Consider the following 57671-nt stretch of genomic DNA (forward strand, 5'->3'; position numbering starts at 1 on the left):
AAGCCCATTTGCCGGTTTAGCTCCGTCCACAGCCTTTCTCTTAGGAGACTGCTCACCTCGGGCGCTCCGATCAGCTCAATCGCTTCCTTCATTTTTCCTTTTGCGAGCAGCTCCTGAAAAGTCTCTTCCCATATTTCTTCCGTACTCCGCAAAAAAGTTAACAACGAAGTATGCCCTCTTCCCCTGCCAGCCTTCCACGAGATCAGCTCCTTCTCCTCCAGCCGCCGTAGAATAAACTTGACGTTGCGGGGAGTGCAGGACAGCAGTTCGGACAATTGCTCAATCGTCACGCGAACCGGCTCCTCCGGTCTTCCGGGAGATTGCAGAGCAGTTGCCAACCGCATAAAATGGGCGTCACTCAGTTCCACCTACCTCACTCCTTTAAAGGTGAAATCATTCCATGTAAGATTTCACTTTTCCTTCCCCTTTTTTGTATTACAATTATACCCATGTCCCCAGTCGGATGACAAGATACAACTTTGAAGGAGAAGCATCATGAAGCAAACATTACGCCATGTCCATCCCCTCGCATGGACCATCATTATCGGGACGATGTTCGGAAGGCTGGTCACCTCGATGAGCATCCCCTTTCTTTCCATTTATTTGACCAAAGTACTGGGCGCATCGCCGACGCAGACTGGGTTGACCATAGCGGTCAGCTCGCTGGCCGGAGTCTCGATATCTTTCTATGGCGGCTACATCTCGGATATTATCGGGCGCAAAAAGGTGATGCTGGTGTCGATTTTCAGCTGGGCCTTAGTGTTCGTCGGCTTTGCTGTGGCTGGACATCTGTGGGTGTTTCTGATTGTCAATACGCTTAACGGATTATGCCGCGCCGTCTTCGAGCCAACCTCAAGGGTGCTGCTGTCGGATATTACCCCCGCAGAGCATAAGCTGCTGGTCTTTAATCTGCGCTATGCTGCGGTCAATCTGGGTGTCGTCTTCGGTCCGATCATCGGCCTGCAGCTTGGTTCGGCAAAATCGACTTTTCCGTTCCTGATCGCCGCCATCATCTATATCGCCTACGGACTCGTGCTTGTTCTGCAGTTTGCCCTTCATGGCAAGAATTTGCCGGCTCGTTCCGTATCCAAGGCCCCTCGGCTGCGCGAAGCGCTCGCCGTAACAAGCCGTGACCGCGTGTTTCTGCCGATCCTACTAGGTACAATCTTTTGTGTACTGGGGTACGGCCACTTCGACTCGACACTGGCGCAGTATTTGGCGCTCAACACCCATTTCGCAGATGGGGGAAAAGCCTTCTCCTACATGCTGTCGCTAAATGCGATTACGGTACTCGTCGTCCAATATCCCGTTGTGCGGACAGCCCGCCATTTTCCGCCGGTCGTCCCGCTGATCCTCGGCAATATATGCGTCGTGGCCGCTTTGATTCTGTTCGGTCTGGCCGGCGGCCTGCCTCTGCTTATGTTCAGCGTCGTGTTGTTCACGATTGGCGAAGTGCTGCTATTCACGATGATGGACATGCTGATTGACCGGGTCGCGAAGCCGGAATGGAAAGGGACTTACTTCGGAACCATCGGTTTCAACGGTATAGGCAGCGTTATGGCGCCGATACTTGGCGGCCTGCTGCTTGACCATTTGGGCCCGGAACATGGACTCGCTATATTCATCCCACTGGCTCTCATGACTGCGCTTGGTCTGCCCTTTCTCTTGACTGCGCACCGTCGCCTGACAGCACGGGAGAGATCCATCAACCTCCAGTATGTTTTAGACCGGAAGTGTTGAAGGCTCGCAGATTTTCGAATAGTAATATCTGAAACGGGAGGGGAGACTATCATCAAGAATAAAATAGGCTGCCTTTTAAGGGCAGCCGTTTTCTAGTTATATCTTTATTTGCGAACGGAGAGAATGAACTTCTCCAGTGATCCTGTATCGGTAATACTCTGATTACATACTTGATTATCCATGCATACGTATTGACCAATGGCAGCATAATTATCCGGCGAAGGGATCGCAGGCTTGGTCTTGACCAAGAAGAATGCAAGCTCATGATGCCGATTACAGAACAGGCAATACCCTTTCTTGTTTGTCGGCGTAATTTTCCCCTCGATACCGATGAACTGTCCTTCGAACGGATATACAATGAATAATCTGTTCGCGGCAATATCCACCCAACTGAGGTACGTCACAAATCGAAAGTCGATTGAACCCAGATCAGGTACTTTCAGTTTCTTATTCTTAGAGAACAGCTTCTGAATCTGTTGTAGCGTAATCGGTGGATATGACTCCAGGTATGGTTCTAATTCGGTAAGATATCTTTGGAAATCGTATGCCGTCTCGAAGGTCGATATTTGTTCCAGCATCTTCTGCTGATTCTCTGTTAGGTAAGGAAATGCTTCAATAATGTTCGTCACGGAGCGATACCTTACGGTTTCCAGGACACTCCGATCCGCTACATTTCGCAATGTATTCTGAATGAATTCCGCTTGTTTCTTAATGACATTATATTGATGGTTTCTAATAAATGGTTTACTCATAGCTCTTCAGCCCCTTATTTTTCATAAAAGATCATAAGGTGCAAAGCCCGCTATAAGAAACGATAAAATTCAGTTTGGGCGATAAAATCTAGCATTCATCCTACCGCACCCCACGCAAAGTATCGCCCTAAATCAGGCTTTGCATGAGGACTTCCTAGTTAATGAGCAATTCAGCATTGCCACAGTAAAACCCCCAATCACAAATTATGAGAAAAGTATAACAAAAATCCCCAATATGAACAATCTATCTCTTTGGGTGAATCGGCATCTCTCTATTTGAAAATGCTATAACTCTGCTTTTCAAAATTCATAATTGTCCGTTTATTTTCTCGAAGCATCAAGCAATAGAATCGGTTATGAGGGGTGCTTCGGCAGCCTTTTTCCTTTCTGAATTGTATTGCGGGAGAGGTAAATGGTTTGATTGGGGCTGTGCTGCAAGGGAGAGAACGGATTCATGTTTTCCTAGTATGAATTTTTCACATATTGAAATATAGGAATTAGAGTGATGACCGGAGCGAACATTGGTTCACCATGTTTTCAGTATTAGTTTACATAATATTTATTATGTAAACTATATAGCAATTCCTGCTTGTCTCCCTCAGGCTTAACTCATAGAGATTTGTTGTGAATTTTTCATATAATTAAATGTTGGAAAAAGAGAAAGCCGCCCTTATGGACGGCAGCTACACGGCTCTGAACGCAGCGCCTCCCTCTCCTGCTAACAACTTTACATTAAGCTGAAGAATGGTCAGGATTGGGTTACGCCTGCTTTTTTATAGGATGATGGCTTGCGAAACAGACACGGATCAGCCGATCGGCTGGTGGTCCTTCACCATACTGTTCTTGTTCAAAATATTATCTTCCAGCACAGCGAATTTGTCGCCGTATTCTTTGATGATATGTCTCTCCCCCCATGCACAGAGCGAATCCAGAATCGATTTCAGGCTCCAACCGTACTCGCTCAGCTCATATTCCACCTTGGGCGGAACCTGATTGTAGCAGATTCGGTTGACGACGCCGTTCTCTTCCAATTCTCTAAGCTGTTGGGTCAGCATTTTTTGCGTGATTGCCGGCATAAGACGCTTCAGGTCACTCGTCCGTTTCTTGCCGTGCGTAAGATGGCACAGAATGACACATTTCCACTTCCCGCCGATGATTTCAAGAGTCGCTTCTACCGGAATATTATATTTCTTTTGAGTCATTGTTCACTGCCTCCATAAAGAAATTGTCTTGAATAGGAACTAAAAAGTACCTATAGTACTTAAAAGTACGTACTGTTCAATAATAATCGTTGGATACATAATAACACTATCGGCCGGTAATTACCACACTGAAATGGACAGAATGTAAAAGAAATCCAACAAAAAAGGCAGGAAAACTCCGCGCCTGGTGCTGGAAATAAATGGGCATCGCCTCTCGAAACAGAAACTGTTCTTCAAAAAAACATATAATCACTGGAGGATTTCAAGAATGATAGAAAACCTGCAAAGCAAGGCAACACTTCAAGGCGGGGTTCAAATGCCCTGGTTCGGGCTTGGCGTATTTCAAGTGGAGGAAGGCTCAGAGCTGGTTGAAGCGGTAAAATCGGCAATAAAGCACGGGTATCGCAGCATTGATACAGCCGCCATTTACGGCAATGAGAGCGGCGTCGGCCAAGGCATTCGCGAGGCTCTTTCCGAGAACAATCTTTCCAGAGAAGATCTGTTCATAACTTCCAAGGTCTGGAATTCCGATCTGGGATATGCCGAAACGCTGGCCGCTTATGAGACGAGCCTGAGCAAGCTGGGTCTTGATTATCTCGATCTTTATCTCATTCACTGGCCGGTAGCGGGCAAATATAAAGAAGCTTGGAGAGCGCTGGAGACTTTGTACAAAGAAGGCCGCGTTAAAGCGATCGGAGTGAGCAATTTCCAAATCCATCATCTGGAGGACCTGTTTGCGGACGCCGAAATTAAGCCTATGGTGAACCAGGTGGAGTTCCATCCTTATCTTTCACAAAAAGAGCTGCTTCAATTCTCCCGCGAAAATGGTATTCAGCTGGAAGCGTGGGCGCCGTTAATGCAGGGCGGGCTGCTCTCTCAACCGCTTCTGCAAGCAATAGCCGCAAAATACGGTAAATCGGTCCCTCAAATCATTTTACGCTGGGATTTGCAGCACGGAGTCATTACCATCCCAAAGTCAACCAAAGAACATCGCATTATTGAAAATGCTTCGGTCTTCGACTTTGAACTGACTCAGGATGAGATGAACCAAATCGATGCCCTGAACCAAAACCGCCGCGTCGGCCCTGACCCGGATAACTTTGATTTCTGATTCCTTAGCTGCACCCCCGCTTTTAGCATTTGAAAAGGCGGGGGTTTTTTAATATTCCGCATGAATTCTATTCCGAATTTTTCATATGATGAATTTTGAAACATATCAAGCGAAGCATCCTAGACTTACATTTTCTGTAGCAGAACTTTTATTGAATCTTAGATCGTTCCATTTAGTTTACATAATATTTATTATGTAATCTGTCAGATTACTTCGCCTGCCGCTGCCCTTCCACCTTTGCCCGAGAGCCAACCCGGAAGAACAGTTTCAACAAGGGAGGAACGGCGAAGAAGATAAAAAAAGTCCGGAATAGCTGGTATCCGGCCACCATCGGCAGATCCGCATTCACTTCGTGGGCGATGAGACTCATTTGATCCATGCCGCCGGGGGCCATGCTCAACAGCGCTGTCGCCGGGGAGGCGTCATTATTCACTCTTAGAAGCATGCTTAAGAACCAGGCTCCTGTAATCAGCAGCACACTGCTTCCTATAGCCAGCAGAAGAGTTCGCAGCATATTCTTCAGATTCGCCGGCTTCAGGAGTAGTCCGACATAAACGCCGATCATCAGCTGCGCGGCAGCCAAGAGAACGGCCGGAAGCGATGGTCCGGATAGTCCGCAAATCTGTAGGACTGCTGTACCAATGGCGGGCCCAAGCAGATATGGAGTCGGAAATTTAACCCTGCTGCCTGCTAGTGCGCAAACGACGCACACAAGAGCAAAAGGAATGATATCGGGGAACAAGCTGCTCCAGGTCGCATGAGCTGAGGCTAGAGCCGGGATGACATCCGATTCACCGCGGTTCAAACCGCTTAACGGGCCGAATACGAGCAAAGGTACGGATACAATAATCATCATTAGACGAATGACCTGGATAACTGTCACGACCGTGATATCGATTCCTCTGGTCTCTTCCGCCAAAATAATCATCTGAGTTAGGCCGCCGGGAATGCTTCCGAGCAGCACCGTTTTGTAGTCGATACCGGACAGCTTAGCTACGGCGGCGGCAATCCCGGCGCACAATATGATTAACGCCGAGGTCATCATGAGCATGCTGGGCAGTTCAATGGAGATCTCTTTGAGTGCCGTCGCGGTCATCGCGAGTCCTATGGTATAGCCGACGATAATCATCCCTGTATTTCTCGCCGCAGGGGGCCAGACAAAATAACCTTTTGTCAAATTGGAACCGATCAGCGCCGCCAGCATAGGTCCGAGCAGCCAAGGAATAGGCAGATGCAGCAGCTTGAATAAGACTCCTCCGATAGCCCCGGTCAGCAGAGTAACAGCGAATCTGACATTCGAATTATTTCGCAATCGTTTTTGCATTTCTAATTCTCTACTCCTATCGCAATCTCATTCATCGCAGCAGCTTGGAAACGAAATGATCGATCCGGTTCGTATATAATCTGCCTCTATCGCCGCTTTTGCCTGTCACCGCCCGGTAGACCAGCCTTTCCGCAAGCGACAGCTTGCTAAATTTCACTTCGCTGCCCAGCACTTCCGCAGCCTTGGCTTTCAAATACAGACTCTCCGGAAAAGAACGCAGCAGCTCCAGCCCGGCTTTATCCTCCGATTCGCCCGCACAAATAAACAAGCCGATTCGCTTGTCTGCCAGAGCCGTTATCTCCCGGTCTACGAACTCGGACATTTGTTTCTGGATTTTCCCGTAATAGATGGACCCGCCCATAATCACGGTATCAAATCCGGCTAAGGAAGGTGGAGGAGTATGCATTAAATTGACGGCTTCCGTCCCTTCTCCCATCCGCGATTGCAAAGCTAGAGCCGCTTGTTCGGCACAGCCATGCCGTGAAGTATAGAGAATAATGGCTTTCATGGGCTATCTTCCTCTCTGCGAACATTTTTCAACAAGACGGTCATGCAGCAGATCATACCGATATTAAAAGCCGGAAACAGAATCATCTCCACCGGAGATACATATACCCCCGCCCAAACCATTGCCGCCAGCATAGCCGAAATGGAAGTCAGCAATGTCAAAGCCTTCACGATGACGACCGACGCGAGCAAATAGCCGAAGGATTTCCTACGAATGAGCATCACTCCGGCCAGAACGGAGCTTGGAACGAGAATACCCAGATCCATAGCCTGAATGACCAAGGTGCTGTAATGCTCCAAGCCCTGCGGCGGCGAACCCGAAGTAAGCGAACCCGCTATTTTGCCCAGCCAGAGCATCGCCACAGCAAAAGCTATCAACAGCAGGTAAGCTCCGATTACTCTAACGGGAAGACCTGGCCCAAAATGCCCGGAAATCCGGTTGTAGTCGAAAGACGCCATCGTTAATATGAATGCATAAAGACTTAGCGACATTAAAGCCACATAGATGAGAAATAAGGCATTGTAAGACAGAAAGGAGTAGGACATATACGTGTATAAAAAGTAGCCAAGCGTCCCGATCAACAGCAGTCTTCCCCTAAAGCTTCCCCTCACCGACAGCGTCACAGAAACCGCTAGCAGTGGTATGCCCACAAACAGGGTGACGGCGTCCTGACCTCTTGCCTGAGCGGCCATGGATACCGAGTCGTTTTGATACACACCACGGCCATCGAGCACCACCTGTTCTCCCCTTACGGAAGTAAACATATGCCTGCCCGTTCCTCCGCCGGAAAATAGACCATATCCCACCGCAACCGCTGCCAGCACGATAATCAGTACGGACAAAAATGATACGATCTTTCCATTTTTCATCAGCTTCCCTAACGCCTCCGCCCGTTTCTTATAAATGGCCGACCATAATCAGCGTCGTCTCCAGATAATGCTGGATTAACCGCTCTTTCTGTTCCACAGGAAGATCCTTCTCCATCGTCAGACGCAGAATTAGCCCGAACGCCCCGCTCCAGATCACCTGAGCCGTACGCTCCAGATCATCTTCATCCTTCTCTTTCAGATGCTCGAAGCTGCGGAGCAGCCGGAAGAGCAAGTTTAGCGCCTCTCGCTGCGACGAAGCCCCGCGAAACAGCACTGCCGTATGGGACAGAACGGAAGGAGATTCGTTAAGCATAATGTCCCGGTAACGGACGCCGTCCGCAAGTGAAGTCTCTATATAACGCCGCATCGTCTGCGCGAATACAAGCTCCGGTCGTGTCTCCTTAGCACTAACAGTATTCAGGTCCGACACCATCTTCAGATAGCCGTGCTCCAGGAGCTGTTCAATAATGGCTTCCTTGCCTGCAAAATAGTGATAAATAATGCCCGGCGAATATTCGATGTGCTTCGCAATCTTCCGGATGGACAAGCCTTCCAGCCCTTCCTCCGCCGCGATGAGGCCTGCCGCATCCAAAATCGCCTGCCGCATCTCATCCCGTTCACGCTCCTGCCGCTCCTGGCGTTTCGTCATGGTTCGAGCCTCCTTTCAATTGTCGTTAAATAGTGTTTAGTACGTTGAACACCGTTCAGTATAGTGTTTGCCCGGATTGCTGTCAATGAGCTTTTTCCCCATCGCATTTGCATGTGTAAGCTTGTTGAATAAAAAAAAGGCAACCCGGTTGAATACCAGATTGCCGTACCTGCTCCTGTCTGTTTATTTATTGACCCTGCCGACGTTCAGGGTGCTGAAATATTGGCTCGGGTTGCCCTGACGCGAATTGAATTTTTCCAGGAAAGCTCCGTTCGTATAATCGCCGATCACCCTGTGCCAGAAGGTGCGGGCAGGCGAGTTGGCGCGAATCTGGGATACCTTCCAATCTCCCGGGAACATATCGAACAGCAGATGCGCCGCCCATGTTCCGACGCCGGAACGGCGGTATTTGGGCATCACAAAAAACTCCGTCATATAAAACTGTCCTTCGCTGCTTCGCAGCAGCCGGTCAACGAGCGCAAAGCCTGCCGGACGATTATCGCATGTAATAAGATAAGCATATTTGTTATGGCCGCTGCTCCAGTAAGCTTCCAGGCCCGGATATGCAGGGTATTCCCCATCGGGGTTCACATCCAGGTCCAGGTATCGTGTGAAGTCGTACAGATAGAACTGCATCAGTCTGCTGATAATCTGCTTCCGTTCGGCAGGAACGAGTTCGAGTCCAAGTTCCAAGGGATTCACCTCTGTATGTCCTTTTTTGCTATTATTTCACATGATATAACTTTGCACCCTCCGGAGCAAGGCGGGAAGCTAAAAGAAAATCCAATCGGAACATGATAAAATAATAGGCAGAACGAAGAATCTGTGAGAAAAGGTGACCTCATGAGCATTCAAAAACAGAGCGACCGCAAACATCTGGAGCTAAAGCTGCCATCGATGCCTTGGTTCGTACAGCAATTTATCGATTACAAGCTGCCGGACCTCTCTCCTTCTACCCTGCTGGAATACGTGCGGGATTATGAATCCTTTTTCGGTTGGCTGCGCACGGAAGGATTGTCGGAGGCCGCAAGCAATGCGGAAATTACACTGCTGGACCTGGAGACGCTCCATATGGACAGCATTGTCGGCTACCGGCTGCACCTGACCACCCGAACGGAAGGGACGAATTCAAAAATTACCGTTTCAAGAAAGCTGTCCTCCCTCCGCTCCCTGTTTCATTACCTCAGCCAGATCGCCGAAGACGAGAACTTCTATCCCTTGCTCAAGCGCAACATCATGGCCAAGGTTGAGATCAAGCGCATTCACAAGCCGAAGGATACCGCGGCCAGGCTGAAAGGAAAAATACTGGAGGAGGATGAGCTGCTCGAATTTGTCGGCTACATCCTTGAAGGCTATGGACATGATGTGGAAGACAATAAGCAGGCGTATTACGCTTTCCAATTGAACCGCGAGCGGGATGCCTGCATTGCAGGCCTTATCCTCAACTCGGGGCTGCGCGTATCGGAAATCGTCAATATGAATACGGACGACCTGGATCTGGGCAACAAGCTGCTGTATGTGTTCCGCAAAGGCCATAATGACGAGACCTTTAAGACGCCTGTGTACTTCCGCGAGCAGGCCAAGGATGATCTGCAGCTGTATTTGAGCCTCCGGCAGTCCCGCTACAACACGCCCAAGAAGGAAAAAGCGCTGTTCGTGACGAAGCCCAACGGCAGCCAGGAAGGCAAGCGGATGACCAAACGCGCCATTCAAGCCATGATCATCAAGTACGCCAAGCGGTTCGGCAAGCCCTACTTAACCGTTCACAAGCTGCGGCACTCTTTCGCTACCGACTATTATTTGCAAAATGATATTTATAAAACAAAGGAGCAGCTCGGGCATGCTTCCACCGAGACGACCGAGGTATATGCCCACTTGACCGACAAGACGATGTCCGAAGCCATTGAGCGGCGGATCGAGTCCTAATCCAATCGGCGGCTTCGCCGTATCCATCCGGGGATGCGCGAAAAGCCGCCTTTTTCCGCTTGATGAACGGTTGCAGGCGGCCTGAGCAGGTGCAGCTTTTGGCGATATGTAGGATTATGCGGATATGACGGATTATGCGATTCCTATTGTTGTGAATTTTTCATATATTGAAATTTTGAAAAAAGATTCGTTCCCGCCATAAATATTCGGCGATTGCGGACGTATCGTTGATTCCAAACCACCGCTGCCCGGGCGGAAGATCTTCCGCGATGGACCCAGGAAGTTCTCCCCAGATTGCCGACGCCGCTACTCCATGCAGCCGTGAAGCCAGTTCCAAATCCGCTTCATTCCGTAACAGCACGATCTTGGGATAGGGTTCCTCCTTGAAGCCTTCCACAAGCACATAATCGTAATGCATAAAAGCCTGTATCAATTCCGCCAGCTCTCTGCTCCTGGATTCATAAATAAAGGACTGGTCTTTCCCCGTGATGGCAACCGCCCCGGCGCCCGCTTCACGCTGCTTCCACGTATCCGTTCCCGGACGGTCGGTCTCAAAGCCGTGGACATCATGTTTAATAACGGCAACGCTGCACCCCTTCGCTTTAAGCAGCGGGATCAATTCGCAAATAAGCGTTGTTTTACCGCTGTTTTTGTAGCCGACAACCTGGCAGACCGCTGGCCGGAAGGATGATGTCCCGCTCTTCCCACTCCTGTCCGCATGACCGCTTCGGGCGTCCGCATGAGCGCCGGAAGCCGGCAAAGGTACGGATGCGGGCACTCTCCTCATCCGCCCCGCCCGCCGCCCCCCCTGCCAGAGACCATTCCTCTGCTACCCAGAAGCCTCCTCATGGCAGCTTAATCACCTGGACCTTCGTCCCGGCGGCCAATCCGCGTTCTTCGGGAGGCACGATGATCAGACAATCGCTGTCCTTGATCGTGACCATGACAGACGATGCATCAAGTGCGGCCGGATAAGCATAGACGCTCCCGTCCCGAACCTCCAGACGCCCTCTCACAAAGCGGGTATAATTGTTGACCTTGGAATACTCGGCGCCAAGGATCACAGTCCATTCCGGAAGGAACGGTTCCGCTGCCCCCTGCATGGAAGCAATGGCCGGACGGGCGAACAGCTGGAAGGCGATATAGCTGGCGCCGGGATTGCCGGAGAGTGCAAGCAGCACCTTGCCGCCCCGTACTGCGGCTGTAGTGACGCTGCCGGGCCGCATGGCGATTTTGTTGAACAGCATGTCCCCCGTTTCTTCGCGCACCAGGTCGCCCATTATATCATAATCGCCGACTGACACTCCTCCGGTCGTAATCACAAGGTCGTACGTTTCCAGGGCCATTTGCACCTTGCTCCGGGCAAGATCGAGATCGTCGGCAATGGCGCCAAGCATTACCGGCTCGCCCCCCGCTTCTCTTACCAGCGCCTCCAACATCGGGGAATTGCTGTTGCGGATTTTGCCAGGCTGAAGCGGCTCCTTCACATCCAGCAGTTCACTGCCTGTAGCGAATACGCCGACCTTGGGCCTGCGGATAACCGGCACACCGGATATGCCGAACGTCGCCAGCACGGCGATGTCTCCTGCCGCAATCTTACGGCCAGCCGATAGTACGGTCTCGCCCTCGCTTATCTCCAGACCCCGAGGTGTCACATTGCGGCCGCTTACAATCGGCTTGCGGATACCGACATGAGATATGCCGTCAAGCTCGCGTGTTTCCGTCGCCTCCAGCATGACGACGGCGTCGGCGCCCTCCGGCACCTGCGCCCCGGTCATAATCCGCGCCGCCGTTCCAGGGATAATCGCTCCGGACGGCACCGAGCCGCAGGGGATATTGTCGACTACTTTCAACCATACTGTCTCGCCTTCGCGGCAGTTCTCCGTATCCGCAGCGACTACAGCATAGCCGTCCATTCCCGAACGATTGAACGCGGGGAAAGGATGCGGAGCCGCTATATTTTCCGCCAAATATCGCCCCTGGGCCTCTTCAAGCGGAACGGTCTCGCTCGCAAGCCGTGCGGCGTAAGCCAGTATTCTCTTCTGAGCATCCTGCACCTGGAGCGCCTTTCTCCCAAACTTATTGTCCACTGATTCCCGGTTTACCATTAGTGGTTCCTCCCGATTCTGTTCTTTATCATGTAACCGCTAAATATTGCCAAACACAGAATTCTCGCTCTATTGTATCACACTGAATGTGATGTTCCGAGCCCAGTAAATGGCGCATAGGCAGTTCATGACATAGAAAAAGCAGGAATACGCAAAGGCATCCTGCTTATCGTTGTGTCCAACTTTCAATTTTTGATTCCGGCGCTTACGCGCCCCGGATTACTCTCACGTCGCCGGGAATGATTTTTTCTCCTTCGTACAGCATAAAGCGCCCGTTCTGCCATTCGATCCGGAGCAATTGCCCCTCGTCAGACTGGTACTGCCATACATGCTGGTCGCCCGCGTTCATAAAAGAGGTCTGTCCCGAAACGGACACATGTCCCTCATACTCTTCCTCCAGATAATATACAATATCATCCAAGTTCATCGTTGCGGGAACCTCCGTTAGACTATCCAGACGGCCGTCAATAGCCTTATACAGCGCATATCGCAGCTCTTCCCTCTGCTCAATATGCAAATAGGCGATTGCCGTGCCATCTCGCAGCGTCAACAGTGCGGCATTCCGGCTGAAATTGCTTACACGCCCCGTCACCTCGTAGGTGACGAGCGAGACTTCGCAAATATCACCGGGCGCCAGCTGCAGCATGCTCTTTTCCCGCAGCGGCGGTTCATCCTTCGCGAATAAATTGCCAATACGCTTCCATATACTCATCAAGGTATCCTCCCTCTCATGAACACGTCATTGCACACAAAAGGAGAAACGGCGCCGCCGTCTCTCCTCCGCCTGCATACCCGGACCGCTAACCTTCGCGGGAGTTCCCGTTATTGTTTCTCGTATTGCTTCATCAAGGCGGCGAGTTCGTCTTCCACTCCCTGATCCTTGTTCAGCTTCTCGAACTCTTCATCCAGCGATTTGTCCCGAGCGCTCATCTCGTTGCTCGCTTCCGCCTGCGCTTCGGCCTGAAGCATCTTCTCTTCCATCCGCTTCAGTCCGGCAGTGGCGGAATCGGAGCTGAACCCGCTCATCGCTTTATTGATTTCGGTCTGTGCCTTTGCAGCGTTATAGCGGGCGACCAGCGTCTCGCGCTTGCTCTTCATTTGATTAAGCTGCTTGCGCATTTCTTCCAGCTTCGCCCGCAAATTGTCCGCGGAAGCCTTGTTCTGGTCGTAGCTGGTCTTGTATTCCGTCAGCTTGCCTTCGGCGATCTTCTTCTCTTCCAGAGCCCGGCGGGCGAGGTCGACGTTGCCTGCCTGCGCAGCGGTATGCGCCTGCTGGGTGCGCTTATTCACCAGCGCTTCCTGCTCTTCGTAAAGCTGCTTGAATTTCTTCTCGATAGCGATTTGGGCGGCTACCGCTTTCTCCGCATCCTCCAGATCCTCTGTCATATCACGGATATATTGGTCGGTCATCTTGATCGGATCTTCAGCTTTGTCAATAATTGCATTGATATTGGATAAGGTCAAATCGCGCAATCTTTTAAAAATCGACATGGTTCATTCCTCCAAAAGATGGTTTATAAATGCTCGTTGATATGTTGTACGCAAGAAAAAGCGGGCGCGTTTCATTTTTTAAAGCTTGTCCGCCAAATATTTTTCCACCTTGCGCTCTACAATCTCTACCACCTGTGCGATTTGTTCTTTGGACAGATCGTCGTAATGAATTCCCATGACAACCGTTACCGTTCTGTTCAGCGCTTCGGCAACCCTGATGGCGACCGATTCGCTGATAGTATGCTCCTTATGCCCCGGCACGGCCGAAGTCGCCGCCGAAATGCCGTTCCCGCCCGGATAAGCGGTGCTGGCAGCGCCGATATGCCGGACTCCGCCTGTAATCAGCAGCAAAATATCTTGTCCCACCGCCGTTTCGGACAACAGGATATCTCCCGGATCAAAGGCTCCCGAAGACACGGGCATTCCCTCCCCTATTTTATTAACCGTTTGCTTAGATAATACCCCGTATTTCATCCAGAGAAGCTATATTTTCTTCGAGCATAAACTGACGGAGGTCTCTAAGCAAGTCCTGGCCTGCCCGCATATTCATAAAGTTATAGGTACCCACCTGAATCACGGCTGCGCCCGCCATAATGAATTCAATGATATCCGTCGCGGAGGAAATTCCGCCCATGCCGATGACCGGTATTTCCACTCTTTGGGCCACTTGGTGCACCATTCGCAGCGCAATCGGCTTGATAGCCGGACCGGACAGCCCTGCGTACAGATTGTTGAACACGCTGCGCCGGCGCCGCACATCGATTTTCATTCCGGAGATTGTATTGATAAGCGATACGGCGTCCGCTCCTTCTTCCTGGCACATGAGCGCCATATCGGCGATATCCTCCGCATTCGGCGACAGCTTGACTGACAGAGGCAGGCTTGTTGCCTGCCGGACGGCCCGTACCAGCTCGCGTGCGTCACAGGTTCGGATGCCGAAGGCGATTCCGCCTTCTTTTACATTCGGGCAGGAAATGTTCAGTTCGATCATGTCAACCGCTTTACGGCCGCGCGTATCGGCATCCTTCTGAATCAGCTCCGCTCCCGCAACGTAATCCTCGAAGGTATTTCCCCCAAGGTTCACGATTCGCACGGTGTCCAGCGTCTCCCAGTACGCACATTCTTTGTCTAAAAAAGCGGCAACTCCCGGGTTCTCCAGCCCGACGCTGTTCAGCATCCCTGATGCCGTCTCATACACACGGGTTCCCTGATTTCCCGCCTTTGGCTGAAGCGTCAGCCCCTTGCCGGAAATGCCGCCGAGCTCGTTCACGTCATAAAATTTCGCATATTCCTTGCCGAAGCCGAAGGTTCCTGAAGCCATGACGATCGGATTCTTGAACGTGACGCCGGCAATGCGGGCGCTCAAATCGAGTTCCGTATTTCTAGATGAAGAATCTCCAGTTTTAATCATGGAATACGACCTCCTCCGCCAAAAATACCGGCCCGTCCGCACAGGCTTTCCGCTGCCCGTCCTTACAGGACACGCTGCAGACGAGGCACGCCCCGATTCCGCAGGCCATGCGGTTCTCCAGCGACAAATACACGTTCACCGGACTGCCCGATGTAGCCGCGGCGATCCCTTTAAGCTGTGCCGCTTTAAGCATCGGATGCGGTCCGCATACGAAAATATGGTCATACTCCGCAAAATCGACATTGTCCAAAATAAGACCGCCGACATCGACCGTTAATTTTGCCGCATAGGGACGGAACTCCTCCGTCCGAAATGGCTCGCGGCTGAAGCCAAGGTATACGTCGCAGCCGGGAATCTCCCGGGCGCAATACAGCAGCGGCGCGATGCCGATGCCCCCGCCGACCAGCGCAACTCGTCCTGTAACAGCGGGAAAGCCGCTGCCGAAAGGTCCTTCCAGATTAATGTCGTCGCCGGGAGTCAGCTGGGCGAACAGCTCGGTGCCTTCCCCTACGACATGATACAAAAACTCAATGCCATTGTCTTCCACCTGATGTATGCTCAGCGGTCTGGACAGGACAGGATAGGCTCCCCATGCCCGCAGCATGTAGAATTGGCCCATCTCACCGCCGTAATCTCCGCTCACCCGGAGATGGTAAACATTATCCGCCAGCCGCTCGTTACTTATAACCGTCCCCACTGTATCAAGCTCCTTAAAATTTTATCTTATTAAAGATGCCTGAGAAGCACAGTAAAATCTGTGATCTTCTTCACAATTATTAATCTTATTTTCGAGAACTGCAAGCATCCGTTGTTAACAGTATACACGGATTGGCAGCTTCAAGAAATGATGAATACGGGTGCCTGAGTTTGTATGTTTTGCTCCCCATTGTGGAATAACAAACGTACTAATGTCTGGATTGGAAAGGAGCGCAAGATGATGATTAATGCCCGCTTTGCCAGAATGATCATTTTGGGCCTTATTTGTGCGTTCATCAGCTGCCTCGCCGGCTGCTCGCCTGATTCGGATACGCGAACAGCAGCAGCGGCTTCAGAAAGCGAAACCGGCGGAAGCCAGATCGCGTGCCGCGCCTCCGGGACGGCCGGAAATTCTCTGGAATGCCCTGCCGAGGCGAATGGAAGGAACTTCGACCGGAACAGGGACCGGGAACCGGCCAGCAGACCTGCGTCCGCACCGCTGACTCTCGGGCAGCTCATCCGCAAGTACCCGAATGCCATCAAGACGAACGGCCCCCGAACGAAAGAGATCGCGCTCACCTTTGACGACGTTCCGGACCCCAGGTTTACGCCGCAGATATTGAATGTCCTCCGGAGGTATCGGGTGAAAGCCACTTTTTTTATAGTAGGAAGACGGGCCGCCAAGCATCCCGCGCTTGTTAGACGCATTGTGAGAGAAGGGCACAGCATTGGCAACCATTCCTACAACCATCCCCAGTTCACCAAACTAAGCTTGCGTCAATTTCGTTCCCAAATCTTACGCGCGGAAAATATCATCAATAAAATAGCCGGATTCCGACCTCGGCTGATCCGCCCCCCTTACGGCGAAATAACCGAACAGCAGCTCAAATGGAGCGCAGCCCAAGGTTATAAGCTGGTTAACTGGAATGTCGACTCTCTGGATTGGAAAGGATTGTCCCGCGAGCAGGTCAAGCGCAATATTTTGTCGCATGCCGGTAAAGGGTCGATCATCCTTCAGCACGCCGGAGGCGGTACAGGCAGCAATCTGAAAGGCACCATTGAGGCGCTGCCCGATGTCATTGAAACGCTCCGTCGCCGAGGATACACCTTTGTCACCGTACCCGAGATGCTGAATGTGCCGGTAGAGAGATAGAACGAGCTGTAGCTCGATTAACAAAAAAAGAAACAAAGCGGGCCTACCAGCCTGACTTTGTTTCTTAACAAGACGCTATTTAATCAGATACAATTGCACATATTGGTAGCCGAAATCAGAGACGAAGCTTTGGCTTCCGGGTATGAAAATGTCGATACGGTTGCCTTGTATGGCGCTTCCTTTATCAGACGCGGTTGCTACAAAAGCCTCCTTCGGCAGGCCGGGATGGGAATACCCTGTCACCAGCACCTTCGTTCCCAGCGGAATGACATCCGGATCGACGGCGATCGTTCCCAGCTTCAGCGGATTGCCAAAGTAATCAACGGCTCCCCACTGGCCGTTCTCGCTAGCGGCTGAGGAATAGGCGGTCGCTTTAACCTGAAGCGTTTTGTCATAGTTAAAGGTTTTCCCCCACGCCTCTACCGTCTTCGAATCCGTCTCTGCGGCCAGCGGTACCGCCCGGGCTTTGCTCATCGCCTGCAGTCCGGCGGCAGCCGGGGATGCGCCCGAATCCGGATCGGGAATCACCAGTCTGAGGCCGGGATGCAAATTAAGCGGATCAATGTCCGGATTCGCTTTCATTAAGGTACTTACATCCACGCCGTATTTTTTGGATACCGTATAAAATGTCGTCTGTTTCCCTGCAACATGTACCCTGTCCGCATACGCCGGCGAAGCGATCAACAGCGCTCCAAGGCCCAAAATGGCGGCGGAGGATCTTATCGATGATTTTCCGAACTTCATAACTTCCTCCTCTATTTCCTTCACGAAAAAGCTTTTATGTATTTCCCGCAATCGTCGGCCATTGTTCTATTGCTGCATTCGGCAGCTCCGACATTTTTTAATATATCACAATTTTGTAACCATTTCAGTTGTAATTGTTGCCATTTTGAAACATTTTATTGAAATGCGCATAAAACCTATTGAATAAAGCTGTGATTTTTAGTGGACACATCCTAAATATTTTACACTGCGTTAACAATCAAAGCTGTCACAAAAGGTAAAATAAAGATGCATCGGCCTTGGTATCCATCAAAAAAGGAGATTAATACATTGTTTTCACCGTATGTTAAAATAAGAGGATATCACCAGAATCGACCTACTTGGTTATGAATTTGGAGGAGTCATGAGCGAAGAAGAGAAAAACAACATTCACAGCAGTCCGTCCGCCGCTTATCTGAACCGGGATCTGAGCTGGATTGAGTTCAACCGCCGCGTTCTGAGGGAAGCTCAGGACCCGAGTACCCCCTTGATGGAGCGGGCCAAATTTCTGGGCATCGTCTCAAGCAATCTGGATGAATTCATCAGTGTGCGGGTTGCGGGCATTCAGGATCAAATCCGTGCGGGCTATACGAAAAAAGACTTTACTGGCTATACTCCTTCAGGCCTCCACCAACGCCTGTACAAGCGTGTCGGAAAAATTGTCGCTGATCAATACCGGGCCTTCCGGGATATTTCCCGGAGTCTTCACAAGGAAGGCATCATTCTTGTCAATTACGAGGATCTGACTAACGCCCAGGAAACCGCAATCGAGCAGTATTACCGGGATATCATTTTCCCCGTATTGACGCCGATGGCAGTGGATCAGAGCCGGCCTTTCCCGCTTGTTCACAGTTTATTTATTTATCTCGCCGTCGTCCTGACGAAAAAACATAAAGAGCATGAAGAGTTCTTTTTCGCCATTTTGCAAATCCCGTCCAATCTGCCGCGCTGCATCCCTCTCCCGCATCGCGCCAACAGCAAGCGGAGGCAGTTCGTCTATATTGAGGATGTCATCCGCGCCCATATCGGAACGCTCTTCAGCGGCTATCATCCGGTCGCCGTCAATGAGTTCCGGCTTACGCGAAATTCCGATCTCAGCATTGACGAAGAAGGCGCCGAGGATTTGCTGGAGGAGATTGAAAAGGAACTGCGGAAGCGCCGGCGCGGCGCGCCGGTCAGACTGGAAGTCCAAAAAGGCATTCATCCGTACGCTCTGGAGCAGCTGCAGGCCGAATTTGAAGCCGAGCATTTTGTGTATGAGATTGACGGTCCGCTCGATCTTGGATTCTTGCGCCAATTTACCGGAGACTTTAAGGGGCTGAGCTCTCTGAACTATCCTCCGGTCGAGCCCGCCTATCCGGCTGAGTTCGAGGAAACCGAGGATTTCTTCGAGGTGCTGCGGGAACGTGACGTGCTGGTCTATCATCCCTACGAATCATTCGAGTCCTTTATCGATTTTATTACCCAGGCGTCCGAGGACGATCAGGTTATGGCGATCAAAATGACCCTTTACAGGGTCAGCGGCAATTCGCCGCTCATTACCGCGCTCGCGCGCGCGGCGGGATCGGGCAAGCAGGTAACCGTAGTGGTGGAACTGAAAGCGAGGTTCGACGAAGAGCGCAATATTGCGTGGGCCCGGAAGCTGGAGCAGGCGGGCTGCCATGTGGTGTATGGATTAGTCGGCCTGAAGACCCATGCCAAGATTACCCTGATTGTGCGCCAGGAAGGCAATGAGCTGCGCCGTTATGTGCATATCGGGACGGGAAATTATAATGAGAATACCGCCAAATTGTATACCGATATCAGTCTGTTCACCGCAGATTACGAGATCGGGCTGGACGCTTCCGAGCTGTTCAATCAGATCACGGGATATTCTGCCAATTGCGAGTGGAACTCCTTCTTTGTCGCTCCGGTCAGCTTGAGCAATTCGCTCAAGAAGCTGATTCAGCGGGAGAGCGAACATGCCGCGAACGGCCGCCCGGCCCGTATTATCGCGAAAATGAACTCTCTCTCCAACCAGCAGGTGATCGATGACTTGTACGAAGCGGATAAATCCGGCGTTTCGATCGACCTGATCGTTCGGGGAGTCTGCTGCCTTCGTCCCGGAGTCCCGGGCCTAAGCGAACGGATAACGGTACGCAGCATCGTCGACCGCTTCCTGGAGCATTCCCGGATATACTATTTCGAGAACGGCGGAAACCCTGAGGTGTATTTGTCGAGCGCGGATTGGATGACCCGCAACCTGACCCGCCGGGTTGAGTTAATGTGTCCTGTCCGGGATAAAACAGCCCGTGAACAGGTGTTTCAGATTTTGGAGATGTCACTTAAGGACAATCAGAAATCAAGCTTCCTGCTGCCAAACGGCAACTATGAGCGGCCAAACGACAAAAAGGCCCCTTTCCGGAGCCAGTTCGCCGCTATGAATGTTGAGAGCTGGAAATATGCTCAAGCTTTACCTTCAGACCCCATGAATTCCTGAATACCTTGAGGGCTTCGTCGATCTCCTCCAGCTTTAAGAGAGACCGCTGATTGCCCAGAATTTCGATATCAAGACTTCCCCCTTTCAAGCGGGGGTTAATCTGCTGCCGTATTCCGGTCTCGTTGTTATCCAGGGCTGCGCTCAGTTGAACGAGCGAACCAAGCTTATGTATCCACTCTTCGTCGGAAGCCAGAAGAATGTCCTTATGCTCTGTGGACAGCTTCTGCTTCCGGCTTTTTGTGCTGTATGAGGCGATCAGGCTGCACAGAACGAGCTGGCGATGCGTAAGTCCCCGGATCGGCGAGTTCATCAGCCAATAGCGGGTATGCCGCTTGGACTGGTAATAATTAATATTGGCGCCGAGGCGGTAAAGCATGACCGATACATAGATGAGCATTTCCTGCTCCTTCGCATCCCCATCGACTTTGAGTGCCCTATATAAGCTCTGCGCGATTTTATGAACATCATTTAAAAAATCGGCCGAAGCCTCGTTGTTCAAACGCCGCAGTGTTCCGAGACTGTACTCCAGCGCGCTTGCGCGTACCGGGTGAGCCGGTTCCAGCAGATCATGCAGCATCCCCTCACGCAGCCCTTCTCCGCTAATGACTGTTTGTCCGGCTCCGATATACTGATACACGGTGTGGAAAATAACCAGGCCCGATACGATAATATCAGCCCGGCTCTTCGATAGGCCGTCGAGATTCTTTCGCTTGTCGTATGACATTGCGGGGAGCGTCTCCATGAATTCTCTTATCGTGTCACTGTACATTATGTATCCATGAGAATTAGGAAGGGAATATTTGCGCCCCTTCTGGTCTATCTTGCCAAGCGTCCGCAGCGTCCCTCCCAGACCGTATAATGGCAGCCCCTTTCCGGTATGAAGCCATTCGCAGTCTTCAAGATGCTCGCGGACAAAGGCTTCCAGCTTGCGCACCTGCTCCCCGCTCCAATTGCCTCCATTGCCGAATGTCACATTGGTGTTGACCGCTCCGAATGGAAAGGAAATGCTGTGCCGGTAGCTCCGATTTTGAAATAGCGTAATTTCCGTACTTCCGCCGCCAATATCAATGACGAAGCCGTCATCGACATCAAAGGCGTTGATGACGCCGAGAAAGCCGAAATAGGCCTCCTGCTGCCCGCTGATGATCTCGATCTCCATCCCCGCTGCATCGGAGAGAAACGCGGTAATCTCTTCGGAGTTGGCCGCATTCCGGATCGCAGCGGTTGCGCCTACGCGGATCCGCGTCACGCTGTAAACCCGGCAAACCATTTTAAATTGCAGGAGGACCGGAACAATCGTTTCCAGCGACTCGCGTTCCAGTCGGCCCTCCTTGGTGATCTTCTCGCTCAGACGGGCGGAATATTTGGATTCCTTGATAATCCGGTACCCGCCTTCAGGCGTTGTTTCATAGATGACGAGTCTGATGGAGTTCGAACCAATATCGATAATACCGATTCGGCTTAGTTCGTTATTCATAGCATGTTCCCCTTTATTTATCACTAAGCATAATTATACATCTTCCGGGTACATATTTACATTTTAAACGTTTAACATTTTTCTAAACGAATCAAATTTTTAATTGTTGGCAATCGTAACGCTTCCCAGCGGGAAACGCCCGTCCGGCCGGCGGCCGCTGATGGCAAAGTCAACGCCCGGCAGCCCGCTGTCCGGGTCGAGAATAGCGGCCAATACCGTGTAGCGCCCTCCCGGAAGCCCTGCCGGCAAATTCAGGTGGACGACGGCTGTGCTTGCGCCCGGCACCCAGGTTCGGACATCTGTGGAACTGCGGACGGAAACTTTGACGTTCCCTTCTTCGTCCGCCACTGAAATCTCCAGCGGCCATTTGAAGTAAAAGGGCGCCGTTCCGCGGTTGGCGACGATCAGCTTGACATGCAGCGTCTCACCCGGCTTTCTTTTTTCTTCATAGACCGCCTTCTGGATGACGAAGCGGTAGCCGATGGTGCGGAGAAAGCGGTCGATATTCGCCTGCAGCGGGCCCCCGGGCTCCTCATCCCAAGGCGCGGAGGGACCAAGCCAGGATACATGGGTCAGCCGGGCCTGCCGGATCGTTTCTTCCAGATTCCCGTCCGAAAAAAAGACACGCGGATCTCCCGAGAATTCGCCTCCACTGGGTGATTTCACCCAGAAATCCCGCATGGCCGGCTCTCTGTCCTTCGTCAGCCAAGAGGTGTAGCCGCTTGTGTACCAGCTCAGGAATTCGTCGATGGTCGCGTCATGCTTGCCGAAAGCGTCATTATACAGTCCCATTCCATAACGCGCCGCGGCCTCTGTCGGCCGGCGCATCAGCAGCGGCTTGGCGCTGAAAAAGCGGACATACGGCTCTATATACTTGTCGGTGATGCTTCGGGGAGGAAAAGGGATGCGGCCCGGTTCGGAGTCCATCGTATGCCACTCCCCCCAGTGGCCGACGCTGCCAAGCTGAATAAAGGCAACGGCAGGATCATGATTGTAGCGCTGGGCAAGAGCTTCAATCAGCTTCCGGTGCGCATTGATCAGCTGAGGACTGGAGTAGTCAGGACTGAAGCCTTTTCCGTAGGGCAGATCGTACCAGGTTCCCTTCTCTCCGGTTTCCTTATACAGCCAATCCGGAATGTCGAGATGACGGTCCTCCCTTGGATAATCCAGCACCACCCGAAGCACAAACCGGACACCTCGCTCTCTCCAGTACTGAAAGTGAAAGGTCTCTTCTATGCCGTCGAAATTATATTTCCCCGGTTCCGGCTCCAGTTCTTTCCAGGCGAGGTTGGCATGCACAAGCGTAACCGGTTGAAGCACCCCCTCCGGGTCGCGCGCGTCCGCTGTAAATCCTGTATACGGATTATGCAGCACGGTTCCGGTTTCCACCGGATAACGGACCGCCATGGCGGGCTGCCGGCTGCCGGTCATCGCTCCGCCGCACAGCAGCAGCAACATGGCCGATGTCACAATCAGACTTGCTGCCGTGAAGAGTTGTTTCTTTTTTTTCATGCAATTATTCCTCACTTTGATTATAATGAACAATGGTGCGCAAAATTTCGTCTCTACTTCAACTCTATCATACTAAAGAACTAGTCAAAATAGTTCTATAGGACGTATAATATGGGTAACAAAAACGAGCATAAAGTCTATTATTTTTTTGATAGAACGGAGAAACAGTATGAAAGTGTTAGTCACAGGCGGCTACGGCTTTATCGGATCTCATGTATCCGACCGCTTTCACAAAGAAGGCTATGATGTCTACATTATTGATGATGTGTCATCGGGAAGCAAACGCAATATCCAATTTTCACACAAAGGATATGTTCTTTCTATTAATGATCCCAAATGCGAGGAAGTATTCCGCAGCAACAAGTTCGATGCAGTAATCCACCTGGCCGCGCAAACCGGCGACGCCGCAGCAATGGAATCTCCTCCTCAGGATACAGAGTCCAATGTTCTCGGGTTATCCAACATGCTGACGCTGGCAAGCCGGTATGGCGTCCGGAAATTTATTTTTGCGTCCTCGGCAGCAGTCTATGGAATCAGCGAAGATGCTCCTTTACTTGAAACTGCCCCCCTCTCCCCCCGCTCTCTTTACGGGATCAATAAAATGATAGGGGAAACTTACTGCGCCAAGTGGAAGGAAATATACGGACTGGATACCGTCTGCTTCCGGATGTCCAATGTTTACGGGCCGCGTCAGGGGAACAAGGGCCAGGGCGGTGTGGTTTCCATTTTTATGAACCAGTTGATGAAAGGAAACGGCATCACAGTCTACGGCGACGGTAATCAGACCCGGGACTTCATCTACGTCGAGGATGTCGCTGACGCTATATTCAGGGCATCCTACTCCCCGATCAGCGGCGTCTACAATTTATCGGCAGGCAAAGAGAGCTCGATTAATGGACTAATTGATGAGCTTCAGATTCTGCAAGGCGGCGCTGTGAGTATCAACTACGCTTCGGCCCGTGAAGGCGATGCTTACCGCCTAGTGCTGGATAACAGCCGTATTATGCATGATCTGGATTGGGCTCCCAAATACTCTCTGCAGGAAGGACTACATAGAACTTGCAACTGGAAATCCGACAAGCAAGGCGAGCAATCCGAACAACCCTCTGTATCAAGAAAAAACTCGCCTCTGCGCAAGAAGCTGAACCGTCTGCTGCCTTACGCGGAGAATCTTATTGCATTTGCTGCGCTCGCCTTGATTGACAGCCCTCTGGAAAGCACAGAATTTGCCGGACTTGATTTAAAGCTAATCTATATTATCGTTATGGGCATTCTGTATGGCAGCCGCCAGTCCATGCTTGCCGTAATGCTGTCTGTTCTTCTGTTCATTCAGGAGAAGCTGGATAACGGCCGCGACCTGCTTTCCTTGCTTTATGATACGACCTTGTTCTTCCAGATGGCTCTGTATCTGTTCATCGGTCTTGTCGTCGGTTACAGCGTCGAGCACCGCATCAATAAGCTTAACCGCGCCGAGCGGCAGCTGGCTCAGGCCGGTGAAAAATACACATTTCTGTATGAGGTGTATGAAGATACCCGCTCAGTCAAAGACGAGCTTCAAGAGCAAATCAGGACAACCGAGGACAGCTTTGGCAAAATTAATGCGGTGACCAGGGAACTGGAAAGCCTGGAGCCGGAGAAAATCTTCCTGGAGGCAGTCGGGGTAGTCGAGAAAATCATGAGGACTGATCAGGTCAGCATTTACACCGTCAACAAATCCAAGCAATATTTGCGTCTGGCCGCCCATTCCTCCGGCGCTTTCCTGGCGGCTGCCCGCTCCCTGAAAGTGGATGAGCATCCGCATATTAAGTCCCTGCTGGAAGGCAAACGTCTATATGTCAATAAGGAGCTGGTGCCCGGACTCCCTCTGCTTGCCGCTCCGGTCCTCAGCGGCGAAGAAGTCGTTGCCGTCGTATCCGTTCATACCGTCGAGTTCAGCCGTTTCACCCAGTATTACCAGAACCTGTTTAAGACGGTGGTGGATCTCATATCCTCCTCGCTGTCGCGCGCTCATGCCTACGTTGAAGCCGCAGGTGACCGCAGGTATATAGACGGGGCGGATGGCCGGATTTTGCGGAGAGAGGCATTCAAAAGCATCCTGGATAGCAAGCAGGCGGCTAGCGAGCGGTTCGGCGTTGATTATGTGCTGCTCTCCACCGGAATGCGGAACGCGTCCGCCGAGTTGGCCGAGATTATCCATACTTCCCTGCGCGAGACCGATTATCTGGGTCTTGGGGAAGATGGAGAGCTGTTGATCCTGCTTAGCAACTCCAACCAGAAAGATGCCCAATTTGTAATGGACCGTTTGTCGGAAAAAGGCGTGCATCTGCATGAAGGGGTGGAATCCTTCTATGTATAGGCTACTTTTTCTAATGTATGTAGCGGCATGCGCTTGTTATTTCTTCCTGCGGTTTCGGCGATCCATGCCTGAAGCGGCCGTAAGGCTGGCCTTTGCGGCCGCTTTCCCGCTCATCAGCTTTCTGCTTCCTTTGTTTTGGCGGCAGCAGCGGCCGTCCGATGAATCGCAGCGTATCCAAACGCTGGAAACGTACCTCCGCCAGGATGAGCAACCCGATCCTCTCAAGGTTTCACATTTGTCCGAGGACGAGAAGGAACTGAATCTTGTGCCGCTCGAAGAAGCGCTGCTGGTTAACGATTTAACCTCGCGCCGCCGGACAATGATTGATCTGCTCAAGCAGGATGCGACCGAATATCTGGAAGTGCTGCGCATGGCTGTCGGCAATGAGGATACCGAAACCTCCCATTATGCTGTTAGCGCGGTCGTGGAGATTAAGCGCAGGCTAAATCATTCCTTGCAGGAATTTGCCGTCCGCTACGAGACAAGCCGGGATGATGCCCATTTCCTGGCCTCCTATGCCGAGGTGCTGCAGAATTACATGCGAAGCGGATTTCTGGATGGAAGCACCCTGATGCAGCTTAAAGCTTCTCTTGCCGAAGTGCTGCAGCACTGGATGGAGGCAGATCCTGAAGCATTCGAAGCTCATGAGCAGAAAATGCGAATTGAGCTGGAGCTAGGGAATTACCTGTCCGCTGAGCGGGCGGCAGTCTTAATGATGGAGCGGTTTCCGGATCGCGAGGAATCCTATCTTGCACAGATGAATCTCTTTTTTACCCTAAGATCGCCGCAACGGTTCAACCAGGCTCTCCAGGCGCTGAAGGAATCACCCGTTCGTCTGTCGAACGACGCTCTGAAATTAGTCCGGTTCTGGTTGGAAGGAGCCTAATGAAAATATAATGAAGCAGCCTATGAAACTGAATACCCGCATTTACAGCATCATCATTTTTATCATCCTGTTGGCATTGGTCATGTACATAACGCAAACCCAGTATTTCCAGCAGTTCAGCCACAGCCGGCATAACGAGAATTTGACCGAGAGCTGGAAGGCCGAAGCGGCCTCAGCCTCCTCTCTTTCCCCGCAGTCCGGCCCCCCATATTGCCTTGCCTATGACAGCAGGGACGAATTCAGCGCTAAAGTCAATATGCAGGCAAGCCGCACGCTGGGATATATGAAGAAGGAAGCAGTTACAACGGATCTGAGCAAAAAGAAGCTGAATCCTTCAGGCTGCGCCGCAGTCCTATTGACGGTCAGGGACCTTTCTTCTATTGCCAGTCCGGATGTCTTGGCCAGCTATGCGGAGCAGGGAGGCCATGTTCTCTTAACCTCCATGCCGGAACAAAACGATGCGTTTTACCGATTGTATCGAAAGCTGGGCATCCTGAACGCCGGAAATTATAAGGATGAGGCCGGGGTGCAGCTGGAGGGTGAGGTACTGATTGGAGAATCCGGGCTGCACATTGATGATAGCTTTATCATGAATACGGTGATGCAGGTGGAGCTGGATTCTTCGGTCACTGTGCATGCTGCAACTTCGGCGGGAACGCCGCTATTGTGGAGTGTGCCAAGCGGGAAAGGGTCTTTCATGGTGTTTAACGGCACGATGCTTCAGGAGAAGATTAACCGCGGACTGATTGCCGGGGCGATCTCTATGATGGTGCCGGACTTCATCTACCCTGTCTTCAACTCAAAGCTGGTTTATATCGATGACTGGCCGGCCCCGTATGGCAGCTCGATTGATGATGCGATCTACAAGACGTACAAGTTGAACCGGCATGGCTTCATTAAGGAAATATGGTGGCCGGATATGCTTGGAGTTGCCAAACGAAATGATATAAAATACACCGCGGTGCTGATTGAGTCTTACCAGAATCGCGTGACTCCGCCCTTTGGTTCTCCATCCGATGCCGACCCTAACGGACTGATCAGCTACGGCAGGGAAATTATTAAAAGCGGCGGTGAAATCGGCCTGCACGGCTACAACCATCAGTCGCTTACGATGGACCAAGATACCAGCGCGGCGTTCGATTACCGGCCCTGGAACAGCACCAGCGACATGACGCAGTCGATTCAGGAGGCTGTAAGCTACGCCAAACAAGGTTTTCCCGAATATACCATGTTCACGTACGTGCCTCCGTCCAACGTGCTTAGCCCGGAAGGACGCGAAGCGATCAAAGCAGGCTGGAAGAGTTTATCTGTGATCTCCTCTCTTTTTCCGGAGGATGCAGCCGGAATATCGTATGTGCAGGAGTTTGAGCTGGCGAAGGACGGTGTTATGGAGATGCCGCGGGTCACATCCGGTTATAAATCTACCCCGTTTGAACAGTGGGCGGCGGCAAGCGTGCTGACAGCTAACGGGATTTTCTCCCATTTCATCCATCCCGACGATGTTCTTGACGCCGAGCGGAATAAGAACATGAACTGGGAGAGCATGTACAAGAACTTCTCTGAGATGATGTCCGGATTGAACGAGCGTTACCCGTGGCTGCGCCCCCAGACTTCGATGGAAGCGGCCGTCGATATGAAGAATACGCTGACAAGCAGGGTGGATTTACAGCAGGATGACGGCTCCATTAAAGGTTCGGTGAAGCCTTTTGAGAATGAGTCTTACTTTATCTTGCGGACCCGTAAAAAAGTCGGGAGCCTGTCAGGCTGTTCTGCGGATAAAATCGGCGACGGCATCTTTTTGATTACCGTCCGAAAAGCCGACTTCACTATTCATTTAAGCGAGGCATGAGTTCATGAAAATATGTATAATTGCGGAGGGCTCCTATCCCTATATTACCGGGGGCGTCTCCAGTTGGATTCATTCTCTGGTTACCAACCTGACTGAGCATGAGTTTATTATTCTGGCTATTGGAGCCGAAGAGAAGCAGCGGGGGGCTTTCAAGTACCAGCTTCCTTCAAATATCGTTGAAGTGAAAGAAATCTTCCTGAACAGCTATCTGAATGAGGTAAAACCGCGCAGGGACCGCCTCCGGCTCACTCCCTCTGAGCATGAAGCGCTGGGCTCCCTGCTGGGCGGCGGCACTGCGGTAGATTGGGCCGGTCTGTTCGATTTGCTGCGCTCAGGGCGGGTTACCTCTGCCGTTCAGTTTCTGATGAGCCGGGAATTTTTCCGAATCTTGTCCAAACGCTGCCAGGAAGATTATGAACATGTGCCGTTTACCGAGATGTACTGGACCGTCCGGTCCATGATGCTGCCGCTGCTGCTTACGATCCGTGAGGATATTCCAAGAGCCGATCTGTACCACAGCGTGTCAACCGGTTACGCCGGAGTCATCGGCGCCCTCGCCAAGCATCTCTACGGCAAGCCCTATCTGCTCACCGAACACGGCATTTATTCCCGCGAGAGAGAGGAAGAGATTATCAAGGCTGACTGGGTGCAGGGCTATTTCAAGGATTTGTGGATTCAATACTTTTACCGGCTGTCCGAGGCTGCTTATACCATGAGCGATCAGGTCATTACACTCTTTGGCCGCAACCGTGACATTGAAATTGAGATCGGCTGCGACGAGCGGAAAATCAGTATTATCCCGAACGGAGTCAATGTCGCCGACTATGCGGAAGTCGCGGGACCTCCCCCGGAAGGCGGCCCCCTCCGGCTCGGCGCCATCGTCCGCATCGTACCGATCAAGGATATCAAAACCATGATTCAAAGCTTTGCGTTGGTGAAACGGGAACTGCCCGAAGCGGAGCTGCACATTCTGGGCCCCTGGGAGGAGAACGAAGATTATTACCGCGAATGTCTTGAGCTGGCGGCAACGCTGCAGGTGCAGGATATCATTTTCACAGGCGAGGTTAATGTTCGCCAATATTTGAAACAGCTCGACATCATCCTGCTCTCCAGCATCAGCGAGGGCATGCCGCTGGCCATCCTTGAAGCGATGGCTGCGGGCAAGCCGTGCGTCACAACCAATGTCGGCAGCTGCCGCGAGCTTCTACTCGGCAGCGGCGATAACTACGGACCCGCCGGCATTGTAGTTCCCGTCATGCATTACGATCAGATGGCATCCGCCATCATTCGGCTTGGCAGGAGCCGAGAGCTGCGGGAGCAGATGGGCCTCAGCGGTCTTAAACGGGCGGAGGCGCACTATACCAGAGAACAGTTCATCGAGGGCTACCGCGAATTTTATCAGATCTATGAGGAGGGGCGGTCATGGCCGGCATCGGCTTCGAGCTAAGAAAACTACATAACCAGCAGGGGCTGCTTCGTCAGATTCGGGCATACGCCTACTCGTCCATGTCGACGGTCGGACCGATGATCCTGTGTATGGCGATGGTGGCCGGCATTCAGCGTCTAATGTCGGTTTCCGGCGCGGCCTTTTTGGAGCGGGAACTGTTCTTGACCACCATTGTGTATGCCTTCATCTTCTCTGTGCTGGTCACCGGCGGCGTCTCAATGGTGCTGACCCGGTTCCTGTCGGATATGCTGTTCCAGAAGCAATACAAGCACGCCCTTTCCTCCTTCTACGGCGCAGCAGCCGTATGTCTGCCTGCGGGTGCGGTGGCGGCGCTGGTGTTCCTAAAAGGCGTTGAAGCCGGATTCGCGTATAAGGCTGCCGCGTTTCTCCTGTTTATGGAGCTGATCCTCATCTGGCTGCAGTCCGTTCACCTTACGGCGCTCAAGGATTATAAACGTATCTTCCGCGGCTTTCTGCTCGGAGCCTGTACCGCAGCACTGGGAGCCTGGGTCGTCTGCGAATATACACCCTATCCCACAGCCGCGGGAATGCTTGCCGCAGTGGATGCGGGTTTTTTCCTTGTGCTGCTGCTGACCAACCGGCACTTCGAGCAGGTATTTCCTCCTCGGGATTCCCGCTTGTATTTTCACTTTCTGTCCTATTTCCGCAAATATCCAGCCTTGTTCGGGATTGGCACATTCCTTTATGCGGGCGTATATACGCACAGCTTCGTGTACTGGTTCGGCCCGCAGAACAAAGAGGTGGCCGGCCGCTATCTCGTCTCTCCTTTTTATGATACGCCGGTCTTCTATGCCTACTTAAGCGTCATGCCGGCACTCATTCTTTTCACAGTTGCCGTCGAGACCAACTTCTATGAGAAATTCAGAGGTTACTACGATCTGATTCGGCAGCGGGGAACATTTAAGGAAATATCGGAGGCCCGGCGGGAGATGCAGCGGACGCTGATCCGTGAACTAACGTTTCTCATGGAAACCCAGCTCATGTTTACGGTTATCAGTCTTGCGCTCGGCATCAAGCTTCTGCCCATGATCGGTTTCAGCATGAATCAGCTTGATATCTATATCATTCTCTTGCTAGGCTACTATTTCTTCATCATTACATTTGTCATCTTGCTGCTTCTGCTCTATTACGATGACCGGAAAGGTGTTGTTATGATCAGCGGTCTCTTTCTCATTCTGAATACCGGCTTAAGCACCCTCTCTATGCTGGGCGGCTATGACGGTTACGGTATGTTTGTCGCTTCCTTTATTGCCGTACTGCTCGCACTGGGACGGTTAATCGTTTATGTCCGGAGCATTGACTACCATACTTTCTGCGCCCAGCCCGTTAATCCGGTCAAGCGGGAACGCAAGCGTCTGTTCCGTCCCGGGCTAACTTCCGTTACGCTGGCCGCGCTCGTCATTCTGTTGACGGGCTGCACGGAAAGCAGCTTGGGCGAGAAGAGCGCCCCGAAGGCGACGGATTCACCAATCTCCGAGTCACTTACTCAGGATAAGCTGGCTGAGGACAAGCGTATCTATGAAAGGGACAATGATACCTCCGTGGATACCTTGTATTTGACCGTGCTTGAGGATGACAAAAAAGAAGACTCAGCCCCCCTAACCTGGTATGAGCTGAACCGGATTCGCAGCCGGATGGACGAAGGCTCGCTGAACGCCATTCTTCAGGAAGGCGCAACCGATGGCAGCGGGCCGACCCCCGGCTCCTTTGGCTACTCATCCCTGGATGCCAACGCCCATGTTTCCCTTCGCGGGAATACGGCGCGGTATGCTTCCCAGCGGTCTTACAAGATCAAACTGAACGATCAGGCGGAACTATGGAATGATCAACGCACGATTAACTTGAATAAGCACGCCTATGACCCTTCGCGCCTGCGCAATAAACTAAGCTTCGATCTGTTCGAGACGATTCCGAATATGACAAGTCTGCGCACCCGCTTCGTGCATCTGTACGTGAAGGATTTGAGCGAAGGCGGCTCAGCCGGCTCCAAGCCGTACATCGATTATGGACTGTACACACAGGTCGAGCAGCCCAACAAGCAATTTCTGAAGAATCACTGGCTTGACCCGTACGGACAGTTGTACAAAGCTACAATGTTCGAATTTTTCGAGTATCAAGGTGAGCTTCGGCTGCAGGATGACCCGCTGTATGACAAGGCCAAGTTTGAAACCCGCCTGCAGATCAACGGGCGTGAAGATCACCGGAAGCTGCTGGATATGCTCCAGGATGTGAACAATCTGTCCATTCCGATCAATGACGTTATCAGCAAGCATTTCGACCTTGATAACTACCTGACCTGGCTAGCCTGCAACATTTTGATGGACAACATGGATACGGATGCCCAAAATTTCCTGCTTTATTCCCCACTCAACTCCGAAAAATGGTACTTCCTTCCATGGGACTATGACGGAGGCTGGGAGCTGCAAAGGAATTTAAAGAGCATTAGCCCCTATAACAGCGGCATCAGCAATTATTGGGGCTCCAAGCTGCATAACCGGTTCTTCCGCAGTACCGAAAATGTGAAGCTGCTTAAGGATAAAATCGACGAGCTGTACCGGGACTACATCAACAAGGATATCATTGCTAAAAAAATCGGCCTGTACAGCCCCATCACCCAACTGTATATGGGCAGGCAGCCGGATAAAGGCTTCCTCCCGGAGCTCGTTTCCGATATTCCCAAGGATCTGGCGGCGATCAGCACTGTTCCGGAGCGCTCCATGAAGCGGTTTATTGAGGATATCCAGAAGCCCAAGCCCTTTTTTCTGGACGATCTGCACCAGGAGGGGACAACTTCCGTATTTCAGTGGGATGCCTCGTTCGATCTCCAAGGAGACACCCTGAAGTATGAATTTACTCTGGCACGGGACCCGCTGTTTACAAAGGTGGTCAAGCGGTTAAGCACACCGGGTACTTCCGTGCGGCTCAGCGGCCTTTCGCCAGGAACGTACTACTGGAAGGTGACGGCGGACGACGGCAAGGGACATTCGCAAATCGCATTTGATATTTATTTCGACGATGAAGGCACTCCCTACTACGGCGTCAGAGAGGTTAAGGTGAACTGACATGGAATTTATGGGACGGCCGCTCAGGCATGAATTCAAATACTATCTGCATCCCCATGAATATCTATCCATGCGTCAGCGGGTAGCGTCACTGCTTCCGCTTGATCCGCACTCGCAGAGCGAGGACGGATACGGCATTCGGAGTCTCTATTTCGACAGTCCAGTCGATCATGCGCTGTATGACAAGACTAACGGAATTTTCGGACGCGAGAAGTTTCGAATTCGGATATACAATGCAAGCGACAGCTCGATCAAACTGGAGCGCAAGAGTAAATACGGAGATTATGTAAGTAAAGAGAGCGCCCCGCTAACCCGCTCCGAGTATGAAAATATTGTGCACGGGGACGCCTCGTCGATTGCGGATTCACCGCATCCTCTTGTTCGGGATTTATACAGGGCGCTTACTTTCAAGGGCTTCCGTCCAGCGGCAATCGTCGATTACGTGCGCGAAGCCTATGTATACGACTACGGGGATGTCCGGATTACGTTCGACAAGAAGCTGTCCTCCGGCATTGGCAGTCTGGATCTGTTTGACCCCGGACTGGCTTTTCGGGAGGCTCTGGATGATTCCACACGAACCATTCTGGAAATTAAATTCAACCGCTTCCTGCCCGAACCCGTGCGTCTCGTCGCCACCCCGGCTGCGAGCGTCCGGTCCACGATATCCAAATATGTGATATGCAGGGAAGCCGCCAAACTTCATTTCAAACGATAAGGGGATAAGCCTCACAATGAATGATACTATAAATTTCCAGGATTTATTTAAAAAAAGTGCGCTTCATCTTGATGCCTTCCGCACCGTTTCGTACATTGACGTCCTGCTCGGTCTCATCGCTTCGTTAGGTGTCGGTCTGTTCATCTTTTACATTTACCGAAAAACTTTTCGGGGAGTCGTATACAGCTACAACTATAATGCCGCCTTTGTGCTCATGTGCATGATTACAAGCATGATTATTATGACCATCAGCTCCAATATCGTGCTCTCTCTCGGTATGGTTGGTGCGCTCAGTATCGTACGTTTCCGTACCGCCGTCAAAGATCCGCTGGACATTGTATACATGTTCTGGTCGATCGCAGGAGGCATTGCAGCAGGAGCCAAGCTCTATCCTGTCGCGCTCATCGGCTCCCTCGCCATTGGACTCGTGCTGCTGTGGCTGTCCCGCCGCAAGGTCCGGGAACAGCCTTACCTGCTGATTATCCGCCACTCGGAAGACGCCACCACGGAGCTTCGGATGCGGATGCGGAAAATTGAATATACGCTGAGATCCAAGACGATCCGCAAGGACTTTGTAGAGCTTACGGTCGAACTTAGGATGCGGGACAACAACACCTCGTTCGTTCATGACCTGTCCGGTATACAAGGCGTTATGGATATTTCGCTGATTAACTACACCGGAGATTACGCCCAATAACATTTAATCCGCATCATGAATCAGCATAGGGGTGTCCCAAAAGCCATGCAATGGCTGCTTGGGACACCCCTTGTTTTAGAGTAGTATCAACTTGAGTACTCGGTATGGACGCTACGCGAACGGATCGTTGTTCCAATCGCTGTTGTGTCCGGATTTTTCGAATCTCTCTTTGCAGTTAAAATCCGGACACAAAGGCGACCGCTGCCGCTTTTCCACAATCGCTCCGTCCTCTCCGCTGCTCGTAACGAAATCTTCTACGATATCAAACGCAAATTTATTTTTGATTATGAGCAAGAGGAACTGTAAAATAAAATGTTGTTCCAACATCGAGCATGCTTTCTGCCCATATCTTGCCGCCATGATTTTCGATTACTTTTTTACAAATGGCAAGACCAAGCCCTGTGCCGCCAAAATGTCTTGATCGAGATTTTTCGGAACGGTAGAAATGGTCAAACACATAAGGCAAATCCTCTTGTGATATGCCTATCCCATTATCTTTAACAGAAATCTTTAGGTAATCACCATCGACACTTGCCTGAATCGTTATCGTTCCATTTTCATCTACATACCTTTTTGCATTGCTGATTAAATTATCAAACACCTGCGCAATACCATTTTCATTGGCATAAATGCGTACCGAAGGAAACGGTTTTATAGCTTCCAGTTGCACTGGTAGATCGGCAAATTCAATTTCAATGGGATTTATCACAGTTTCAAGCAGCTCTTTGGAATCGCGGACACAGAACGCCTCTTTTTGGTCATTTATGTCCAGTTGAGAATACTGAAAAAGGCTCTCTATCAAATTATCAAGGCTTTCTGTTTTGTTTTTTATGACAGTGATGTACCTGTTAAATTTCCCTCTGTCATGGATGATACCGTCCTGTAAACCTTCCACATAACCTTTGATGGAAGACATAGGAGTACGCAAGTCATGTGAAATACTGGCAATCAGTTCTTTACGGGAATATTCAAGAGCTGCCTGTTTTTCCAGTGACATTTTTAATTGTTTTCTCATCAAATCAAAAGCAACACATAAATCGCCCATTTCATCGTTATTTTTATAATTAAATGGAAATTCAAAATTTCCGTCCTTTATTTTTTTTGTCGCTAAATTTAATTCTTGTAGCGGCTTTAAAATGCTTGAGGATATAATCCAGCCTAAAATAAGAGCGCAAATGCAAAATGGAATTAACAGAGCCAATATGATTTGGACAACAGTCAAAACGGCAGGGGTGTTTTGTGTATTAAATCCAGTAACCAATACGGCAAACATAGGGAGAATCAGCATGGAGAAGAAGGATATAATCAGCTTTTTCCGAATTCCAATTCTCATTTTCCGCTACCTCCAAATTTATAGCCAACCCCCCAAACGGTTTTAATAAATTGCGGTGCAGAAATATCGTCTTCTATTTTTTCCCGGATTTTCTTGATGTGGATTGTTACGGTGTTTAAATCTCCATACTCATTAATCCCCCAAACATTTTCATAGATTTGCTGGCGGGTTAAAACTTGGTTAGCATGTAAGGCTAAGAACCGTAATACTTCAAATTCTTTCGTTGTAAAATCCACATATTTATCGTTCAATTCTACAGTATAGGCTTGCAAGTTGATTTTTAAATTTTGGAATGACAGCACATCACTCTTATCGGCAGGTACAGAAAGTTGATTATATCTTCTTAGTTGAGCCTTTACCCTTGCTACAACCTCTCCCGGACTGAAAGGCTTAACCACATAATCATCGGCGCCCACCCAAACCTAAAATTTTGTCAACCTCTGTTTTCTTTGCACTAAGCATGATAATAGGGATGGATGATTCAGCCCGTATGGTTCTGCATACTTCCATTCCGTCTAAGCCCGGAAGCATAATATCCAAAACAATAAGTTGTGGCTGGTATTCTCGGAAAAGATTAATGCACTCTTTCCCATCGGTGCTGATGATTACATCATATTGTTCCTCTTCAAGGTAATCTTTTATGAGTTCGGCGATTTCCAACTCGTCATCTACAACCATAATTCTGGTATTCTGCATAACACTTCCTCCTTATATTATTTATTATAGCAACACATCCTTTCTTTTCATGAAAATTGCGCTGCCAACGTAAAACAATGCGATATATGCTGCGATTACTCCAGTCTTAGCAAATATTTGAACCAGCGTGGCGCTGTTTATAAACATTTCATGAAAGGTATTCATCAAATAGATGATGGAATATTTGCTTATGTTTCCATACCTCTCAAGTAGAGGCGATATAAAAAATAATGCCAACGCTGAGCCAATGGTTATACCTATATTTCCGGTTATCAAAGCGATAAATATGACCAACATACCAAATCCAGCACTTGGCAGTATGGAAGCAAATGCCGATTTTAGCGTTATAGCAAAACTATTCCCGGCAATCGGAACACCTTGAAACAGAAGATGATTACCCCAGTCAAATGCGATTGCCCCAATAATATATGAGGTTATTACCGTAAAGCAGACAATAGCCGTTATGGAAACGGTTAGTGCGACACATTTGGCACCAATAAACTGAATACGATTGACTGGACGTAACAGCACCAATTTGAAAGTACCATTTCTATATTCATCCGCAATCATGTCCGCCGCAAGTACAGCGATAAACATCACCATGATAATAGAATGATTTCCAATCATTTCTAGTGGAAATGATTGGCCGTTGAGCGAAAAGGCAATTTTCCCTTGTGGCAAAAATTTATATTGGAAAATTTCTACCGCTTGAAGTGCTAAAATAACTCCCATGAAAAGGTAGAATTTTTTTAAGCGGAAAACTTTATATATTTCATTCTTTACCAAGCTTAACATTCAGCCGCCTCCTAAAACTTTTTTGCAATGTTAATACAAAATCTCTTTTTTCTTAAATTTATAGAATGAAAATAAAGAGAATGCAGCCAGATAGATTGCGATAATTCCGGTGCTTTGAAGTGCGAGCCTCCAGTCCAGAGTATGGACGAAATTTTCGTGGAAGTACGCAATATGATAAGCAAGGGAATAGGGAGCGATTGCTTCAAAAACATTTAAATTTAGCCCGATAGTCATAATTACCAGGGAACTTATAACTGTTAAGCTCATATTACTGGATAATACTGCAATAAAAGTCACGAACAGTCCGTATGCCATAAAGGGAAGAATTAATAAAGCATTGGCCCCTAAGGTGAGCAATAAACCCTCTATGGGCGTGTATAATTGTCCGGCATATTCTGTTCCACTACCCCATCCTAAAAAATAGGTTCCTATTGCATAAGATGCGATGATGAAGAAAAGTACCATAATAGATATAAATACAAATAGCGAAGCGACTTTTGCTCTCAACAATTGGCTTCTAGTGATAGGTCGCAGCAAAGATAGCTTTAATGTTCCCTGCCTATATTCATTGGAAATACTATCACCAATGATTATAGGAATGAAAATAACCATAAACTGCGAAAGTATATTGATTAGGACCAGCGGGGCAGATTGCCCGTAGGTAAATGTCCAGATTGTCCTTTCTGAGCCGGGCTGGTAGTTATGCAAATTCAGTAAGAGTACAGCTAAAATGATCGCCGCAAAAACATACAGTTTTTTCGTTCTAAAGAGCTTATAAAGCTCATTTTTTAATAGCTTCATCCTCATTAACACCTCACTCTCTGGTAGCTTCAAAATAGAGCTTTTCCAACGAATTTTCTGTTGAATTACCGACCAATTCATTTACATTACCTTCAACAAGGAGTTTCCCATCATTGATAATGCCTATACGATTGCAAAGCTGTTGCATTTCGTGGAGCAAATGACTGGATATGAAAAAGGTGATGTTCTTTTCAGAAGAAAGTTGAACAATCATATCTTTAATCTCTTTCATACCTTGCGGATCAAGCCCGTTGGTTGGTTCATCAAGAATGATTAGTTGGGGATTATTCAAAAGTGCGTTGGCTATCCCCAAGCGCTGCTTCATACCTAAAGAATAGGTTTTGACCTTATCTTTCGCGCGGCTGTTTAGTCTGACGATTTCCAGCACCTCATCAATTCTGCTTTTGTTAAGGCCGGGTACAAGGTTTGCCATCAATGAGAGATTTTCATATCCCGAAAGATAGTCATAAAAAGTTGGTGATTCCACGATAGCACCAATTTGTGAAATGGCGCGTTTGAAGTCCGTTTTTAAGTTGTGCCCATTAATCATTACATCCCCGGAATCAGGGAAAATGAGGCCGGTCATCATGCGTATTGTGGTAGTCTTTCCCTGTCCATTACGTCCAAGAAAACCGTACACATCGCCTTTCATAACTTTTAGATTTAGATTGTCAACAATTTTTCTACCGCGAAACGATTTTGTGAGATTGCGTGTTTCCAATAACGTATTTGAAATCATAAGGTATTTTCCTTTCTCTTACTTATAATCAGTTTGTTGTCTTTTTTTTATTATCCATCTAAAAAATAAAATACCACATTTGAAAAAATAAACGGGTGATAGGAATTTTATTAAAAATTCATAAACTTTCTTTCTGATGTGAAGTTAGAAAACCGCGTCTGTTCGTTAATTGGGCAGGAATAGAAAAAAAGCGGTCCGGGAGAAAATATTTTCTCCCGGACCGCTTTTATTTTAAGACGTTACAAAACCTTGCTCAGGAAATCCTTCGTTCTGGCGTGCTTCGGGCTGCCGAACACCTCGGCAGGCGTTCCCTGCTCGACGATAAACCCGCCGTCCATGAACAGAATCCGGTCCCCTACCTCGCGGGCAAAGCCCATTTCATGGGTAACGATGACCATAGTCATGCCCTGCTCGGCCAGCTTCTTCATGACCTCAAGCACCTCGCCCACCATCTCGGGGTCAAGCGCCGAGGTCGGCTCGTCGAACAGCATGACATGCGGCTGCATGGCAAGCGCGCGGGCGATGGCGATCCGCTGCTTCTGCCCGCCCGAGAGCTGCGACGGATAGGCATCCTTTTTATCTTCGAGACCGACGGTGCGCAGCAGGTCCATCGCTATTTTGTCCGCCTCCGCAGAAGACTGCTTCTTGACCTTGAGCGGAGCCAGCGTAATGTTTTGCAGCACGGTCTTGTGCGGGAACAGATTGAACTGCTGGAAGACCATGCCCATTTTTTCGCGAGTGGCATTGATATCATGCTTCCGGTCCGTAATGGACTGTCCTTCAAAGGTAATTTCCCCGCCTGTCGGCTGCTCCAGCAGATTCAGACAGCGCAAAAAGGTGCTTTTTCCCGAGCCGCTGGGACCGATGACGACAATCACTTCGCCTTTTTCTATCGCAAGATCGATGCCTTTCAGAATTTCCAGCTTGCCAAATGCCTTTTGCAAGTTCTTAACGGTGATCACCGGCGCTCCATCTCCTTTCCAGTCTGCCAAGCACCTTGGATAATGTAAATGTCAGAATAAAATACATCAGAGCGATAACCAGCAGCGGCGTCAGCCCGTCATAGGTAATCGTGGTAATGGTTCTGGCTTGAAACAGCAGATCCATCGCTCCGATCATACCGACAATGGACGATTCTTTGATAATGGTAATGAACTCGTTGCCTATCGCCGGGAGCACATTCTTCAGCGCCTGCGGGAGAATAATATAGCGCATGGTCATCGCCTGCGTCATCCCGAGTGAACGCGACGCTTCCGACTGTCCGCGGTCCACGCCCTGAATGCCTGCCCGGAATATTTCGGCAAGATAGGCTGAGCTGTTAATTGTAAGAGTTATCGCCCCCGACTCGATCGCGGTAAACTCAAGACCGATTGAAGGAAGACCGTAGTGAATAATAAACAATTGCACAAGCATCGGCGTTCCGCGCAGAAATTCCACCCAGGCGGCGGCGATCCAGCGAAGCACTCTGAAGCTTGACATCCGCAGCAGGGCAACAACGATCCCGAGCACGAAGCCGCAGATGACTCCGATTACCGCGAGAAGCAGCGTGTATTGCAGTCCGGTCAGAAAAAAGCCGCGGTATTCATAGGCCATATTCAGTAAATTCATCCTACCCGCAAACCTCCTATCAATAAAAAAATAGAAAACGGCGGGTCACCGCCATTTTCTTCGTTTGATTGAAAAACAGCTTTCCAGCGTATCTTTAAAGCTTACTTGCTCTCGGCCAGCTCGGCCGCCTTCGTTACATACTCTTCGATCTTTCCAGCAGAGTTCAGCTCGCCCAGAGTCTTGTTGATCTGTGTCAGCAGCTCTGAGTTGCCCTTCTTGACCCCGATGACGTAACCGTCATCTTCGACTTCCGGCTTCGCGTCGGTAATGGTCAGACCCTTCACATTTTTTACAAAAGATTTGGCTACCGGCCCTTCCATAATGGAAGCATCGACACGGTTCGATTGCAGCTGGAGCACGATATCGGAAATTTTAGCGAGCGAAGTCAGCTGCGCCCCCTCAATTCCTTTGGCGATATCTTCCTGAATGGAACCGGTCTGAATGCCGATCTTAGCGCCCTTCAGGGATTCCATCGTGCTGAATTTATCCTTGTCGGCTTCGCGAACCACAACGGCCTGCTCGGCTTTATAATAAATGTCGGACAGATCGATTTGTTTGGCTCTTTCCGGAGTCGGACTGAGACCCGAAATGACCATATCCACTCTACCGCTGGACAGCTCGTTCAGCAGCGAGTCAAACGGCAGGTCCTTAATGACCAGCTCCGCGCCCATATCCGATGCGATCTCCTTGGCAATATCAATGTCAAAACCGACGATCGTATCTTTACCCTCTACCACCTTGTGGAATTCGTATGGCGGAAAGTCGGCGCTTGTTCCAAGTGTCAACGTTTTCTTCGCCGCCGTGCCTGTATTGCCTCCGTTAGCTTCAGTTCCGGTATTGGCCTTGTCCTGGCCGCAACCCGAAAGAAGGCTTACCGCGAGCAGCATCCCCATAGACATTTTGATCCATTTGTTCATGTTCTGTTTCTCTCCCTTGTTCTCTCGTCGGGCGATTTGAAGCCCATCTTTAAATATGTCATTTGTGTTCTTGTCCCGGACCGACTTATTATAATTCAACTCGTATGAATATGCAAAGATTATTTTGTTGACAAAATGCCAAAATTATAGAAGAGTGCTCGCGGCTTTTTTCCGGAAGCAGGTCTCTACAACGACGAGCCTTTCTTTCTGAAAACATTCAGAAAAATAGTTTATTATTATGTATTTAAGGGTATTAAACTAAGTACCCACTCGAAAGAGGCGCAGTTGCGCTTCAATCATTTTAGGAGGGGAGACCATGCTGCTGGAAGCTTTGTACCACGTTCCACGCGATAAATGGGCATACGCCTATGATAAGGAATCCGTACATCTGCGAATGCGGACCAAACGGGATGACGCTGATGCTGTATATGTCTTGACAGGTGACAAATACGCTTGGGATCGGACCTTCGAGGAAATCGCGATGGAAAAATCCGCTTCCGACGAACTGTTCGATTATTGGGAAGCCTGCGCGCGGCCTAAACATAAACGGTTGTCCTATCTCTTTCGGATCGAATCAGGCGGCGACACGGCTTATATGTCCAGCAAAGGGATTATGCATGAGACACCGCAGCCACCGGGTAACAACTTCGAATTCCCGTATATTCATGAAGTTGATTTGTTCAGGGTTCCGGAATGGGCCAAAGAAGCGGTCTTCTATCAAATTATGCCGGACCGTTTCGCCAACGGAGACACGGCCAATGACCCGGAAGGAACGGAAGCCTGGGGCGGTGAACCGAAGGTCGACAACTTTTTCGGGGGCGATATCCAGGGCGTAATCGATCATCTCGACTACCTGCTGGATCTCGGGGTTAATGCGATTTATTTCACGCCGCTGTTCGTATCCCCGTCCAATCATAAATACGACATCATTGATTACAAAAAGGTTGATCCCCAATTCGGCGATAATGAGCTGCTCAAGACTTTGGTCGATCTCTGCCATGAGAAAGGCATACGCGTCATGCTTGATGCGGTGTTCAACCACTGCAGCAAAGAATTTCCTCCCTTTCAGGATGTCATGGAAAAAGGGGACGATTCCAAATATGCCGATTGGTTCCACATTAATTCCTTCCCCGTAGAGGTTGTAGACGGCATACCGAGCTACGATACATTTGGATTTTTTGAGGCCATGCCCAAATTTAATACGGCCAATCCGGAAGTCAAATCGTATTTGCTGGACGTGGCGGAATACTGGATCAAGGAAGTCAAGCTGGACGGGTGGCGCCTCGACGTGGCTGACGAAATCGATCATCACTTCTGGCATGATTTCCGCAAGGTTGTGAAAAAAGCCAATCCGGACGCTTACATCGTAGGCGAGGTATGGAGCGATTCTCTAGCTTGGCTGCTCGGTGATCAGTTCGATTCCGTCATGAATTATCCGTTCTCGGGAACTGTACTGGAGTTCTTCAACGGAGGAATGGACAGTTACACCTTCTCGAATAAAGTAGGCGGTCTGCTCATGCGCTACCCCAAGCAGGCCAATGAGGTCGCCTTCAACCTGCTGTGCAGTCATGACACCCCTCGTCTGCTTAACGCTATGGGGGAAGACAAGCGGAAAATGAAGCTCGCGGTTGCCTTCTTATTCACCTTCATTGGTACGCCATGTATATACTACGGCGATGAAATCGGGCTATCCGGTGAAGGCGATCCCGGTTGCCGCAAATGTATGGAATGGGACCCGGACAAACAGGACCTTGAGCTTCGCGATTTCTATAAAATGATGATTTCACTGCGCAAGGAGAACCCCGCGCTGCGAGGCGGAAGTTACCGGATTCTAGGGGCCTGCAAGGATGATCCCTGCATTATTTATGAGCGGATGGACAGCGAGACCCATTTTACCATCTGGATGAACAATTCACCCGAACCCCGCAGCTTAAGCCATGCGCTAGAAGCCGAAGATTGGACCGATGCGCTCACAGGCGACGCGGTAAGGCCCGATGAAGGGATCATGCACATTTCCCTCGATCCATATGGATTTCGCATCTTATCCCGCCGTCTTGACCGGAAGACGCCTCCGCTCGTCCATAACACGTCTGGCAAAGCGTCAACGGAGCACTCTCCCGCACACCGGTAACCGTTCAAGCTGGCAGCTGCAAAGTTAGGGCCGACCCAAGTACCGGTTTCTTCTATAAAAAAGGCAGCTTCTCCAGCACTTAAGCTCAGGAGAAAGCTGCCTTTTCTTTATTTAATGAATATTATCCCTGCCCGGTAATCTTCTGATAGATATCGATGTACTCCTCCGCCGATACATCCCAGCTGTAATCCCCCTTAAAAGCGTTGCGGGTCAAGCGTTTCCAATGCTCGGGCTTGTTATAGAAGGATATCCCCCGGCGCAGGGTGTTCATCATATCATGAGCGTTATAATTGGTAAAGGTGAAGCCGTTCCCTTCCCCCGTTTCCTCGTTGTAGGAGTGAACGGTATCGTTCAGCCCCCCCGTTTCCCTGACAACCGGAATGCTACCATACCGCAGGGCGAGCAATTGGCTGATTCCGCACGGTTCGAACTTTGACGGCATCAGGAACAAATCGCTTGCGGCATAGATTTTGCGCGACAGCTCATCGCTGAACCGGATCTGCGCAGACAGCTTGGTCGGATAACGCCATGCGGCTTCGCGGAACCAGCGCTCGTATGCTTCATCCCCCGTTCCAAGGACGACAAACTGGACGGTGTCGAAATACAGCATTTCATCCAGCACCCGGGTCACCAGGTCAAGGCCCTTCGAATCGACTAAGCGAGTGACCATGCCTACAAGCGGGATATGCGGCGCTACTGGGAGACCGAGTTCCTGCTGCAAGCCGATTTTGTTCTCGGTCTTCTTGTTCAGATTATTCTTGTATTTCGTGAAGATCTTCGAGTCGATTGCCGGATCATAGGCCTTCGTATCAATGCCATTGACAATACCGCTCAAGTGATCGGCGCGGGCATTCAGCAGGCCGTCCAGACCGTAACCAAAGTGAGGCGTTCTGATCTCCTCCGCATAGGTCGGACTGACCGTCGTCACATGATCGCTATATACGATGCCGCCTTTAAGGAAATTAACATTGCCGTAGTATTCAACCCCGGGAAAATAGCTGCCGTTCAGGCCGAGCAGATCGCCCAGAACCTCATAGGGAAACACGCCCTGGTACAGCAGATTATGTATGGTGAATACGGTACGGATGTTGCTGTAGAACGGATTGCTGCGGTAATGCCCTTCAAGAAGCATAGGAATGATGGCGGCGTGCCAATCATGGCAGTGCAGCACATCCGGCTGGAAATCAATCGACGGGAGCACTTCCAGAACGGCCCTGTTGTAAAAAGCGAACCGCTCCGCGTCGTCCAGATATCCGTATATGCCGTCGCGGCCGAAGTAGTATTCATTGTCTATAAAATAGACAGGCACACCTTCATAAATGAGCTGCTCAATTCCGCAGTATTGATTCCGCCAGCCTACTGGCACCTCGATTACCTTGACAGGCTCCATTTGCGAGCGGTATTTCTCGGGAATCCCCCGGTACTTCGGCATAATGACTCTTACGTCCACTCCGGCTTCCTTCAGCGCTTTCGGCAGCGCCCCGATTACGTCGGCAAGGCCTCCCGTTTTGATAAACGGATGGCCTTCCGCAGCAGCAAACAGCACTTTCATTCCCTTTTCCTCCTCTTGTGTAACGGACTGTTAAATAGAGTGATTGGTTTCCTACGGGATATCGTCGCTTTTCGTTTTGCGTTTGCGCGGAGCTGCTTTTTTGGCCGGCGTTTCGGACTCTAGAGGCTTGTCTGCCGGTTTATCCTCACTCTTGGCTTTGGCGCGCGTCGTTCTAGCTTTTCCTTTTGGAGCTTCCTCTAGTACGGCTGGCTCATCCCCCTTCACCTTTCGTCCGCTCTTTTTTAGGACCACCATGCTGAGCGGAGCGAGGGTTAATTCAAGGCATTGGTGCTGATTATGCATCTCTTGTTTCTGTGTCTTCAAAGCGCCTGACGACGCTCCGGAGCCGCCGAACTCGGGTCTTTCCGTACTGAACACCTCTTCATAGGTTCCCGCTTTCGGAACGCCAATACGGTAATTCGGCCGCTCTACCGGCTGGAAATTGATGACGATAATCAGCTGGTCGCCGGCTTTTTTCCCTTTGCGAATATAAGAAATGACGCTTTGCCAGTTGTCGTCCGCACTGATCCATTCATATCCTTCAAAGCTGTGATCAAGCTCCCAAAGCGCTTTCTCCTCAAGGTAGAACTTGTTGAGCGCAGCCGTGTAGGCCAGCATTTTCCGGTGGCTCTCGTAATCGAGCAGCAGCCAGTCAAGCTCCTCCTGATCTTTCCATTCAATGAACTGGCCGAATTCGCCGCCCATGAACAGCAGCTTTTTGCCGGGGCTTGTCATCTGATAAGCCAGCAGCAGCCGAAGGCCCGCGAACTTCTGCTCATAGGAACCGGGCATTTTGTTTAGCAGCGACCTCTTGCCATGCACCACCTCGTCATGGGAAAGCGGCAGCGTATAATTCTCCGAATAAGCGTAGACAATCGGGAATGTCAGCAAATTATGATGATAGGGGCGGGCATCAAACTCCTTCTCCACGTATGCAAGCGTATCGTTCATCCAGCCCATATTCCATTTGTAATTGAAACCAAGCCCGCCGTCATGTACGGGAGCGGTTACGAGCGGCCAGGCGCTGGATTCCTCCGCCATCATCAACGCATGCGGATAGTGCTCAAACACGAGGCTGTTCAATTTTTGCAAAAAAGCGATGGCCTCAAGATTCTCAAACCCGCCGTTGACATTCCGTCTAAACTGATGCTCCTGCTTCTCAAAATCAAGGCGCAGCATACTAGTAACCGCATCCACACGCATGCCGTCGATATGGTACACGTCATACCAGAACAAGGCGTTGGAAGTAAGGAACGAAAGGACCTCCGGTCTGCCGAAGTCAAAAGAAAGCGTTCCCCACCCCGGCTTCTCCGCCAGCATCGGATCGCTGTACTCGTAGCATGGCGAGCCGTCAAACAAGCGCAGGCCCGGATCGTCCTTGGCAAAATGGGCAGGCACCCAATCGAGAATAACGCCGATGTTCGCCTGATGCAGGCGGTCGATCAGGTACATCAGCTCCTTCGGCTCTCCGTACCGGCTTGTTGCGGCAAAATAGCCCGTTCCCTGGTACCCCCAGGAAAGATCGTATGGATGCTCCGCCAGCGGCATGAACTCCACATGCGTATAGCTGAGTTCCTGCAAATAGGGAATCAGCAGGTCAGCCATTTCCGTGTAGCTGTACAGCTCTCCGCCTTCCTTGTTATGAATATTCTCCTTCTGTCTCCATGTGCCCATGTGCATTTCGTAAATATTGAGGGGCTTATTGTAAGAACCTTTATTCTTGCGCCGCCAGGCCGCGTCTCCCCAGCGGTAGCCTTCAATATCGGCCACAACCGACGCGGTATCCGGACGAACTTCGGCCTGGAACCCATAAGGGTCCGCTTTCAAAAAGCTCGAGCCGTCCTGGCCGATAATTCTGTATTTGTAAAATGTTCCCTGGGCAATTTCCGGGAAAAAGTGAGTCCAAATCCCCGAATCGGGTATCTTATATAACGAGTCTTCCTCACGGCTTCCATCCCAGCCGTTTCGATCGCAAGCCAATCCTACATATGTTGCATGGGGCGCCCATACGGAAAAACGCACTCCGGGAACTCCTTCTTCCACGGAGAGATGCGCTCCGAGCATGCGATAACTGCGGTAATGGGTACCTTCGTGAAACAAGTAAATATCCTCCGGTGACGGCATGTTTACTGCTGTTGGTCGCTCAGCCAATTGAATACCACCTTTTGTAAGAATGATTTAAGGTTTCCGGGGTCCCTGCAAAGTACCTGAATATACTCCGAAGCAAAACCGCACTTTGTAGGAATAGTTATATATACAGGATGCACCTAATACATTACCCCAATTTCATCCGTTTGAAAATAATTGGTGCAGGTAAGAAATGAAAAACAAATGAAGATGTCAGCCATTTTTGTGTAATTTTCCTAAAGACTTTGTAATATATTTCACTTAGCTTCATTGTTCACGTTTCAGACGTCAGCCGGTCAGGTTATATAACATGTATTGTTTTGACAAAACACATTTTTGGAGGGGTAACGAATGGGTAAAAAAGATTGCATCGCCATGCTATTAGCAGGCGGGGAAGGGCGGAGGCTAGCTCCACTTACATCCAGTATGGCCAAACCGGCCGTCCCTTTCGGAGGACATTTCAGAATTATTGACTTTCCCCTCAGCAATTGTGTGAACTCGGGTATTGATACGATCGGCGTACTGACGCAATATGAAGCCGGTTCCCTTCACAGCCATATCGGTACGGGCGAGCCTTGGGGGCTCCGCACAGAACAACGTAAAGGCGTAACACTGCTGCCCTCCGGCAGTGAAGGAAGAGACAGCTATACGGGTACGGCAGATGCTATTTATAAAAATATTCCATACATCGACAATCTTAATGTAGAAAATGTGCTTATTTTGTCCGGAGACCATATTTATCATATGGATTACCGCCAAATGCTTGATTATCATCTTGCAAAAAACGCTGAAACGACTATTTCCGTCATGGAAGTTCCATGGGATGAAGCCAGCCGCTTTGGTGTCATGAATGTTGACGATGATCTGAAAATCACGAGTTTTGTCGAGAAGCCCAAACAACCGGAAAGCAATCTGGCTTCAATGGGTATTTATATCTTCCGCTGGGACTATCTTAAGGCTCACCTGCTTAAAGACGCGGCGAACAAGAATTCCAGCCATGACTTCGGCAAGGATGTAATTCCCGCCATGCTTCGAAGCGAAGATCCCCTATTCGCATTCCGTTTTAAAGGCTACTGGCGTGACGTGGGCACGGTGGAAAGCCTGTGGGAAGCTCATATGGATCTCCTGCAACGAGACAAGGGCTGGAAATTTAACAATGCGAATTGGCCTATGTACAGCCGCTCTCAAATATCCAGACCATCGGTCGTCCGGGCCAAAGGTCCATCCGCAGATGCGGAATGCCTGGTTAGCGAGCATGCCTCCGTGGAAGGCAGCATCCAATGTTCGGTTATTTTCGACAATGTTGAAATCGGTAAAACCGCCGTTGTTAAGAACAGCGTAATTATGCCCGGCGCCCGCATCGGCAAAAATGTATACATCGAAAATGCGATTATTGGGGAAGATGCCCTAATCAAAGATGGGGCTGTTGTCAAGGGAAGCATCGATCGCATCGCGGTGGCCGGACCGCGCGAGACGATTGCCCCCAAACCGCTTATCCTTACCCAGCCTTCCCGGCTGCTGCAGGATGTATACGAGAAGGCCGGTACCGGAAGACTTCGGGCCGGAGGTCTGCTCTCGTAAGAACCAGCATCAAAAAAGGGTTGTTTCTACAGGTTAATGCCTGTGAAACAACCCTTGTTTGAATTTATCAGAAAACGTTGCAAGAAAAGCTGCCGCTACTGAAGGAACCGGGGCCATCGTTCGAAACCCGGGGCTTATGTACATTACATAATGTTGTGTTTTATTTCGTTCCACTCTCTGTCCAGCATAGCCATCTCGATTAAATTCGCGTAGCGGTCACTGAAACGGGCCGCTTCAAGATGCTCGCCTTCCCGGCGGAATCCGAGAGCTTCATAAGCACGAATCGCGGAGGTATTGAAATCAAAGACGCCGAGCGCCAGCCTGTGCAGCTCCAATGATTCAAAGCCGATGCGCATGGCTTCAGCCATCATCCGGCGTACAAAGCCCTTGCCCCGGTATTCCGGATCAAGTATGACCCTAGTAATTCGGGCCGAACCGTTATCCCGGTCAATGCGGGCCAAACTGAGATGCCCGATTATGGTATCCGTTGCCATATGCACGGCGCTATAGACCATCGCCTCAGACTCAGCGGGATGGTTGGTGCCGTCGAGATATTTTCTCAGCTCATCATCCTGAACCGGAAAATGGAGCGAAGGCCCCGCCCACTGCTTGAGGAAATCCGCCGAGACGCTCCAGCGTTTCAGATATTCGAAGTCCGCTGCATCAAAATACTGCAACCGAATAGCATCCTGATCGCCTGAAGTCTCTATTTCCTCGTACAGATTGACAAGCCTTCCCCCGCCTACATCATTGGTGCCCATATAGCGGAACCCCTGGCTTTGGTAATACCGGTTCAGCTTCACATTATCGGCGATTGTGTCGAGACGAAGCCCGCTGCGTCCGGATGCTTTGGCCGTATCGGCGGCGAATTTCAGCAGCTTGCCGCCCAGCCCCGCCCCGCGGAAAGGCATCGCCACTGCCAACCTGTGCAGATAGGCATAGGACTCGTCATTTCGCCGTCCCCAATACTGGGGGTCTCCAAACTGCAGGGTGAACATACCGGCAGCCACGCCGTCTTGCATAGCGATATAGACCTCACGCTCGTCAAAGTAATTCAGGATTTCCTCTTCCTTGAACTGCTCCGGTTTCCACTGTGTCAGGCCGTTATCGCGCATCCACTGCGCCGCTTCCCGCAGCAGCTTCAGGACCTCTCCGGCCATGCCGGAGTCTGCGCGAACCACGGTCAGTCTGCCCAGGGAAGTGTGGATATCTCCAGTAATCGGCAAACTCATGCCTTGCCCTCCTCCTGATCATGATTTTCCTCCGGCATGGGCAGGCTTTCCTGCCCTACCGTCTCCACTGCCGGAGACGGCTCCGCAAGCTGCAGGTGTACCGTAACCCGAGTGCCTTTGCCAAGCTCGCTGTTAATTTCCATCGTTCCGCCATGAAGCTCCACCAGCTGCTGTGAAATAGCTAGACCAAGACCGGTGCCGCCATTAAGCGAATCCACCTGGAAGAAGCGGTCCTTTACCCGGTTTAAGTGATCCTGGCTGATGCCGATCCCGCTGTCCTGAACCACAATTTCGGCCTCTTCATCGTCAGCACGGCACGCAGAAAGCATAATACTAGAGCCTTCATGCGAGAATTTTACCGCATTGTCCGTCAAATTCAGGAACACCTGCTTCAGCCGGTTGGCGTCGCCTCTGACATAAATGCCTTCTTCAGCTTCCAGTACAAGCCTAATGCTCTTTTTCTCGGCTTTGGCCCACAGATTTAGAATAATTTCCTGCAACAGCTCTTTTACACCTACGGTGCCGATGGAAAGCTTCATTTCATTCTGATGCAGCTTGGAGAAGTCGAGAATCTCCTCGACGAGTCCGATCAGCCGATCGCTCTCCTTGGAAATAATGCTCATGCCAAGCTTTGTTTCCTCCGGATCATAGCCGCCGGAGATCAGCGTTTCACTCCAGCCCTTGATGCTGGTCAGCGGCGTCCTAAGTTCATGCGAAATGGAAGAGATAAAATCATCCTTGATCTGGTTGCTCCGCACAATCTCCTCGGCCAAGTAATTCAGGGTAGAGGCAAGCTCCCCGATCTCGTAAAGATAATCTCCCTTGATGCGCACATTGAATTTGCCTCTGGCCATTTGCGCGGATACCGCCGTAATATTGTTCAGCGGCTTGATAATCGAGTTGGCCAATCCGAAGCTGAAGGCGGCGACGACCGCAAGGACGGCCATGCCAACGCCAACCGAGATAAGAGTGACGTTAAATAAATCAGCGTTCACTCCTTCTACAGAGGTCACATAGCGCAGCACATAAGCGTCGCGGCCGTGGATTTGCAGCACTTTGGAGACGGCCATAACGTTTTCGTTGGTTCCCGGCTGTCTGCCGACCCACCGTCCGATTCCGCCGCCGACCGCTTCCGGCACATCGCTCGTCGTAATCGTCCGGTCAGGCTGAAAGCCCGTCGAGCTTGTGATCATATCGCCTTTCAGCGTAAGCACTTGAAGCTCCGTGTCCTTTAGTTCGAAGCTGCGCAGCAGCTCCTGCAGGGAAATCGGGGAGTCCCTAATAGTGACCCGATAAAAATATTCCGCCTGGCTGATTTGTGTCGTAATCCGGGTATAGATGCTGTCATAGTAATACGTCCGAATTACGATCAGAAAGATGACTTCCACGAGGAGAAGCGCCAAAAAAACTACAAGAATGTAGTGTAAAACAATCTGTCTGCGCATCCCCTTCTTGATCATTGTCCTTGACCTTTCCACTTATAACCGTGCCCCCATACCGTCTGCAAATATTCGGGCTCCGATGGGTTGTTTTCGATTTTTTGACGCAGCCGGCGGATGTTGACGTCTACGATCTTCGGGTCGCCCATGTACTCCTTGCCCCACACATGATCGAGCAGAAGATCCCGGCTCAGCGGTGTATTCTCTTTTTCAAGGAAAAACTGCACCAGCGAAAATTCGGTCGGCGTAAGTTCAATAGGGTCCCCGCTGCGCTTGAATTGCTTGGAGATGAGATCGAGTGTAAACGGCCCGGAGTGAAAAGACACCTTCGCGGACTGCTCCCGGTGCACATTCACTCTCCGCAGAAGCGACTGAATGCGGGCGATCAGCTCTGTTGGGCTAAAAGGCTTGCTGACATGATCATCGGCGCCCACGGACAGCGCATATACCTTATCCTGCTCCTGCACCTTGGCCGTCAGAAAAATGATGCCGATCCGTTCATTCGTCTCGCGGATTCGTCTGCACACTTCGAAACCGTCAATGCCCGGCACCATCACGTCAAGCAGCGCGATATCAATATCGGGTACCGCATTCAGCTTGGCGAGAGCTTCATTGCCGTCGCCCGCTTCCAGCACTTCAAACCCGTTGCGTTTCAAGTTGATGACAATAAAACTGCGGATGGATTCTTCATCCTCAAGTATAAGCACCTTACTCAATTGATTCCCTTCCTCTCTGCGGGAAGCGTAGTGTTCCCTTTCTTTATTCCGTCTGCATTCTGCTCTAGCTTACCCCGATATCCGATGATTGTGTCCGCATCCTGGCCCCAAAGCTCCCAGCCGTCGCCTTTTACCCGATTCCACTCCTCCGTGGAGAAAAAGGAAATTTCGGCAACCGTCTCGCCAGTGTCAGACATGATGAATTTGAGATATCGGTTTTGCACGGATTTCGTGTCAACCGTAACCTTGCCATGCCATGCCGGAGGAAAATTCAGTGTAAACCGGTCCGATGGATCACGATACTGCTGCAGCGCGAAGACCAGCCCTTCCTTTCCATCCCATTTATAGTAAGAGTAGAACCAGGGGACTGCATCTGCCTCAAAATTCTCCCAGCCGGACGGTCTTTCCATCAGGCCGATTTCGATGATGCCGTCTCCGTCGATGTCCCCGCTTGAAATCCGGCGGTCCTTAAATGTACTGTCGTCTCCAGAAAGAACGACGCGGAAACGGTCATTCTCCATAACGACCATATAGCTGTAGGCGGAATGCGAGTTGACGGCAGCGTCAAGAACGATGCCCTCTTTGCCTTTCGCCACCTTACCGACTGCAACGTTGTAGTAGTTATTAATGTAAGGATCGAGATTTTCCAACCGGTCAAGCTCCTTGAACCCGCCGTTGTACTGATAGGTCGTCAACGTGGAGGACTCGTTCCGCTTGAGCGAAACAACCGTTATGTCGTCCATCCCGTCTCCGTTCAAATCGTCAATTACATATTTGGTGTAGGGGAGCGTCAACATCTCTTCCAGTGAAGTACCCGAATACCTGTAGACGACCAGACCTTTCTGCAGCCCTTCGTCTCCCCGTGAATAGCCGGCAATAATCTCCGGTATGCCGTCACCCGTCAAGTCCCTGATTTCGACCGACTCAAGCACGGTGCCCGCGCCGTCGAAGGTCAGCTTCTTGACCCAGGAGTCGCCCTGCTTCTCCAGAATCAGACCGTGAATCTCCACCGTCTCGCCCGGCGTTTCATAGAAGACCAGTGTTTCCGGAACTCCGTCCCCGTTGAGATCCTCTGTGCGGATGGAGCTGTCGTCGTCGTTGTTCGGACGAATCAGCTTCAGTGTGCTTATAGCGGCCATCAGCGTCGCCTTATCCTCTGAGAGCCTTGGCGACTTCATCCTGGATACGGGGTCGCTGATAAAGCTGCACCCCGATAGCAGCGAGAGTGCCAAGATCCCGGCGCCAATCTGCCGTAAAGCCGGAATGGCGAAGGTGCGGCGCAAGTCCGAAACACCGGCGGAGGAACACCGCGAACGGGAACGAGGGCGCCGCAGACTTTGTATTATCAACTGGATCACTCTCATTTCATTGATCAGAATTCTGTCTATAACAATCCGGCACGCTCCTGTGAGGTAAGACGGCGGCCGGTAACATCATGCTTGATAATTCCGTTGTCCAGCACCCAAAGGCGCGTAGCGTAGCGCTCGGCAAGCTCAAGCGGCATGACGGCGATAACCGTAAGGCCGTTCTCCTTGCACAGTTCCCGCAACGTCTCCATAATGTTCTGCGCCGATTTCGGGTCAAGCCCCGTCACCGGCTCATCGGCCAGAATGACCTTGGCTCCGTGGACGAGCGCCCGGGCGATGGCAACGCGCTGGCGCTCGCCGCCGCTGAGCTGGCCTGTCTGCATCTTGGCCTTGTCCAGCAGGCCGATCCGCTCCAGTTCATCCATCGCTCCCATGTAATCGTCGGAGCGGACCATTCCCGACAACCTCCGCCATAGAGGGGTCTGGGCTGATTGGCCAATCAGCACGTTCTTTAAAGCGGTGCGGGTCGGATTCAGCTGGGCGTTCTGCTCCAGGAATGCCCATTCGCGGCGGATTTTCGTCCTCCCGCCAAGGCCGCCCTTAAGAATATCGGTGCCGTCCACCCGGAAATTTCCTTTATCCCACTTGTCGCGCAGCGCCAAGCACCGCAGCAGCGTCGTTTTGCCGCTCCCGCTTGCGCCGAGCAGTCCGATCAGTTCTCCGGATTCCATTCGAAAGCCTATGTCTCTTAGTACCGGAGTCTGTTCCGGTCCGAGCGTCTTGGCTAAATGCTCCACGATAATCATGAATCAGTCTCTCCTGTCCGCCAGTTCTACTTCATATATAGTGTACTTGAAAAGCAAGAACAAATTCCATGCGATCACTCGTTCCCTTATCTTAACTCAAAAATCGCATTTTGGCGAGAATAATCACCCCGGGAAGACGAACAGGATATAAAGGAATCCCAATAATCCGGCGGCGCCCGGCATTCTCTTGGCAGCAAGCATCAAAGCAAAGAAACCGATATGCCGATATATTGTACAGCTTCATTAATGCCGTTCAGCAAAGAAACGCTGCAAATGTACGGATGATATGTTCCTAATATTTCTAGTATAATAAGAAACAACATTATAGTGGACAACCCCAAACCAAACAAGAGATAATCAGAAGTGAGTGATTTTCTGGGAGGACTGCATGTTTCATGGACTATGAATTGAAAATTGACGTGTCGCCCGTATATGAACTGGTGGACAGTTTCATGCTATATGTAACGCGAAAATGGATTTCCAATCTGGATATCGGACCCGAGTGGGTGCGCGACATCGACGGGCGGATTCCCCCTCAAAAAGTGTCAGCGCTGCTGCAGGCCGCCGAATGGCCGTTCGAGGACTACGACGTTCTTTACTGCTGGGCTTACACCCACGGACCGTCTGCCAAAGTGCAGCTTTTCCTTGAAGATATGGAGTCCGCTACCGTGGAGGAGTGGTTTGAACTCGCGGCCCCCTACGTTCCCGGGTTCACGCTTGAAGAGTGCCGCCGAATCAAAGATGGCTACGGACCGCTGCTGCGGCTCTGGCATGAGCAGTACTTCCGGCATGTTGAGCCCAAGATGCTTCCTCTGCTTATAGAAGATGCTTCCGAGAAAAAGCTGCTGCAGAGCAAGATGGAACCCGGAGCGCTGATCGAGTATGCCTCGGGCGGAATTGTGATCGAGGATATCCCCGAGCTGGAGACGATCGTGCTTCTGCCGACGGTGCATCACCGGCCGATCAACACGTACTGTTTTTATAAAAAGCTAATGCTTGTACAGTATCCCGTTGACGTCCCGGTAGACAATGAAGATGAGCCGCCCACCCTGCTCCTGCGGATGACCAAAGCGTTGTCTGATCCGGTGCGGCTTCGCCTGCTCCGCTATCTCGCCAACGAGCCGAAGTCGCTATGGGAAATGCAATCCGACCTCGGCCAGTCGGGCGATATTCTGATGCATCATCTGATGATGCTGCGGGTGGCCGGACTTCTGCGCGTCCATCTGCGGGAGGAGCAGAACGAACGGTTCAGCATCCGTCTCGACGGCGCGTCGGAACTTCAGATGTTCCTTGAATCGTATATTCGAGTATAATACTTTTACAATCATACAGAACTGGCTTGAATCGGGCTTTTTTAGGCCTGGGAACCGTTTAAGCCGAACAAAGGAGTGAGAGACATGAAATATTTGACTCAACAGGTAATCTTCGACCTGGACGATACTTTGGTCCACTGCAACAAATATTTTGACCTCATTCTGGGGCAGTATTTCGAGATGATGAGTGACTGGTTCGGGGATGAAGGGGTTACAATCGAAGAGCTCCGCCGCAAGCAGGTGGAGATTGACGTCGAGACGGTCAATATGAAAGGACTCGCAAGTGATAACTTTCCGAAGTCGCTGATCGCCACCTACCGCTATTTTTGCGCAAAATATAACCGGCCGGCCGATCGTTTCCAGGAAGAACAGCTGATGAAGCTCGGTCTCAGCGTATACGACCAGGAGATCGAAGCCTATCCCGGCATGGTTGAAACACTCGACAACCTGAAGCATGACGGCCATCAATTGCACTTGTATACGGGAGGAGACCATTCGGTACAACGGCGCAAGATCGAACAGATGAAGCTGGACCTCTACTTTGAAGACCGCATTTATATCCGTCAGCATAAAAATGTGGAATCGCTGGAAACAATTTTGCGCAGCCGTCCCTTTAACCGGAAACGTACCTGGATGATTGGCAATTCTCTTCGCACCGATGTGCTCCCGGCGATTACCGCCGGTGTCAAGAGCGTCTATCTGAAGCAGCAGAACGAATGGCTGTACAATATGATCGAGCTGCAGCATGAGATGCAGCAGTCGCTAATTACGATTTCTTCCATCCATGAAGTGGTGCCTGTCATCCGCGGAGCCGCTGTACGCCGGAACACAAGCCACGGCTGATCGCCCGCATGGACTAAGCTGTTACAAATAGCATATAAAACCCTACGTCGAAATGATTATACTATTTTAGTAAATTTCAGCATTCGGCGGGAGGATATGCATGCAGAACAGCCAGAATAAGAAGAAAAAGTCAGGGAACCTTTATGCGCTGCCCATGGTGCTGGCAGGACTGGTCGTTATCCTTGCGGTCGCGCTCGGACTCGTTCTGACCAGAGGAAAAGCAGGAGAAGCTGCGGATTTGAGCAATCTGCCCAACTACACGGATGTGAAAGGGACGATCGTGGTTAACGGTCTCAAATACGAGAAGCAGCCCCGGCTCGGAAATCCGGACGCCAAGGTTAAGGTGATTGAGTTTGCCGATTTTAAATGTCCCGCCTGCAAGAAGTGGACGCAAACCTACATGGAGCGGTTCATCAAGGATTATGTGGATTCCGGCAAGGTCGAATACTACTTCATGAACTTTGCCTTTATCGACCGCGACTCCTATCTGGCCGCCAGCGCCGGCGAAGCGATCTATCATCAGAGCAACGAGAAGTTCTGGGAATATGTGACCAAGCTGTACGATCATCAGGGGGACGAGAGCAAGATTTGGGCAACCGAGAAGTTCATCCTGAAATTCGTGAAGGACAATATTGGCGGCATCGATTACGCCCAGTTCGAGAAAGATCTCAAGAACCAGACCTATATGCTGGATGTAAAAGAGGACTTCAAAATCGCCGGCTCCTACGGCGTGAACGGCACTCCCAAGTTTATGGTGAACGGTGCGCTTCTGAAGGATTCCTCCTATGACAGTTTGAAGGCCGCCATCGATAAGCAGCTGGCGGAGAACAGCAACTAACCGCAAGTAAAAACGGCAGGCAGCGTGTGAACACCATACGCTGCCTGCCGTTTGTTTATACGATTTCCACTGTCAGTTCGCCCGTCTCCGGGCTTCTGAGCACCAGCTTGCCTTCCACTGCCGAACCGTCCGACAGCACCAGCTTCAGCTTGGCGGTGCGGCCTTTTTCGATCAGCGCCTTAATCTGGATGTCGGTAAGCTGTCTGCCGTAGCTTTCCTTCCAGATGACAAAACCGCAGCCTTCCTTGTAATGAGAGCAGCCATACCCCTTGCGTCCCATAAAGATTTGGCCTCCGCAGCCGGGACGCGGGCAGGCTCCGATGAACTTGGGCGCGGCAGGCCGGGCAGCAGCCGCTTCCTTGGCATCGGAACCGGACTTCGCGCTCCGCCGTCCTGGAGAAGCGTTGTCGCGCGGGGTATCGCCGCCCGTCTTCGTGCCGCGTGGCGCCGGAGAAGCGGCAGCTGTTGCGGCGGACCGGCCAGCAGCCCCGCCTTTGTCGAGTCCGCCAGCCTCGCCTCCCGCTTTCCCGGAAGCGTCGCTCTGCCGATTGCCGCCACCGGAGCCGTCCCTCCCGCCGCCTGAACGCCGGGTGCCGCTCTTTCCTTTCCCTCTTGTGCCGGAAGATGGGTCGGCGATTTCAAAGGACATTTTGTCCGCCCGGGATTGCGCCCGCACCTTATCCACGATCATCGC

The 57671-nt window shown here is 50.8% G+C and carries 52 protein-coding genes (2 of these 52 running past the window's edge); 17 read left to right on the forward strand and 35 right to left on the reverse strand.

Features of this window, described 5'->3' with window-relative positions; genetic code table 11:
• On the reverse strand, positions 1 to 368 hold the beginning of the coding sequence (locus tag VK70_RS10820; protein WP_025694670.1) for an ABC transporter substrate-binding protein. Its footprint begins 1423 nt before the window's first position; only the first 368 of its 1791 coding nucleotides appear in the window; it begins with the start codon at positions 366 to 368; the stop codon falls past the left edge of the window.
• A gap of 127 nt (positions 369 to 495) precedes the next feature.
• Here VK70_RS10820 and VK70_RS10825 point away from each other — a divergent pair, with 127 nt between their 5' ends.
• Complete coding sequence (locus tag VK70_RS10825; RefSeq protein WP_025694669.1) at positions 496 to 1740, forward strand: MDR family MFS transporter; 1245 nt, start codon at positions 496 to 498, stop codon at positions 1738 to 1740.
• Between the two features lie 104 nt (positions 1741 to 1844).
• Here the strand turns inward: VK70_RS10825 and VK70_RS10830 are convergent, their stop codons facing one another.
• Positions 1845 to 2492, reverse strand: coding sequence for a FusB/FusC family EF-G-binding protein (locus VK70_RS10830; RefSeq protein WP_025694668.1), 648 nt, complete (start codon positions 2490 to 2492; stop codon positions 1845 to 1847).
• An 806-nt stretch (positions 2493 to 3298) separates the two neighbouring features.
• Positions 3299 to 3694 carry a winged helix-turn-helix transcriptional regulator gene (locus VK70_RS10835; protein ID WP_025694667.1) on the reverse strand — a complete coding sequence of 132 codons (396 nt, stop codon included), beginning with the start codon at positions 3692 to 3694 and terminating at the stop codon, positions 3299 to 3301.
• Between the two features lie 268 nt (positions 3695 to 3962).
• Between VK70_RS10835 and VK70_RS10840 the strand changes: the two genes are divergently transcribed.
• Entirely contained in the window at positions 3963 to 4805 is an 843-nt protein-coding gene (locus VK70_RS10840) for an aldo/keto reductase (protein WP_025694666.1), read from the forward strand.
• Positions 4806 to 5013: 208 nt separating this feature from the next.
• On the opposite strand, the gene VK70_RS10845 is transcribed toward VK70_RS10840, so the two are convergent.
• The 5 genes from VK70_RS10845 to VK70_RS10865 form a co-directional block, all read right to left on the reverse strand.
• Positions 5014 to 6129: an AbrB family transcriptional regulator gene (locus tag VK70_RS10845; protein ID WP_025694665.1), complete on the reverse strand. Its 1116-nt coding sequence runs from the start codon at positions 6127 to 6129 to the stop codon at positions 5014 to 5016.
• 31 nt (positions 6130 to 6160) lie between these two features.
• Complete coding sequence (locus tag VK70_RS26470) at positions 6161 to 6637, reverse strand: flavodoxin domain-containing protein (protein ID WP_025694664.1); 477 nt, start codon at positions 6635 to 6637, stop codon at positions 6161 to 6163.
• Complete coding sequence (locus tag VK70_RS10855) at positions 6634 to 7506, reverse strand: hypothetical protein (RefSeq protein WP_025694663.1); 873 nt, start codon at positions 7504 to 7506, stop codon at positions 6634 to 6636. Before VK70_RS10855 ends, VK70_RS26470 begins: the two co-directional genes overlap by 4 nt.
• A 28-nt stretch (positions 7507 to 7534) precedes the next feature.
• Entirely contained in the window at positions 7535 to 8155 is a 621-nt protein-coding gene (locus VK70_RS10860) for a TetR/AcrR family transcriptional regulator (protein ID WP_025694662.1), read from the reverse strand.
• 183 nt (positions 8156 to 8338) lie between these two features.
• Positions 8339 to 8848 (reverse strand): GNAT family N-acetyltransferase, encoded by a 510-nt coding sequence (locus VK70_RS10865; protein WP_025694661.1) that lies wholly within the window; start codon positions 8846 to 8848, stop codon positions 8339 to 8341.
• Positions 8849 to 8998: 150 nt separating this feature from the next.
• Here VK70_RS10865 and xerS point away from each other — a divergent pair, with 150 nt between their 5' ends.
• Positions 8999 to 10081 (forward strand): tyrosine recombinase XerS, encoded by a 1083-nt coding sequence (xerS, locus tag VK70_RS10870; protein ID WP_046723263.1) that lies wholly within the window; start codon positions 8999 to 9001, stop codon positions 10079 to 10081.
• A gap of 160 nt (positions 10082 to 10241) precedes the next feature.
• On the opposite strand, the gene mobB is transcribed toward xerS, so the two are convergent.
• The 7 genes from mobB to VK70_RS10905 form a co-directional block, all read right to left on the reverse strand.
• On the reverse strand, positions 10242 to 10868 hold the full coding sequence (gene mobB, locus VK70_RS10875; RefSeq protein ID WP_082210227.1) for a molybdopterin-guanine dinucleotide biosynthesis protein B: 627 nt from the start codon (positions 10866 to 10868) through the stop codon (positions 10242 to 10244).
• Positions 10869 to 10926: 58 nt separating this feature from the next.
• Positions 10927 to 12189, reverse strand: a complete 1263-nt coding sequence (locus tag VK70_RS10880; protein WP_046723265.1) for a molybdopterin molybdotransferase MoeA — start codon at positions 12187 to 12189, stop codon at positions 10927 to 10929.
• A 205-nt stretch (positions 12190 to 12394) separates the two neighbouring features.
• Positions 12395 to 12901, reverse strand: coding sequence for a DUF4178 domain-containing protein (locus VK70_RS10885; protein WP_025695720.1), 507 nt, complete (start codon positions 12899 to 12901; stop codon positions 12395 to 12397).
• A 110-nt stretch (positions 12902 to 13011) separates the two neighbouring features.
• The gene (locus VK70_RS10890; RefSeq protein WP_025695719.1) at positions 13012 to 13680 is read right to left on the reverse strand and encodes a PspA/IM30 family protein; all 669 of its coding nucleotides are present in this window, start codon (positions 13678 to 13680) and stop codon (positions 13012 to 13014) included.
• 78 nt (positions 13681 to 13758) lie between these two features.
• A complete protein-coding gene (gene lpdD / locus VK70_RS10895; protein WP_025695718.1) occupies positions 13759 to 14097 on the reverse strand; it encodes a prenylated flavin chaperone LpdD in 339 nt (112 codons plus the stop codon).
• Positions 14098 to 14131: 34 nt separating this feature from the next.
• Positions 14132 to 15091, reverse strand: coding sequence for a dihydroorotate dehydrogenase (locus tag VK70_RS10900; protein WP_025695717.1), 960 nt, complete (start codon positions 15089 to 15091; stop codon positions 14132 to 14134).
• The gene (locus VK70_RS10905) at positions 15084 to 15788 is read right to left on the reverse strand and encodes a dihydroorotate dehydrogenase electron transfer subunit (protein ID WP_025695716.1); all 705 of its coding nucleotides are present in this window, start codon (positions 15786 to 15788) and stop codon (positions 15084 to 15086) included. Before VK70_RS10905 ends, VK70_RS10900 begins: the two co-directional genes overlap by 8 nt.
• 237 nt (positions 15789 to 16025) lie before the next feature.
• Between VK70_RS10905 and VK70_RS10910 the strand changes: the two genes are divergently transcribed.
• Positions 16026 to 16940 carry a polysaccharide deacetylase family protein gene (locus VK70_RS10910; protein ID WP_233277810.1) on the forward strand — a complete coding sequence of 305 codons (915 nt, stop codon included), beginning with the start codon at positions 16026 to 16028 and terminating at the stop codon, positions 16938 to 16940.
• Between the two features lie 75 nt (positions 16941 to 17015).
• Here the strand turns inward: VK70_RS10910 and VK70_RS10915 are convergent, their stop codons facing one another.
• Positions 17016 to 17684, reverse strand: a complete 669-nt coding sequence (locus tag VK70_RS10915; protein ID WP_144415220.1) for a 3D domain-containing protein — start codon at positions 17682 to 17684, stop codon at positions 17016 to 17018.
• Between the two features lie 382 nt (positions 17685 to 18066).
• Between VK70_RS10915 and ppk1 the strand changes: the two genes are divergently transcribed.
• Complete coding sequence (gene ppk1 / locus VK70_RS10920; RefSeq protein ID WP_025695713.1) at positions 18067 to 20181, forward strand: polyphosphate kinase 1; 2115 nt, start codon at positions 18067 to 18069, stop codon at positions 20179 to 20181.
• Here the strand turns inward: ppk1 and VK70_RS10925 are convergent.
• Together VK70_RS10925 and VK70_RS10930 are read right to left on the reverse strand one after the other, a co-directional pair.
• A complete protein-coding gene (locus VK70_RS10925) occupies positions 20120 to 21658 on the reverse strand; it encodes a Ppx/GppA family phosphatase (protein WP_025695712.1) in 1539 nt (512 codons plus the stop codon). The genes ppk1 and VK70_RS10925 overlap by 62 nt on opposite strands.
• A 99-nt stretch (positions 21659 to 21757) precedes the next feature.
• Positions 21758 to 23170 carry a DUF4832 domain-containing protein gene (locus VK70_RS10930; protein ID WP_052756000.1) on the reverse strand — a complete coding sequence of 471 codons (1413 nt, stop codon included), beginning with the start codon at positions 23168 to 23170 and terminating at the stop codon, positions 21758 to 21760.
• Positions 23171 to 23339: 169 nt separating this feature from the next.
• Here VK70_RS10930 and VK70_RS10935 point away from each other — a divergent pair, with 169 nt between their 5' ends.
• The 7 genes from VK70_RS10935 to VK70_RS10970 are packed head-to-tail and all read left to right on the forward strand — an operon-like array spanning position 23340 to position 34203.
• Positions 23340 to 25526, forward strand: a complete 2187-nt coding sequence (locus tag VK70_RS10935) for an NAD-dependent epimerase/dehydratase family protein (protein ID WP_025695411.1) — start codon at positions 23340 to 23342, stop codon at positions 25524 to 25526.
• The gene (locus VK70_RS10940) at positions 25519 to 26412 is read left to right on the forward strand and encodes a hypothetical protein (protein ID WP_155986904.1); all 894 of its coding nucleotides are present in this window, start codon (positions 25519 to 25521) and stop codon (positions 26410 to 26412) included. Before VK70_RS10935 ends, VK70_RS10940 begins: the two co-directional genes overlap by 8 nt.
• A gap of 10 nt (positions 26413 to 26422) precedes the next feature.
• Positions 26423 to 28261 carry a DUF2194 domain-containing protein gene (locus tag VK70_RS10945; RefSeq protein WP_025695409.1) on the forward strand — a complete coding sequence of 613 codons (1839 nt, stop codon included), beginning with the start codon at positions 26423 to 26425 and terminating at the stop codon, positions 28259 to 28261.
• Between the two features lie 4 nt (positions 28262 to 28265).
• Positions 28266 to 29708: a GT4 family glycosyltransferase PelF gene (gene pelF, locus VK70_RS10950; protein WP_046723268.1), complete on the forward strand. Its 1443-nt coding sequence runs from the start codon at positions 28266 to 28268 to the stop codon at positions 29706 to 29708.
• Positions 29684 to 32791 carry an exopolysaccharide Pel transporter PelG gene (gene pelG, locus VK70_RS26475; protein WP_051505164.1) on the forward strand — a complete coding sequence of 1036 codons (3108 nt, stop codon included), beginning with the start codon at positions 29684 to 29686 and terminating at the stop codon, positions 32789 to 32791. The genes pelF and pelG overlap by 25 nt, the downstream gene beginning before the upstream one ends.
• A gap of 1 nt (position 32792) precedes the next feature.
• Positions 32793 to 33506, forward strand: coding sequence for a polyphosphate polymerase domain-containing protein (locus tag VK70_RS10965; RefSeq protein ID WP_025698041.1), 714 nt, complete (start codon positions 32793 to 32795; stop codon positions 33504 to 33506).
• A 16-nt stretch (positions 33507 to 33522) separates the two neighbouring features.
• A complete protein-coding gene (locus VK70_RS10970) occupies positions 33523 to 34203 on the forward strand; it encodes a DUF4956 domain-containing protein (protein WP_025698039.1) in 681 nt (226 codons plus the stop codon).
• Between the two features lie 274 nt (positions 34204 to 34477).
• On the opposite strand, the gene VK70_RS10980 is transcribed toward VK70_RS10970, so the two are convergent.
• The 9 genes from VK70_RS10980 to VK70_RS11015 form a co-directional block, all read right to left on the reverse strand.
• Complete coding sequence (locus tag VK70_RS10980) at positions 34478 to 35536, reverse strand: HAMP domain-containing sensor histidine kinase (protein ID WP_025698035.1); 1059 nt, start codon at positions 35534 to 35536, stop codon at positions 34478 to 34480.
• Complete coding sequence (locus VK70_RS29340; protein WP_324607992.1) at positions 35533 to 35934, reverse strand: winged helix-turn-helix domain-containing protein; 402 nt, start codon at positions 35932 to 35934, stop codon at positions 35533 to 35535. The genes VK70_RS10980 and VK70_RS29340 overlap by 4 nt, the downstream gene beginning before the upstream one ends.
• 4 nt (positions 35935 to 35938) lie before the next feature.
• Positions 35939 to 36232 carry a response regulator gene (locus VK70_RS29345; protein WP_324607993.1) on the reverse strand — a complete coding sequence of 98 codons (294 nt, stop codon included), beginning with the start codon at positions 36230 to 36232 and terminating at the stop codon, positions 35939 to 35941.
• 24 nt (positions 36233 to 36256) lie between these two features.
• Positions 36257 to 37027 carry an ABC transporter permease gene (locus tag VK70_RS10990; protein WP_025698033.1) on the reverse strand — a complete coding sequence of 257 codons (771 nt, stop codon included), beginning with the start codon at positions 37025 to 37027 and terminating at the stop codon, positions 36257 to 36259.
• Between the two features lie 30 nt (positions 37028 to 37057).
• Positions 37058 to 37828 (reverse strand): ABC transporter permease, encoded by a 771-nt coding sequence (locus tag VK70_RS10995; RefSeq protein WP_036641867.1) that lies wholly within the window; start codon positions 37826 to 37828, stop codon positions 37058 to 37060.
• Between the two features lie 13 nt (positions 37829 to 37841).
• Positions 37842 to 38567 (reverse strand): ABC transporter ATP-binding protein, encoded by a 726-nt coding sequence (locus VK70_RS11000; protein ID WP_025698029.1) that lies wholly within the window; start codon positions 38565 to 38567, stop codon positions 37842 to 37844.
• A 239-nt stretch (positions 38568 to 38806) separates the two neighbouring features.
• Complete coding sequence (locus VK70_RS11005; protein ID WP_025694272.1) at positions 38807 to 39529, reverse strand: amino acid ABC transporter ATP-binding protein; 723 nt, start codon at positions 39527 to 39529, stop codon at positions 38807 to 38809.
• Positions 39516 to 40175 (reverse strand): amino acid ABC transporter permease, encoded by a 660-nt coding sequence (locus VK70_RS11010; protein ID WP_036638626.1) that lies wholly within the window; start codon positions 40173 to 40175, stop codon positions 39516 to 39518. The genes VK70_RS11005 and VK70_RS11010 overlap by 14 nt, the downstream gene beginning before the upstream one ends.
• A gap of 101 nt (positions 40176 to 40276) precedes the next feature.
• Entirely contained in the window at positions 40277 to 41092 is an 816-nt protein-coding gene (locus VK70_RS11015; RefSeq protein WP_036638623.1) for a transporter substrate-binding domain-containing protein, read from the reverse strand.
• A 316-nt stretch (positions 41093 to 41408) separates the two neighbouring features.
• On the opposite strand from VK70_RS11015, the gene VK70_RS11020 reads away from it, so the two are divergent.
• Positions 41409 to 43223: an alpha-glycosidase gene (locus tag VK70_RS11020; protein ID WP_025694271.1), complete on the forward strand. Its 1815-nt coding sequence runs from the start codon at positions 41409 to 41411 to the stop codon at positions 43221 to 43223.
• A 121-nt stretch (positions 43224 to 43344) separates the two neighbouring features.
• Here the strand turns inward: VK70_RS11020 and glgA are convergent, their stop codons facing one another.
• Both glgA and glgB read right to left on the reverse strand, forming a co-directional pair.
• Positions 43345 to 44775 (reverse strand): glycogen synthase GlgA, encoded by a 1431-nt coding sequence (gene glgA, locus VK70_RS11025; RefSeq protein ID WP_025694270.1) that lies wholly within the window; start codon positions 44773 to 44775, stop codon positions 43345 to 43347.
• Positions 44776 to 44826: 51 nt separating this feature from the next.
• A complete protein-coding gene (glgB, locus tag VK70_RS11030; RefSeq protein ID WP_081754728.1) occupies positions 44827 to 46899 on the reverse strand; it encodes a 1,4-alpha-glucan branching protein GlgB in 2073 nt (690 codons plus the stop codon).
• A gap of 354 nt (positions 46900 to 47253) precedes the next feature.
• On the opposite strand from glgB, the gene VK70_RS11035 reads away from it, so the two are divergent.
• Positions 47254 to 48483 (forward strand): glucose-1-phosphate adenylyltransferase, encoded by a 1230-nt coding sequence (locus VK70_RS11035; RefSeq protein ID WP_025694268.1) that lies wholly within the window; start codon positions 47254 to 47256, stop codon positions 48481 to 48483.
• Between the two features lie 143 nt (positions 48484 to 48626).
• Here VK70_RS11035 and VK70_RS26480 read toward each other — a convergent pair whose 3' ends face one another.
• Genes VK70_RS26480 through VK70_RS11065 form a run of 5 tightly spaced genes read right to left on the reverse strand, consistent with a single transcriptional unit; the run spans position 48627 to position 53983 of the window.
• Positions 48627 to 49715, reverse strand: a complete 1089-nt coding sequence (locus VK70_RS26480) for a GNAT family N-acetyltransferase (protein ID WP_051504976.1) — start codon at positions 49713 to 49715, stop codon at positions 48627 to 48629.
• Entirely contained in the window at positions 49712 to 51175 is a 1464-nt protein-coding gene (locus VK70_RS11050; protein WP_025694267.1) for a sensor histidine kinase, read from the reverse strand. Before VK70_RS11050 ends, VK70_RS26480 begins: the two co-directional genes overlap by 4 nt.
• Complete coding sequence (locus VK70_RS11055; RefSeq protein ID WP_025694266.1) at positions 51172 to 51870, reverse strand: response regulator transcription factor; 699 nt, start codon at positions 51868 to 51870, stop codon at positions 51172 to 51174. The genes VK70_RS11050 and VK70_RS11055 overlap by 4 nt, the downstream gene beginning before the upstream one ends.
• Complete coding sequence (locus VK70_RS11060; RefSeq protein WP_179945328.1) at positions 51867 to 53219, reverse strand: hypothetical protein; 1353 nt, start codon at positions 53217 to 53219, stop codon at positions 51867 to 51869. Before VK70_RS11060 ends, VK70_RS11055 begins: the two co-directional genes overlap by 4 nt.
• Before the next feature lie 35 nt (positions 53220 to 53254).
• Positions 53255 to 53983, reverse strand: coding sequence for a phosphonate ABC transporter ATP-binding protein (locus VK70_RS11065; protein ID WP_025694264.1), 729 nt, complete (start codon positions 53981 to 53983; stop codon positions 53255 to 53257).
• Positions 53984 to 54378: 395 nt separating this feature from the next.
• Here VK70_RS11065 and VK70_RS11070 point away from each other — a divergent pair, with 395 nt between their 5' ends.
• The 3 genes from VK70_RS11070 to VK70_RS11080 all read left to right on the forward strand — a co-directional run bounded on the left by VK70_RS11070 (position 54379) and on the right by VK70_RS11080 (position 56977).
• Entirely contained in the window at positions 54379 to 55296 is a 918-nt protein-coding gene (locus VK70_RS11070; protein WP_025694263.1) for an ArsR/SmtB family transcription factor, read from the forward strand.
• An 84-nt stretch (positions 55297 to 55380) separates the two neighbouring features.
• Positions 55381 to 56139 (forward strand): HAD family hydrolase, encoded by a 759-nt coding sequence (locus tag VK70_RS11075; protein WP_025694262.1) that lies wholly within the window; start codon positions 55381 to 55383, stop codon positions 56137 to 56139.
• A gap of 100 nt (positions 56140 to 56239) precedes the next feature.
• Positions 56240 to 56977, forward strand: a complete 738-nt coding sequence (locus tag VK70_RS11080; RefSeq protein WP_025694261.1) for a DsbA family protein — start codon at positions 56240 to 56242, stop codon at positions 56975 to 56977.
• A 55-nt stretch (positions 56978 to 57032) separates the two neighbouring features.
• On the opposite strand, the gene VK70_RS11085 is transcribed toward VK70_RS11080, so the two are convergent.
• On the reverse strand, positions 57033 to 57671 hold the final stretch of the coding sequence (locus VK70_RS11085) for a type IA DNA topoisomerase (RefSeq protein WP_046723272.1). The gene runs 1794 nt beyond the window's last position; the window shows 639 of its 2433 coding nt (coding positions 1795-2433); its start codon lies beyond the right edge, outside the window; the stop codon is at positions 57033 to 57035.

Origin of the sequence: Paenibacillus durus ATCC 35681 (assembly GCF_000993825.1) — a bacterium.
GTDB lineage: Bacteria > Bacillota > Bacilli > Paenibacillales > Paenibacillaceae > Paenibacillus_AQ > Paenibacillus_AQ durus_B.

Coding starts and splice junctions, on each gene's coding strand:
- VK70_RS10885 (WP_025695720.1), bottom strand. CDS start 12,901: ATGAGTATATGGAAGCGTATTGGCAATTTATTCGCGAAGGATGAACCG.
- VK70_RS10900 (WP_025695717.1), bottom strand. CDS start 15,091: ATGATTAAAACTGGAGATTCTTCATCTAGAAATACGGAACTCGATTTG.
- VK70_RS11065 (WP_025694264.1), bottom strand. CDS start 53,983: ATGATTATCGTGGAGCATTTAGCCAAGACGCTCGGACCGGAACAGACT.
- VK70_RS10935 (WP_025695411.1), top strand. CDS start 23,340: ATGAAAGTGTTAGTCACAGGCGGCTACGGCTTTATCGGATCTCATGTA.
- VK70_RS10860 (WP_025694662.1), bottom strand. CDS start 8,155: ATGACGAAACGCCAGGAGCGGCAGGAGCGTGAACGGGATGAGATGCGG.
- VK70_RS10945 (WP_025695409.1), top strand. CDS start 26,423: ATGAAGCAGCCTATGAAACTGAATACCCGCATTTACAGCATCATCATT.
- VK70_RS11000 (WP_025698029.1), bottom strand. CDS start 38,567: ATGATTTCAAATACGTTATTGGAAACACGCAATCTCACAAAATCGTTT.
- VK70_RS26470 (WP_025694664.1), bottom strand. CDS start 6,637: ATGAAAGCCATTATTCTCTATACTTCACGGCATGGCTGTGCCGAACAA.
- glgA (WP_025694270.1), bottom strand. CDS start 44,775: ATGAAAGTGCTGTTTGCTGCTGCGGAAGGCCATCCGTTTATCAAAACG.
- glgB (WP_081754728.1), bottom strand. CDS start 46,899: ATGCCGTCACCGGAGGATATTTACTTGTTTCACGAAGGTACCCATTAC.
- VK70_RS11015 (WP_036638623.1), bottom strand. CDS start 41,092: ATGAACAAATGGATCAAAATGTCTATGGGGATGCTGCTCGCGGTAAGC.
- VK70_RS10890 (WP_025695719.1), bottom strand. CDS start 13,680: ATGTCGATTTTTAAAAGATTGCGCGATTTGACCTTATCCAATATCAAT.
- VK70_RS10840 (WP_025694666.1), top strand. CDS start 3,963: ATGATAGAAAACCTGCAAAGCAAGGCAACACTTCAAGGCGGGGTTCAA.
- VK70_RS10930 (WP_052756000.1), bottom strand. CDS start 23,170: ATGAAAAAAAAGAAACAACTCTTCACGGCAGCAAGTCTGATTGTGACA.
- VK70_RS11010 (WP_036638626.1), bottom strand. CDS start 40,175: ATGAATTTACTGAATATGGCCTATGAATACCGCGGCTTTTTTCTGACC.
- VK70_RS10995 (WP_036641867.1), bottom strand. CDS start 37,828: ATGAAGCTATTAAAAAATGAGCTTTATAAGCTCTTTAGAACGAAAAAA.
- VK70_RS11050 (WP_025694267.1), bottom strand. CDS start 51,175: ATGATCAAGAAGGGGATGCGCAGACAGATTGTTTTACACTACATTCTT.
- VK70_RS10910 (WP_233277810.1), top strand. CDS start 16,026: ATGATGATTAATGCCCGCTTTGCCAGAATGATCATTTTGGGCCTTATT.
- VK70_RS10835 (WP_025694667.1), bottom strand. CDS start 3,694: ATGACTCAAAAGAAATATAATATTCCGGTAGAAGCGACTCTTGAAATC.
- pelF (WP_046723268.1), top strand. CDS start 28,266: ATGAAAATATGTATAATTGCGGAGGGCTCCTATCCCTATATTACCGGG.
- VK70_RS10940 (WP_155986904.1), top strand. CDS start 25,519: ATGTATAGGCTACTTTTTCTAATGTATGTAGCGGCATGCGCTTGTTAT.
- xerS (WP_046723263.1), top strand. CDS start 8,999: ATGAGCATTCAAAAACAGAGCGACCGCAAACATCTGGAGCTAAAGCTG.
- VK70_RS10980 (WP_025698035.1), bottom strand. CDS start 35,536: ATGAGAATTGGAATTCGGAAAAAGCTGATTATATCCTTCTTCTCCATG.
- VK70_RS10830 (WP_025694668.1), bottom strand. CDS start 2,492: ATGAGTAAACCATTTATTAGAAACCATCAATATAATGTCATTAAGAAA.
- VK70_RS11080 (WP_025694261.1), top strand. CDS start 56,240: ATGCAGAACAGCCAGAATAAGAAGAAAAAGTCAGGGAACCTTTATGCG.
- VK70_RS10880 (WP_046723265.1), bottom strand. CDS start 12,189: ATGGTAAACCGGGAATCAGTGGACAATAAGTTTGGGAGAAAGGCGCTC.
- VK70_RS10845 (WP_025694665.1), bottom strand. CDS start 6,129: ATGCAAAAACGATTGCGAAATAATTCGAATGTCAGATTCGCTGTTACT.
- VK70_RS10970 (WP_025698039.1), top strand. CDS start 33,523: ATGAATGATACTATAAATTTCCAGGATTTATTTAAAAAAAGTGCGCTT.
- VK70_RS10855 (WP_025694663.1), bottom strand. CDS start 7,506: ATGAAAAATGGAAAGATCGTATCATTTTTGTCCGTACTGATTATCGTG.
- ppk1 (WP_025695713.1), top strand. CDS start 18,067: ATGAGCGAAGAAGAGAAAAACAACATTCACAGCAGTCCGTCCGCCGCT.
- VK70_RS11035 (WP_025694268.1), top strand. CDS start 47,254: ATGGGTAAAAAAGATTGCATCGCCATGCTATTAGCAGGCGGGGAAGGG.
- pelG (WP_051505164.1), top strand. CDS start 29,684: ATGGCCGGCATCGGCTTCGAGCTAAGAAAACTACATAACCAGCAGGGG.
- VK70_RS10825 (WP_025694669.1), top strand. CDS start 496: ATGAAGCAAACATTACGCCATGTCCATCCCCTCGCATGGACCATCATT.
- VK70_RS26480 (WP_051504976.1), bottom strand. CDS start 49,715: ATGAGTTTGCCGATTACTGGAGATATCCACACTTCCCTGGGCAGACTG.
- VK70_RS10925 (WP_025695712.1), bottom strand. CDS start 21,658: ATGAATAACGAACTAAGCCGAATCGGTATTATCGATATTGGTTCGAAC.
- VK70_RS11070 (WP_025694263.1), top strand. CDS start 54,379: ATGGACTATGAATTGAAAATTGACGTGTCGCCCGTATATGAACTGGTG.
- VK70_RS11020 (WP_025694271.1), top strand. CDS start 41,409: ATGCTGCTGGAAGCTTTGTACCACGTTCCACGCGATAAATGGGCATAC.
- mobB (WP_082210227.1), bottom strand. CDS start 10,868: ATGAGGAGAGTGCCCGCATCCGTACCTTTGCCGGCTTCCGGCGCTCAT.
- VK70_RS11075 (WP_025694262.1), top strand. CDS start 55,381: ATGAAATATTTGACTCAACAGGTAATCTTCGACCTGGACGATACTTTG.
- VK70_RS10990 (WP_025698033.1), bottom strand. CDS start 37,027: ATGTTAAGCTTGGTAAAGAATGAAATATATAAAGTTTTCCGCTTAAAA.
- VK70_RS29345 (WP_324607993.1), bottom strand. CDS start 36,232: ATGCAGAATACCAGAATTATGGTTGTAGATGACGAGTTGGAAATCGCC.
- VK70_RS10915 (WP_144415220.1), bottom strand. CDS start 17,684: ATGAAGTTCGGAAAATCATCGATAAGATCCTCCGCCGCCATTTTGGGC.
- VK70_RS10965 (WP_025698041.1), top strand. CDS start 32,793: ATGGAATTTATGGGACGGCCGCTCAGGCATGAATTCAAATACTATCTG.